This is a genomic window from Pseudonocardia sp. Ae331_Ps2, assembly GCF_001932405.1.
Classification (GTDB): Bacteria; Actinomycetota; Actinomycetes; order Mycobacteriales; family Pseudonocardiaceae; genus Pseudonocardia.
This window is the reverse complement of the sequence record NZ_MCIM01000001.1, coordinates 5444873-5501365: the sequence shown is the minus strand read 5'-3', so window position 1 is coordinate 5501365 and position 56493 is coordinate 5444873. Positions and strand designations below refer to the sequence as shown.

At 74.2% G+C, this 56493-nt stretch carries 51 protein-coding genes (2 of these 51 only partly in view); 26 read left to right on the top strand and 25 right to left on the bottom strand.

The window, feature by feature from the left end; all coding sequences use genetic code 11:
• From Ae331Ps2_RS25700 to Ae331Ps2_RS25680, 5 genes are all read right to left on the bottom strand, one after another.
• On the bottom strand, window positions 1–1227 hold the 5' portion of the coding sequence (locus Ae331Ps2_RS25700) for an ABC transporter ATP-binding protein (protein WP_075305971.1). 309 nt of this gene lie to the left of the window's left edge; the window shows 1227 of its 1536 coding nt (coding positions 1–1227); it begins with the start codon at window positions 1225–1227; its stop codon lies off the left edge, out of view.
• Window positions 1224–2336, bottom strand: coding sequence for a BMP family ABC transporter substrate-binding protein (locus Ae331Ps2_RS25695; protein ID WP_075305973.1), 1113 nt, complete (start codon window positions 2334–2336; stop codon window positions 1224–1226). Before Ae331Ps2_RS25695 ends, Ae331Ps2_RS25700 begins: the two co-directional genes overlap by 4 nt.
• Window positions 2305–3339 carry an ABC transporter permease gene (locus tag Ae331Ps2_RS25690; protein WP_075305975.1) on the bottom strand — a complete coding sequence of 345 codons (1035 nt, stop codon included), beginning with the start codon at window positions 3337–3339 and terminating at the stop codon, window positions 2305–2307. Before Ae331Ps2_RS25690 ends, Ae331Ps2_RS25695 begins: the two co-directional genes overlap by 32 nt.
• A gap of 3 nt (window positions 3340–3342) precedes the next feature.
• Window positions 3343–4506: an ABC transporter permease gene (locus Ae331Ps2_RS25685; RefSeq protein ID WP_075305977.1), complete on the bottom strand. Its 1164-nt coding sequence runs from the start codon at window positions 4504–4506 to the stop codon at window positions 3343–3345.
• Window positions 4507–4657: 151 nt separating this feature from the next.
• Window positions 4658–5500, bottom strand: a complete 843-nt coding sequence (locus Ae331Ps2_RS25680; protein WP_075305978.1) for an IS5 family transposase — start codon at window positions 5498–5500, stop codon at window positions 4658–4660.
• 240 nt (window positions 5501–5740) lie between these two features.
• On the opposite strand from Ae331Ps2_RS25680, the gene Ae331Ps2_RS25675 reads away from it, so the two are divergent.
• The 3 genes from Ae331Ps2_RS25675 to Ae331Ps2_RS34025 are packed head-to-tail and all read left to right on the top strand — an operon-like array spanning window position 5741 to window position 8807.
• The gene (locus Ae331Ps2_RS25675) at window positions 5741–6544 is read left to right on the top strand and encodes a DeoR/GlpR family DNA-binding transcription regulator (RefSeq protein WP_075305980.1); all 804 of its coding nucleotides are present in this window, start codon (window positions 5741–5743) and stop codon (window positions 6542–6544) included.
• Window positions 6541–7329, top strand: coding sequence for a DeoR/GlpR family DNA-binding transcription regulator (locus tag Ae331Ps2_RS25670; RefSeq protein ID WP_075305982.1), 789 nt, complete (start codon window positions 6541–6543; stop codon window positions 7327–7329). Before Ae331Ps2_RS25675 ends, Ae331Ps2_RS25670 begins: the two co-directional genes overlap by 4 nt.
• Window positions 7326–8807, top strand: a complete 1482-nt coding sequence (locus Ae331Ps2_RS34025; RefSeq protein ID WP_212611714.1) for an FGGY-family carbohydrate kinase — start codon at window positions 7326–7328, stop codon at window positions 8805–8807. Before Ae331Ps2_RS25670 ends, Ae331Ps2_RS34025 begins: the two co-directional genes overlap by 4 nt.
• 37 nt (window positions 8808–8844) lie before the next feature.
• Here the strand turns inward: Ae331Ps2_RS34025 and Ae331Ps2_RS25660 are convergent, their stop codons facing one another.
• The 4 genes from Ae331Ps2_RS25660 to Ae331Ps2_RS25645 are packed head-to-tail and all read right to left on the bottom strand — an operon-like array spanning window position 8845 to window position 14375.
• The gene (locus tag Ae331Ps2_RS25660; RefSeq protein WP_075305984.1) at window positions 8845–9657 is read right to left on the bottom strand and encodes a BtpA/SgcQ family protein; all 813 of its coding nucleotides are present in this window, start codon (window positions 9655–9657) and stop codon (window positions 8845–8847) included.
• A gap of 10 nt (window positions 9658–9667) precedes the next feature.
• Window positions 9668–10975 carry an amidohydrolase family protein gene (locus tag Ae331Ps2_RS25655; RefSeq protein WP_075305986.1) on the bottom strand — a complete coding sequence of 436 codons (1308 nt, stop codon included), beginning with the start codon at window positions 10973–10975 and terminating at the stop codon, window positions 9668–9670.
• Window positions 10972–13350, bottom strand: a complete 2379-nt coding sequence (locus Ae331Ps2_RS25650) for an ATP-binding cassette domain-containing protein (RefSeq protein ID WP_075305987.1) — start codon at window positions 13348–13350, stop codon at window positions 10972–10974. The genes Ae331Ps2_RS25655 and Ae331Ps2_RS25650 overlap by 4 nt, the downstream gene beginning before the upstream one ends.
• On the bottom strand, window positions 13347–14375 hold the full coding sequence (locus Ae331Ps2_RS25645; protein ID WP_075305988.1) for an ABC transporter substrate-binding protein: 1029 nt from the start codon (window positions 14373–14375) through the stop codon (window positions 13347–13349). The genes Ae331Ps2_RS25650 and Ae331Ps2_RS25645 overlap by 4 nt, the downstream gene beginning before the upstream one ends.
• Before the next feature lie 111 nt (window positions 14376–14486).
• Between Ae331Ps2_RS25645 and Ae331Ps2_RS25640 the strand changes: the two genes are divergently transcribed.
• From Ae331Ps2_RS25640 to Ae331Ps2_RS25630, 3 genes are all read left to right on the top strand, one after another.
• Window positions 14487–15104 (top strand): phosphoribosyltransferase family protein, encoded by a 618-nt coding sequence (locus Ae331Ps2_RS25640; RefSeq protein ID WP_075305990.1) that lies wholly within the window; start codon window positions 14487–14489, stop codon window positions 15102–15104.
• Window positions 15101–15928: a dimethylarginine dimethylaminohydrolase family protein gene (locus Ae331Ps2_RS25635; RefSeq protein ID WP_075305992.1), complete on the top strand. Its 828-nt coding sequence runs from the start codon at window positions 15101–15103 to the stop codon at window positions 15926–15928. The genes Ae331Ps2_RS25640 and Ae331Ps2_RS25635 overlap by 4 nt, the downstream gene beginning before the upstream one ends.
• A 213-nt stretch (window positions 15929–16141) precedes the next feature.
• Window positions 16142–16468 (top strand): helix-turn-helix domain-containing protein, encoded by a 327-nt coding sequence (locus tag Ae331Ps2_RS25630; protein ID WP_075311693.1) that lies wholly within the window; start codon window positions 16142–16144, stop codon window positions 16466–16468.
• Between the two features lie 4 nt (window positions 16469–16472).
• Here the strand turns inward: Ae331Ps2_RS25630 and Ae331Ps2_RS25625 are convergent, their stop codons facing one another.
• From Ae331Ps2_RS25625 to Ae331Ps2_RS25595, 7 genes are all read right to left on the bottom strand, one after another.
• On the bottom strand, window positions 16473–17378 hold the full coding sequence (locus tag Ae331Ps2_RS25625) for a shikimate dehydrogenase (protein ID WP_075305994.1): 906 nt from the start codon (window positions 17376–17378) through the stop codon (window positions 16473–16475).
• Window positions 17375–18349, bottom strand: a complete 975-nt coding sequence (locus tag Ae331Ps2_RS25620; protein WP_075305996.1) for an MsnO8 family LLM class oxidoreductase — start codon at window positions 18347–18349, stop codon at window positions 17375–17377. The genes Ae331Ps2_RS25625 and Ae331Ps2_RS25620 overlap by 4 nt, the downstream gene beginning before the upstream one ends.
• Complete coding sequence (locus Ae331Ps2_RS25615; protein WP_075305998.1) at window positions 18346–19239, bottom strand: hypothetical protein; 894 nt, start codon at window positions 19237–19239, stop codon at window positions 18346–18348. The genes Ae331Ps2_RS25620 and Ae331Ps2_RS25615 overlap by 4 nt, the downstream gene beginning before the upstream one ends.
• A gap of 11 nt (window positions 19240–19250) precedes the next feature.
• Entirely contained in the window at window positions 19251–20864 is a 1614-nt protein-coding gene (locus Ae331Ps2_RS25610; protein ID WP_075306000.1) for an ABC transporter ATP-binding protein, read from the bottom strand.
• Complete coding sequence (locus Ae331Ps2_RS25605; protein WP_075306002.1) at window positions 20861–21721, bottom strand: ABC transporter permease; 861 nt, start codon at window positions 21719–21721, stop codon at window positions 20861–20863. Before Ae331Ps2_RS25605 ends, Ae331Ps2_RS25610 begins: the two co-directional genes overlap by 4 nt.
• A complete protein-coding gene (locus Ae331Ps2_RS25600) occupies window positions 21718–22686 on the bottom strand; it encodes an ABC transporter permease (RefSeq protein ID WP_075306004.1) in 969 nt (322 codons plus the stop codon). The genes Ae331Ps2_RS25605 and Ae331Ps2_RS25600 overlap by 4 nt, the downstream gene beginning before the upstream one ends.
• 69 nt (window positions 22687–22755) lie before the next feature.
• Window positions 22756–24378, bottom strand: coding sequence for an ABC transporter substrate-binding protein (locus Ae331Ps2_RS25595; RefSeq protein WP_075306006.1), 1623 nt, complete (start codon window positions 24376–24378; stop codon window positions 22756–22758).
• A 292-nt stretch (window positions 24379–24670) separates the two neighbouring features.
• Between Ae331Ps2_RS25595 and Ae331Ps2_RS25590 the strand changes: the two genes are divergently transcribed.
• Complete coding sequence (locus Ae331Ps2_RS25590; protein WP_075313133.1) at window positions 24671–25495, top strand: transposase family protein; 825 nt, start codon at window positions 24671–24673, stop codon at window positions 25493–25495.
• Window positions 25496–25537: 42 nt separating this feature from the next.
• On the opposite strand, the gene Ae331Ps2_RS25585 is transcribed toward Ae331Ps2_RS25590, so the two are convergent.
• The 3 genes from Ae331Ps2_RS25585 to Ae331Ps2_RS25575 form a co-directional block, all read right to left on the bottom strand.
• Window positions 25538–26191 carry a hypothetical protein gene (locus Ae331Ps2_RS25585; protein ID WP_075306008.1) on the bottom strand — a complete coding sequence of 218 codons (654 nt, stop codon included), beginning with the start codon at window positions 26189–26191 and terminating at the stop codon, window positions 25538–25540.
• Window positions 26192–26470: 279 nt separating this feature from the next.
• Window positions 26471–27049 (bottom strand): molybdenum cofactor biosysynthesis protein, encoded by a 579-nt coding sequence (locus Ae331Ps2_RS25580; protein WP_075306010.1) that lies wholly within the window; start codon window positions 27047–27049, stop codon window positions 26471–26473.
• Complete coding sequence (locus tag Ae331Ps2_RS25575) at window positions 27049–28197, bottom strand: alpha/beta hydrolase (RefSeq protein ID WP_075306012.1); 1149 nt, start codon at window positions 28195–28197, stop codon at window positions 27049–27051. Before Ae331Ps2_RS25575 ends, Ae331Ps2_RS25580 begins: the two co-directional genes overlap by 1 nt.
• A 142-nt stretch (window positions 28198–28339) precedes the next feature.
• Here Ae331Ps2_RS25575 and ruvC point away from each other — a divergent pair, with 142 nt between their 5' ends.
• The 8 genes from ruvC to Ae331Ps2_RS25535 all read left to right on the top strand — a co-directional run bounded on the left by ruvC (window position 28340) and on the right by Ae331Ps2_RS25535 (window position 37551).
• Complete coding sequence (gene ruvC / locus Ae331Ps2_RS25570; RefSeq protein WP_075306014.1) at window positions 28340–28990, top strand: crossover junction endodeoxyribonuclease RuvC; 651 nt, start codon at window positions 28340–28342, stop codon at window positions 28988–28990.
• A 101-nt stretch (window positions 28991–29091) separates the two neighbouring features.
• A complete protein-coding gene (ruvA, locus tag Ae331Ps2_RS25565) occupies window positions 29092–29697 on the top strand; it encodes a Holliday junction branch migration protein RuvA (protein ID WP_075329803.1) in 606 nt (201 codons plus the stop codon).
• A gap of 50 nt (window positions 29698–29747) precedes the next feature.
• On the top strand, window positions 29748–30767 hold the full coding sequence (ruvB, locus tag Ae331Ps2_RS25560) for a Holliday junction branch migration DNA helicase RuvB (RefSeq protein ID WP_170917155.1): 1020 nt from the start codon (window positions 29748–29750) through the stop codon (window positions 30765–30767).
• A 352-nt stretch (window positions 30768–31119) separates the two neighbouring features.
• Window positions 31120–31494: a preprotein translocase subunit YajC gene (gene yajC / locus Ae331Ps2_RS25555; protein WP_075306020.1), complete on the top strand. Its 375-nt coding sequence runs from the start codon at window positions 31120–31122 to the stop codon at window positions 31492–31494.
• Between the two features lie 152 nt (window positions 31495–31646).
• Window positions 31647–33392, top strand: coding sequence for a protein translocase subunit SecD (secD, locus tag Ae331Ps2_RS25550; protein ID WP_083695981.1), 1746 nt, complete (start codon window positions 31647–31649; stop codon window positions 33390–33392).
• Window positions 33389–34567 carry a protein translocase subunit SecF gene (gene secF, locus Ae331Ps2_RS25545; RefSeq protein WP_075306022.1) on the top strand — a complete coding sequence of 393 codons (1179 nt, stop codon included), beginning with the start codon at window positions 33389–33391 and terminating at the stop codon, window positions 34565–34567. The genes secD and secF overlap by 4 nt, the downstream gene beginning before the upstream one ends.
• Before the next feature lie 38 nt (window positions 34568–34605).
• The gene (locus Ae331Ps2_RS25540) at window positions 34606–35139 is read left to right on the top strand and encodes an adenine phosphoribosyltransferase (protein WP_075311697.1); all 534 of its coding nucleotides are present in this window, start codon (window positions 34606–34608) and stop codon (window positions 35137–35139) included.
• Between the two features lie 123 nt (window positions 35140–35262).
• On the top strand, window positions 35263–37551 hold the full coding sequence (locus tag Ae331Ps2_RS25535; RefSeq protein WP_139319000.1) for a bifunctional (p)ppGpp synthetase/guanosine-3',5'-bis(diphosphate) 3'-pyrophosphohydrolase: 2289 nt from the start codon (window positions 35263–35265) through the stop codon (window positions 37549–37551).
• 39 nt (window positions 37552–37590) lie between these two features.
• Here Ae331Ps2_RS25535 and Ae331Ps2_RS25530 read toward each other — a convergent pair whose 3' ends face one another.
• On the bottom strand, window positions 37591–38436 hold the full coding sequence (locus Ae331Ps2_RS25530) for a peptidylprolyl isomerase (protein ID WP_075306025.1): 846 nt from the start codon (window positions 38434–38436) through the stop codon (window positions 37591–37593).
• Between the two features lie 133 nt (window positions 38437–38569).
• Here Ae331Ps2_RS25530 and hisS point away from each other — a divergent pair, with 133 nt between their 5' ends.
• Together hisS and Ae331Ps2_RS25520 are read left to right on the top strand one after the other, a co-directional pair.
• The gene (hisS, locus tag Ae331Ps2_RS25525) at window positions 38570–39871 is read left to right on the top strand and encodes a histidine--tRNA ligase (RefSeq protein WP_249265558.1); all 1302 of its coding nucleotides are present in this window, start codon (window positions 38570–38572) and stop codon (window positions 39869–39871) included.
• Window positions 39872–39879: 8 nt separating this feature from the next.
• Window positions 39880–40425 (top strand): bifunctional 2-polyprenyl-6-hydroxyphenol methylase/3-demethylubiquinol 3-O-methyltransferase UbiG, encoded by a 546-nt coding sequence (locus Ae331Ps2_RS25520; RefSeq protein WP_075306027.1) that lies wholly within the window; start codon window positions 39880–39882, stop codon window positions 40423–40425.
• Between the two features lie 14 nt (window positions 40426–40439).
• Here the strand turns inward: Ae331Ps2_RS25520 and Ae331Ps2_RS25515 are convergent, their stop codons facing one another.
• Window positions 40440–41861 carry an amidohydrolase family protein gene (locus tag Ae331Ps2_RS25515; protein ID WP_075306029.1) on the bottom strand — a complete coding sequence of 474 codons (1422 nt, stop codon included), beginning with the start codon at window positions 41859–41861 and terminating at the stop codon, window positions 40440–40442.
• Between the two features lie 180 nt (window positions 41862–42041).
• Here Ae331Ps2_RS25515 and Ae331Ps2_RS25510 point away from each other — a divergent pair, with 180 nt between their 5' ends.
• From Ae331Ps2_RS25510 to Ae331Ps2_RS25495, 4 genes are all read left to right on the top strand, one after another.
• Window positions 42042–42851, top strand: coding sequence for an IclR family transcriptional regulator C-terminal domain-containing protein (locus Ae331Ps2_RS25510; RefSeq protein WP_075306031.1), 810 nt, complete (start codon window positions 42042–42044; stop codon window positions 42849–42851).
• Between the two features lie 69 nt (window positions 42852–42920).
• Window positions 42921–44075 carry a CaiB/BaiF CoA-transferase family protein gene (locus tag Ae331Ps2_RS25505; protein ID WP_369804839.1) on the top strand — a complete coding sequence of 385 codons (1155 nt, stop codon included), beginning with the start codon at window positions 42921–42923 and terminating at the stop codon, window positions 44073–44075.
• Window positions 44072–44869, top strand: coding sequence for a citryl-CoA lyase (locus Ae331Ps2_RS25500; protein ID WP_075306033.1), 798 nt, complete (start codon window positions 44072–44074; stop codon window positions 44867–44869). Before Ae331Ps2_RS25505 ends, Ae331Ps2_RS25500 begins: the two co-directional genes overlap by 4 nt.
• On the top strand, window positions 44866–45735 hold the full coding sequence (locus Ae331Ps2_RS25495) for a dioxygenase (RefSeq protein ID WP_075306035.1): 870 nt from the start codon (window positions 44866–44868) through the stop codon (window positions 45733–45735). Before Ae331Ps2_RS25500 ends, Ae331Ps2_RS25495 begins: the two co-directional genes overlap by 4 nt.
• Before the next feature lie 3 nt (window positions 45736–45738).
• Here the strand turns inward: Ae331Ps2_RS25495 and Ae331Ps2_RS25490 are convergent, their stop codons facing one another.
• Window positions 45739–47394, bottom strand: coding sequence for a YibE/F family protein (locus Ae331Ps2_RS25490; protein ID WP_249265559.1), 1656 nt, complete (start codon window positions 47392–47394; stop codon window positions 45739–45741).
• 109 nt (window positions 47395–47503) lie between these two features.
• On the opposite strand from Ae331Ps2_RS25490, the gene Ae331Ps2_RS25485 reads away from it, so the two are divergent.
• The 5 genes from Ae331Ps2_RS25485 to Ae331Ps2_RS25465 all read left to right on the top strand — a co-directional run bounded on the left by Ae331Ps2_RS25485 (window position 47504) and on the right by Ae331Ps2_RS25465 (window position 54551).
• Window positions 47504–49504, top strand: coding sequence for an intein-containing Rv2578c family radical SAM protein (locus Ae331Ps2_RS25485; protein ID WP_139318703.1), 2001 nt, complete (start codon window positions 47504–47506; stop codon window positions 49502–49504).
• A 58-nt stretch (window positions 49505–49562) separates the two neighbouring features.
• On the top strand, window positions 49563–51407 hold the full coding sequence (aspS, locus tag Ae331Ps2_RS25480; protein ID WP_075311702.1) for an aspartate--tRNA ligase: 1845 nt from the start codon (window positions 49563–49565) through the stop codon (window positions 51405–51407).
• Entirely contained in the window at window positions 51408–52349 is a 942-nt protein-coding gene (locus Ae331Ps2_RS25475) for a DUF389 domain-containing protein (protein WP_075306037.1), read from the top strand. It begins immediately after the preceding gene.
• 11 nt (window positions 52350–52360) lie between these two features.
• Entirely contained in the window at window positions 52361–53566 is a 1206-nt protein-coding gene (locus Ae331Ps2_RS25470) for a hypothetical protein (RefSeq protein ID WP_075306039.1), read from the top strand.
• Window positions 53567–53675: 109 nt separating this feature from the next.
• Window positions 53676–54551 (top strand): GDSL-type esterase/lipase family protein, encoded by an 876-nt coding sequence (locus tag Ae331Ps2_RS25465; RefSeq protein WP_170917153.1) that lies wholly within the window; start codon window positions 53676–53678, stop codon window positions 54549–54551.
• Between the two features lie 47 nt (window positions 54552–54598).
• On the opposite strand, the gene Ae331Ps2_RS25460 is transcribed toward Ae331Ps2_RS25465, so the two are convergent.
• The 3 genes from Ae331Ps2_RS25460 to Ae331Ps2_RS31485 all read right to left on the bottom strand — a co-directional run.
• Window positions 54599–55753 carry an aminotransferase class I/II-fold pyridoxal phosphate-dependent enzyme gene (locus Ae331Ps2_RS25460; RefSeq protein WP_075329802.1) on the bottom strand — a complete coding sequence of 385 codons (1155 nt, stop codon included), beginning with the start codon at window positions 55751–55753 and terminating at the stop codon, window positions 54599–54601.
• Window positions 55750–56265: an Lrp/AsnC family transcriptional regulator gene (locus Ae331Ps2_RS25455; RefSeq protein WP_075306042.1), complete on the bottom strand. Its 516-nt coding sequence runs from the start codon at window positions 56263–56265 to the stop codon at window positions 55750–55752. Before Ae331Ps2_RS25455 ends, Ae331Ps2_RS25460 begins: the two co-directional genes overlap by 4 nt.
• Before the next feature lie 77 nt (window positions 56266–56342).
• On the bottom strand, window positions 56343–56493 hold the 3' portion of the coding sequence (locus Ae331Ps2_RS31485) for a hypothetical protein (RefSeq protein WP_139318704.1). Its footprint extends 68 nt past the window's final position; only the last 151 of its 219 coding nucleotides appear in the window; the start codon falls outside the window, past its right edge; it ends in the stop codon at window positions 56343–56345.

Here is a 56493-nt window from a genome sequence, read left to right as displayed (position 1 = left end):
GCCGGACAGCGTGGCGACGGGACCGCGGGGCGGCACCCCGCGCACGTCGAAGCGGGTGACGACGTCTCGCGCGGCCCGGTCGACGGCCGTCCTGCGCAGGACCCCGTGCCGGGACAGGGGCGGCCGCCGGAAGGCCGTGGAGATCACGTTCTCGGCCAGGTCGGCTCCCCGGTTGAGCCCGGCGGTCATCCGGTCCTCGGGGATGTGCGCCACGCCGGCCCGTCGGGCCGCGCGGACCGAGGCGTCGCAGAGCCGGGTGCCGCCGACCTCGATGACGCCCTGGTCGACCGCGCGGATGCCGGTGACGGCGTGGACGAGGTCGTTCTGGCCGTTGCCGCTCACCCCGGCGACGCCGACGATCTCGCCCGACCGCACGGTCAGGTCGACCCCGCGGAGCCCGACGTCGCCGGACGCGTCGGCACGGCACCCGACACCCCGCAGTTCGAGCACGACGGTGCCCGCGTGCTCCGTCCGCCGCGCCGGGACCGGGGCGATCTCCCGGCCGATCATCATCCGGGTGACGGTGCGGCGGTCCGCCGCGGCGCGGTCCAGGGTCCCGACCAGCCTGCCGCGGCGCATCACCGCGATGCGGTCGGCCACGGCGAAGACCTCCGGCAGCTTGTGGCTGATGAACAGCACGGCGCGCCCGGTGGCGGCGAGCCGCCGGATCACCCCGGCGAGGTCGCGGGCCTCGGCGGGGGTGAGCATCGCCGTGGGCTCGTCCAGGATCACGACCCGCGCGTCGGCGGCGAGGGTCCGCAGGATCTCCACCCGCTGCTGCAGCCCGATCGGCAGACCGCCGACCTGCCGCCGGGGGTCGACCGGCATGCCGAGCTCGGCGGCCAGCCGCGCGACCTCGCGGTCGGCCGCCCGGCGGTCGACCAGGCCCCGCCTGCGCGGCTCGCGCCCGAGCAGCACGTTCTCGGCCACGGTGAACGAGGGCACCAGCGCGAAGTGCTGCTGGACCATGCCGATGCCGAGCGCGATGGCGTCCTGGGGCGTGCGGATCACCGCCTCGCGGCCCGTCACGAGCACGCGGCCGGAGTCGGGCCGATGCAGGCCGAACACCATGCTGGTGAGGGTGGTCTTCCCCGTGCCGTTCTCACCGACCAGCGCGAGCACCTCGCCGGCCCGCAGGTCGAGGGACACGTCGTCGACCGCCAGCACCCCGCTGGAGGCGAAGTACTTGGTCAGCCCCTCCACTCGCAGCAGCGGCGCGGCCGTCACGCCGCCACCCCGAGGGACCTGCACTGCGGCGTGGTCGGCGCTCCGAGGGCGTCGCACACCGCGATCGAGCCGTCGAGGATGCGCGCCTTGTAGTCCGCGACGGCGGCCCGGACCTGCGGGAGCTTCGCCGTCAGGTCGGCGGGGCCGGTGCGGGCGAACGTGGTCGAGCCGTCGTCCCAGGACAGGCCGGTCGCTCCCTGGGCGAGCCCGACCGCGGTGAACCCGGACCGGAACGTTCCGTTCTTCGCGGCCTCGATCAGCAGCTCGGTCGTGCGGTCGACCCGCTTGAGCACCGAGGTGATGACCGTGCCGGGCGCGTCGTCGTCCTGGTTGCCGTCCACCCCGATCGCGAAGGTGCCGGTCTCCTGCGCTGCCTGGATCACACCGGTGCCGGACAGGCCGGCGACACCGTAGACGATGTCGGCGCCGCGCTGGATCTGGTCGAGCGCGGCCTCCTTGCCCAGGGCCGGGTCGGAGAACCGCCCGCCGAGGTAGGAGTTGACGACGGTGCAGCCGGGGCAGGCGGCGAGCACGCCCTGTTTGTAGCCGTAGAAGAACTGGTTGAGGCCGGGGGCGTCGATGCCCAGCACCGCGCCGACCGTCCGCGTCCGGGTCAGGCTGCCTGCGACGACTCCGGCGAGGAAGCTGCCCTCGTGCACGTTGACCGTGTAGGCCGCGACGTTGGCGGGCAGCTCGTCCATGTTGACGTCGCTGGGGGCGCCGAACCGCTGGTCGGGGTTGTCGTCGGCGACCGCGCGCAGCGAGTCGGGGTCCAGCCCGAGCGCCAGGACGAGATCGGGGCGCGCGGTGACGGCGCTGCGCAGCGCGGACTCCTGCCGGGAGGTCGACTCGGCCTCGATGACCTGCCCGGTGACCCCCATCGACTGCTCCGCGGCGTCGAGCCCGCGGACGGCGGCGTCGATGTAGGAGTTGTCGCCCTGGGCTCCCGGCGTGATCAGGGAGACGGTGAAGGCGTCCGGGTCGGCCTGCTCGGACCCACCGCCACCCGACGGGGAACCGCACCCGGCGAGCAGCACCAGTGCGGCGGTGAGCGAGCCGGTCAGGGCGACGCCCCTCCTACGGTTCGCTGACGGTGTCGTGCGGGGCATCGCGTCCTCCGGTGGTGGTGGGGGTGGGAGTCGTGGGGCCCGGGCCCGGGCCCGGGCCCGGGCCCGGGTCCGTGCGGGTGCGGTTGCGGCTGCGGTGGAACAACGCCCGGATCCGGTCGCGCCGCCCGGCGTGCAGACCGACCGCCACCAGCGCCACCAGCGCGGCGACCTGGGGGAGGAACTGCACGAGGTTGGGCGGGACGGAGGTGGAGGTCTGCAGCCGGACGGACACCGCGTCGGCGAGACCGAAGAGGAAGGCCGCGGGGAGCAGCCCGCGCGCGCTGTTGAGCGCCAACAACGCGGCGGTCACGGCGATCCAGCCGCGCCCGTCGGTCATGTTGCGGGTGAACAGCCCGAGGTTGCCGACCGAGAGGAACGCCCCCGCGATCCCGCAGAGCGCGCCGGCCACGCACAGCGTCACGAGCTGAACCCGGTGGACCGGAATGCCGGCGCCCGACGCGGCGGCGGGGGACTCCCCGGTGGCGAGCAGGTGTCTGCCCGGCCGGGTCCGGAAGAGCAGGGCATAGCCGAGCACCGCCGCCCAGGACAGGTAGACCAGGCCGTTGTAGCCGGAGAGCAGCCCACCGAGGACGGGGATGTCGGCGACCACCGGGATCCGGATCGGGGGCAGTGGGCTGACATCGGGCCGCCAGCCGCCGGCGTCGCCGAGGAACGCCCTGGTCGCGAACACGGTCGCCTGCAGGGCCAGCAGGTTGAACCCGATCGCGAACACCACGAGGTCCCCGCCGACCCGGTCCAGCGCGGAGAGCGCCGCGCCGATCATCGCCCCGACGAGTGCGGCCGCGACGACCCCGACCGGACCGCTGCCGCTGCCCGCCGCCACCAGCAGCCCGGCGAAGCAGCCGGTCAGCATCGTCCCCTCGACGGCGAGGTTGAGCAGCCCGACGCGGTTGCACAGCGCCGACGCGACGGCGGCCAGCAGGATCGGAGTGCTCAGTCGCACCGCGCTGGCCACGAGGTCCACCGTGAAGAAGCCGTCCACCGGTCAGCGTCCGCTCGGGTCGGGGGCGGCGACCGGCGCCGCGTCCGCGGACGGTCGGGTCGGGGGAGCAGTCCCGTCCGTGGTGCGTCTGCGGTGTTCCTGCCAGCGCCGCAGCACCGGCGGCCGCAGCGCGACGAGGACGATCATCACCGCGAACACGGTCCCGCCGAGCTCGCTGGGGATCCCGAGCTGCACCTGGAGCCCGTTCACCGCGCCGGTGGAGATCCCGGCGAAGGCGAATGCCGCCACGAGGGCCCCCACCGGCGAGAGCCCGCCGAGGAGGGCGGCGGTGAGACCGTTGAATCCGGTGCCGTCGGCGAACCCGTCGACCACCCGGTAGTTGACACCCAGCACCTGGACCGCTCCGGCCAGCCCCGCGATCCCGCCGCTGACCAGCATGGCGCGCACCGCGGCCGGCCCGGCCGCCATCCCGGAGTGCAGGCCGAAGGCGGGTGCCTCCCCGGTCATTCGCTGCTCGTAGCCCCAGGTCGTGCGGAAGAGCAGGAACCAGACCGCGACCGTGGCCGTCACGACCACGACGACGCCGACCCCGACCTTGGAGGCGGTGTCGAACACCGGCAGCTGGGCCGAGCGCTCGATCCGCGGGGTGAAGGGCTGGGACGAGCGGTCGGCACGCATCGGGAAGCTGATGAGGTACGAGACCAGCAGGATCGCGATGTTGTTGAAGATGATCGAGCAGATCAGCTCGTTGACCCCGAACCGCACCTTCAGCAGCGCGGGGACCAGCGCCCAGAGCGCGCCCGCGAGTACGGCGGCGAGGATCGCGCCGAGCAGGTGCGTCACCCCGGGCAGCGGGAGGGCGTAGCCGACCCAGCCCGCCGCGACCCCGCCGACCGCGTACTGCCCCTCCTGGCCGATGCTGAACATCCCACTGCGCAGCACGACCACCCCCGCGAGCGCGCAGAGCCCGAGCGGCGGCAGCAGGGCGAGGGTGTTGAGGAGGTCGCAGCGGTCCGGACGACACGAGAAGCCCGCGTCGAGAACGGTGGCCGCCGCGGCCAGCGGATCGGCGCCGCCGATCCGGATCAGCAGCGCTCCGACCAGCAGGCCGAGCAGCGCGGCGCCGAGCGAGACGACCACGGCCCGGACGCGGGGATCGGACAGCGTCAGAGGGGACGAGATGGCGGCCTCCCGGAGCTCGGTCACGGCGGCCGACGATAGCGTCGTCTGTGAATCTATAACGTCGTACTGTTAGTTGTTCACGATCTCGCAATACCGAGAGCGATCGGCAAAGTCGTGTTCACAGACTTATCCCCCGATCGTGACCACCTTAGAGGTCGCGCGGATTGATGGATGATCATGGGCGGCGGTGTGGTCGGCTGTCCCAGCGGTGCGTGGTCCAGGCCTGCCGGATCAGGCTACGGAGTGTGATGATGGTGTCGGCGAGGTCGAAGAACGCGTCGACGACGGTTTCGCGGCGTTCGTAGCAGCGCTGCAGCCGGTTGAAGCTGTTGTGCCAGGCGTTGGTGCGCTCGATGTGCCAGCGTTGGGTGGCCTGGATCGGTGCTTTCTCGCCCTTGCGCGCGATCTCGCTGTGCAGGCCCCGTTCGGTGAGTGTGTCGCGGGTCTTACCGGAGTCATAGCCGGCGTCGAGGTGCACGGTGATGTCGTCGGGCAGCGGGCCGAGAGCGTCGAGGTGGTCGAGAGTGGGGCCCAGTAGCGGGGAGTCGTGGCGGTGTGCCCCGGCCAGGACCCGGCCCAGTGGGATGCCATGGCCCTCGACGAGCACCGATCGCTTCATGCCCTGTTTACGCCGGTCAACCGGTGACGGTCCGGCGACCTCACCGCCGCCGGGGGCCTTGGTGATGGCGCCGTCGACGGCAACGTCGTCAAGCAACAGGCCGACGATGCGGTCGTAGGCGTCCAGGGCGATCCGGCGTAGCTGGGCGAAGACCCCGAGCCGGATCCACTCGTCACGGCGATCGCGGATGGTGGTCGCCGAGCAGGTGCTGTCGGAGACGCCCTGATACGGGCAGCCGAACCGCAGCACCTGCAGGAGCTTGTCGAACACGACCCGATCCGCGATCCGGCGGCGGTGACAGCCCCACGGATGAGTGGGATCGAACTCGCCCCGGGGCGGCAGCAGCGCGGCGAACTGGTCCCACAACGGCTCGGTCAACCATGATGGCAGGGCGGGCACGCGGCCTCCAGACGATCACGAAGAGTCAACAACTTCATGATCGACAGGCCCGTGCCCGCCCCTCACCATCGACACCCGGCCGCGACCCAGCTGTGATCAATCCGCGCGACCTCTAAGGCTGGCCTGGTCGCAGCCCGTCATCGGGGTGCCGCCGAGCAGGGCGGCGCGCCACTGTGAGGCTCGGACCAAGATGTGATCTGATGACATCGTGATGACGGTCCTGCCGCAGAGGTGCCTGCGATGAGCCGCACCGCGACCCGTCGCGCCGAGCTGTTGCGGCGCGTCCGCGCGGCGGGCGAGCTCGGCTTCACCGAGCTCGCGGAGCAGCTGGCGGTCTCCGAGATGACGGTGCGCCGCGACGCCCACGCACTCGAGAGCGACGGGCTGCTGCGGCGCGTGCACGGCGGAGTGATCGTGAACCCGGACCAGGGCGGGGTCGACCGCCTCTTCTCCGCCGGGGACCGGGACCTCCACCTCGCCCGGACTGCGATCGCGGCGGCGGGGGCCACCCTCGTCGGCGAGGGGGAGGCGGTCGCCCTGGGTGCCGGGACCGCCGTCGTCGAGCTCGCGCGGGTCCTGGTCGGACGGGACGATCTCACCGTCGTCACCTCCGGCCTGGCGGCGATGACCGTCCTCGCCGGGACGGCGGGCCCCCACGTCCTCGCGACCGGCGGGCTCGTCGAGCCCGGGCGGCTGGGGCTGGTCGGCGACCGGGCCGAGGCCGGGTACGACGGGGTGAACTGCGACATCGCGTTCCTGTCGGCGGACGGCATCGGCGGGATCGGTAGTGCGGTGCTCACCAGCAGCTCGGAGGACGAAGCCCGGGTGGCCGCCGCGGCCGTCCGGTCGGCACGCAGGCGCGTCGTCCTCGCGGACCGGACCACGCTCGGTCGGACCGAGCTGTACACGGTCGTCCCGCTGACCGCGGTGGACGTGCTGGTCACCGACGCCGAGCCGGACAGCCCCCTCCTGGAGCCGGTCCGGGCGGCGGGGGTCGAGGTCCTCGTCGCGGGCGGTGTCCCCGCGAGCCCGGGTGCGTCGTGACCGCCCCGGTGGCCGATCGGCGGGCCCGCATCCGCGTCCTGCTCGCGCGTGACGGCGAGGTCCGCTTCGACGCCCTCGCGCGCGAGTTCGGCGTCTCCGAGATGACCGTCCGCCGCGACATCGACCAGTTGGAGGCGGAGGGGGTCGCCCGGCGGGTGCGGCACGGGGCCATCGACGTCACGGGCCGGTCGTCGGAGCCCCGCTTCTCGCGCCGCGCCGGGGTCGAGACGCCCGCGAAGGCGGCCATCGCCGCGGCGGTGGCCGAGCTGCTGCCCGTCTCGGGCGGGCTGATCCTCGACTCGGGCACCACGGTGCTCGAGGTGGCCCGACGGATGTCCGGACTCCGGTCGGACCTGACCGTCATCACCCCCAGCGTGCTCGTGGCGACGCACCTGGCGGACAGCGGGGCGCGGGTCGTGCTCACCGCGGGGTCCGTGCGGCCGGAGGAGCTCTCCGTCGTCGGACCGGAGGCCGTGGCGTCCTTCGAGGGGCTGCACTGCGAGATGGCGGTCCTCGGCGTCGCCGGACTCGACATCGAGCGCGGCCTCACCGACTACAGCCTGGAGGAGGCCCGCGTGAAGGCCGCGGCGGTCCGGGCGTCGCGTCGGGTCGTCGCCGCCGTCGACCGGACGAAGCTGGGGCGGGTGTTCTTCGCCGCCGTCGCCCCGGTGAGCGCGGTGGACGTGCTGGTCACCGACGCCGAGCCGGAGCACCCGGTCCTGCGGGCGCTGCGGGACCGGGGGACGCAGATCGTGACGGTGGACGCCCGGGGGGTGCCCGGGTGAGTGGCGGCCTCCTGCTCGGGCTGGACATCGGGACGACCGCGACCAAGGGTGTGCTGCTGGACCTCGACCGGGGCGTCGTCGCGCAGTGGCGGCTGCCCGTGGAGCTGCACTCGCCGCAGATCGGGCACGCCGAGGTCGAGGCAGGGGACTGGTGGGCGAACGTGTGCCGGGTGCCCGCGGCGCTGCTGGCCTCGGCGGGAGTCGACGCCGGCGCGGTCGCGGGCGTGGCGGTGACCGGGATGGTGCCCGCCGTGATCCCCGTGGGCCGGGGCGGGGAGCCGCTGACCCGCGCGATGCTGCAGAACGACGCCCGGGCGTCGGTCGAGATCCGCGAGCTGGCGGCGGAGCTGGCCGGGATCGACCTCGTCGCGCGCACCGGATCCCCGCTGTCACAGCAGTCCGTCGCGCCGACCCTGCGCTGGCTGGCCCGGCACCGGCCGCAGGTGCGCGCGGGGACGGCCACCCTGGCCGGGTCCTACGACTGGATCGCCCGCAGGCTCGGCGCCGAGCCGCACCTCGAACGCAACTGGGCGCTGGAGAGCGGTCTGTTCGACCTCGACGGCACCCCGTGTGCGCCGGTGCTGGCGGCGGCGGACCTCGATCCGGCCCTCCTACCCCCGGTCGTCGAGCCGGGCAGGGTGGTCGGCGCGGTGTCCGCGTCCGCCGCGAGCGAGACGGGCCTGCGGGTGGGCACCCCGATCGTGGTCGGTGGGGCGGACCACGTGCTCTCGGCGGTGGCGAGCGGGCTGCGCAGCCCGGGGGACTGGACGGTCAAGCTCGGCGGCGGCGGGGACATCCTGGCCGTGGCGGACTTCCCGCTCGTCGACCGCAGGCTCTATCTCGACGCGCACCCGGTCCCGGGACTCTGGCTGCCGAACGGCTGCATGGCCACCAGCGGCAGCCTGGTCCGCTGGCTCGGCGCGCTGACCGGCACCGACGACCTGGCGGCGCTCGGCGCGGAGGCAGCGGACAGACGCCCCGGCGAGGTCCTCTGCCTGCCCTACTTCCTCGGCGAGAAGTCGCCGTGGCACGACACCGACCTGCGCGGCGCGTTCGTGGGCCTGGACCTCTCGCACGACCGCGCGAGCCTCTACCGGGCGGTGCTCGAGGCCGTGGCGTTCGGCTTCCGCCACCACGTCGAGATCCTCACCGACTGCGGCATCGCGCTGGCCGCGGCGCCCGTGGTGACCAACGGCGGCGCGGGATCGGCGCTGTGGAAGCAGATCCACGCCGACGTGCTGGACCGGCCGGTCGTGGCCCTGCGCGGGCATCCCGGCGGCGCGCTCGGCGCGGCGCAGGCCGCCGCCGTCGGGGTCGGTCTGGTATCGGGCTGGGCGGAGATGCCGCTGCACGTGCGACCGGAGGCCCCCGTCCTGCCCGACCCGACCTCGGCCGCCCGGCTGGCCGAGGCCTACCGGACCTGGCGTGCGCTCGGCGAGGTCCTCACCCCGATCTCGCACCGGCTGGCGCGGTCCTGACACCCCGAATCCGGACGACTCGGACCCGAACCCGACCTCAGGCGGCCCGGCGCCCGCGCACCGCGGCGACGAACTCCGCCGCCCGGCGCGGGTCGACGCGGTTCCAGGTGTGGCGGTCCACCTTGAGCGAGGACCCGACGATGCAGCCGTCCACGATCTCCAGCATCTCGGCGATGGACTCCGCCCGCGCCCCGGTGTTGAGCAGCACCGGCACCTCGGTCGGGACGGCGGCCCGGACCTCGCGCAGCACCCCGGTGTCGGGCGCCGCGCCCGCGCGGGGACCGGACACCAGGATCGCGTCCGGCAGACTGGACACCGCGACGCTGGCGGCGACCTCCGCGGGTCCGCGGCGCCCGATCGGCGAGGCGAACTCCGGGGTGATGTTCATCAGCACCGCCAGGTCGTCACCACCGAGCCTGCGACGCTCCCGCAGGGTCCGGGCGGCGTCGGTGGTCCACAGGCCCATGTCGGACTCCCACACACCGGTCACGACCTCGCGCATGAACGCGGCGTCGGTCGCCACGGCCGCGGCGAGCGCGGTCCGGGCGTCCCAGAGGAAGTCGACGCCGAACGGGATCGAGTCCGGCCGGCACTCGGTCACGACCCGGGCCATCAGCGCGGCCGACTCCGGGCCGGGTGCCAGCTCGTAGGGGCGGTCGTTCTCGTTGCAGAACAGCACCGCGTCGAACCCCGCCTGCACCAGCACCTCGACGTCGGCCCGCAGCGCCTCGACGACGCCGCGCAGGCCCGCCCGGGCGTCGTACAGCGGGGTGCCGGGTAGGGCCGGGACGTGGGCCATGGCGATCAGCGGCGTGTGCACACCGGAGAAGACGGTGTGGAACCTGGTCATGGGACTCCCTTCACTGCGCCGGGACCGGTTCCCGGGCGGACATGAGGACGCGGCCGCCGACCACGACGTCGGTCACGTCGCCCGCGCGTTCCTGGAAGACCATGGCCGCCGCGGGATCGGTCCGCGGCCGCCAGTGCTCGCCGGAGGTGTCCACGACGACGACGTCCGCCGCGGCGCCGACCCGGAGCACCCCGAGGTCCGGGCGCCCGATCGCGACCGCGCCCTCGCAGGTCGCCATGCGCAGCACCGTCTCCGCGTCGACCCGCCGGCCGGTGGTGCCCGCCACGCGGTCGAACATCAGGGCGTGCCGCATCTCCAGGACCATGTCGGCCGTGCCGTTCAACGAGCCGTTGTCCAGGCCGAGCCCGACCGGCAGGCCCGCCTCCCGGACCCGGCCGAGCGCGCTGGTCGACCCGCCGCCGAGCATCGTCGAGCTCGGGCAGTGCGCCGCGCCCGCGCCTGCTCGGGCGAGCCGGGCCAGCTCGGCGGGTTCGGCGTGGGTGAGGTGGGCGCCGAGCACACGGCCTGCCGGGTTCGCGCCCAGGACGCGGTCGACGGCGCCCCGGGCTCCGTCGGGGGAGGCGCTCAGATGGGTGGTGACCCACCCGCCCGAGTGCTCGGCCAGGGACGCCAGCCCGCGCAGGAGCCCGTCGGAGGCCATCTCCGGGAGCTCCGCGCACGGCCACACCGTGACGCCCTCCCCGTCGGCCTCCATGGCGTGGGCGGTGAACGCGAGGGCGGTGTCGGTGGAGGTGGTCAGGCCGTCCGGGCGGACGCGGGCATCGGCCGCGGCGATCCGGGCCAGGTCCGCCGCCCAGGCCGCGGGGAGCCGGTCACCCGTTATCGGGGCCAGGACCCAGCGGAGCCCGGATGCCCTGGCGACCTCGACGGTGGCGGCGAGGCACTCCCGGCTGCGCGCCGAGCCGGCGTCGCCCACCCCCCAGCAGCCCACGACGGTCGTGACCCCGGCGCGGAGCAGGCCCGCCGCGGTCCGCCGGGCCGCCTCGGCCGCTCGCTCGGGGCCGTGGCCGAGCACCTCGGCGTAGTGGACACCGAAGAGCCAGTCCGGGAACGCGCGCGCCCGGGCGGCCGATCCGGGCAGCAGGGCGTCCATGGAGTGCTGGTGGGCGCTCACGAAGCCCGGCCGGACGTACCCGCCCCGCGCGTCGACCCGCCGGGCCCCGGGTGCGGGGGGTGCGGCCCCCTCGGCGAGGGCGACGATCCGGTCCCCGGCGATCCCGAGCCAACCCCGCACCAGGCGGTCGCCGTCCATCGTGACCAGGACGCCGTTCTCCACGACGAGCGTCGGTGCGCTCATACCGGGGGTGCCGTCCGCAGGCCGTCGACGTGCGCGGCGATCCGGTCGGTCAGGTCGTAGAACCGGCGGCTGCGGAGCAGCGTGAGGTCGCGGTCGGGCGGCAGGTCGGTGTCCAGGACGGCGACGACCCTGCCCGGTCGCGGCGAGAGCACGACGACCCGGTCGGCGAGGAACGCCGCCTCCGTGACCGAGTGCGTGACCAGCACCGTCGTGACAGCCGCCCCCGTGACCACCGTCCGCAGCTCGGCGTTCATCCGCTGGCGGGTGATGTCGTCCAGGGCGCCGAACGGCTCGTCGAGCAGCAGGAGATCGGGCGTCGCGACCAGCGCGCGGGCGAGTGCGACACGCTGGCGCATGCCGCCGGAGAGCTGGGCGGGCCTGGCGTGGGCGAACCCCGCCAGCCCGACCCGCTCCACGAGGTCGGTGACGCGGTCGTCGTTCCGGGCGGCCCCGGCGAGCTGGAGGGGGAGCCGGATGTTCTCCGCGACCGTGCGCCACGGCAGCAGCGCCGGGTCCTGCAGGGCCACCCCGATGCGGTGGGCCCGGCGGAGGTCCCCCGGCGGCCGGCCCTCGATCCGTACCGTGCCGGAACCGGGTTCCTCCAGCCCGGCGAGGAGCGCGAGGAGCGTGGACTTCCCACAGCCGGAGGGGCCGAGCAGCGCCGTCACCGAGCCGGCGGGCAGGTCGAGGTCGACGCCGTCGAGAGCGACGAGTCCGTCGGGGTAGCGCAGCCCGACCCCGTCGAGCCGGATGCCGGACCCGCCCGGCTCCGGACCGGACCCGCCCGGCTCCGGGCTCGGCTCCGTGCGTGGGGTCCGGGACCGCCGCGTCGCCGCGGGGCGCACGGCCCCGAGAAGTCGCGCCACCCGGCTCTCGACGGCGGCGATCGCCGCGTAGAGGGCGAGCGAGCAGGCGGTCACCACGACCACCGCCGACCACAGCAGGCCCAGGTCGAACGAGGTGAGCGTCAGCAGCATGAGATGGCCCAGCCCGTCGCCGGTGACCAGCCACTCCGCCAGCAGCGCTCCGGTCAGGGCGAGCGGGGCGGCCATCCGCAGCGCGGCGAACAGAGTGGGCAGGGCGGGCACGAACCGGATCCGGACCAGGACGGCCGCGGGGGACCCGCCGAAGGCGCGTCCGACGTCGACCATGGTCGCCGGGGTGCTGCGCATCGCCACGGCCGTGCCGGTCAGCACCGGGAAGAACGTGACGATCGCCGTCACGGCCGCGACGGCGACCGGGCCGCGCCCCAGCACGAGCGCGATGAGCGGGGCCATCGCCACCAGGGGCACCGAGCGCAGCGCCATCGCAGGCGGGAGGAGGACCTGCCCCACGGCCGGGAGCAGCACGAACGCCGCCGCGGCGGTGAGCGCCGCGGTCGCGCCGACGACCAGTCCCAGGAGGGCGTGCCAGAGCGTCGTGCCGGTCGCCGCGACGAGGGAGGCGCGCGTGCCCTCCGGGTCCGTGACCAGGTAACGCAGCACGTCGAGCGGCCCGCGGGCCAGGAAGGGATCCAGCCGCAGCACGAGGAGCAGGAGCTCCCACAGCACCGCCAGGACCAGGACCGAGCCCAGCCCGGCGACGACCGCGGTGAGCGGTCCCCGCCGCCCGCCGGGCAGCCCCGGCACACCGGCCTCCCGGTGCGGTGCCCACGGCACCAGGACGCGGCCCAGGAGCCCGACCGCCGCGTAGGCCGCCCCGGCGGTGGCGGCCGCGACCGCGCCCAGCGCCCAGGTTCGCTCGACGGCGAGGCTCTGCTGTGCGGCGACCAGCGCCACCCCGAGTCCGCTCTCGGCTCCCAGGTACTCGCCGATCACGGCGCCGAGCACCGCCGACGGAGCGGCGACCCGCATCCCGGCCAGCAGGTCCGGCAGCGCTGCCCGCCAGCGCACGTGGCCCAGGAGCCGGACCTCGCCCGCGCCGAACGCCCGCGCGGTGCGGACCAACGTGGGGGTGGTCGCTCGAAGGCCGCTCTCCGCCCCCACCACGGTGGGGAAGAAGACCGCCAGCGCGGCGAGCACGACCTGCGGTGTGCGGCCGCCGACGGTGGCCGCCAGCAGCGGCCCGACCGCCACCAGCGGCAGGCAGTAGGTCACCAGCGCGATCTGCAGGACCGTGCCACCCGCGCGTGGCACGACCGCGACGAGAGCCCCCGAGGCGAGGGCGAGCACGGTGCCCCATCCCCAGCCCTCGGCGGCCGCGCGCGCCGTCGGCCAGAGGTTGCGCAGGTAGAAGGCGGGCCCGTCCTCGACGACCACCCCGACCACCGCGGACGGTGGCGGCAGCACCGCGGCCCCGAGCGCTCGGGCGAGCACCTCCCAGGCCGCGACCAGCGCGAGGCCTGCGAGCAGCGGACCCGCCGCGCGCAGGGTCATGCGGCGGTCCGCAGGGCGGGATCGGCGGCGTAGACCTCGTCGAGCACGGACATGTCGAAGAGCTGGTCGGCCGCGATGGCGATCCCGCCGCGGCGCAGCGACTCGATCGACCGGTCCCGGAGCTCGTCGCTGATGGTGAACAGCCCGTTCGCCCGGGTGTCCTCGGTGAGGATCAGGGTCGCGTGGTCGTCCAGCGCCCGGCGTTGCTCCGTGCGGTCGAGGCCGAGGTCGCGGCCGTACTCGTCGACGGTCAGGGTGGTCGCGGCGTCGCGGTCCCGCAGCGCGTCCTGCCAGCCCTGGATCTCGGCGCGGACGGCGGCCGCGACCGCGGCCCGGTCCGTGGTGAGCGAGTCCCGGCGCGCCACGATGATGTCCGAGACCAGCGGGAACCCGTGGTCGGCCAGCAGCATGGTGGTGACGTCGTAGCCGCGGACCCGCAGCGAGTTCGGTTCGTTCGCGTAGAAGGAGAACCACCCGTCGACCTCCCCCGCGGCCAGCGGCTGGGGGTCGAACTGGGCGGGCACCGTGGGGACCTGAGCCGGGTCGATGCCGTTGACCTGCAAGAACGCCCGCCAGGTGGTCTCGTTGGTGGCCTGCAGGCCGATCCGGCGGCCGATCAGGTCGCGGGGTTCCCGGATGGGGGCCGAGGAGAGGCTCATGATGCAGAGCGGGTTGGTCTGGCGCACCGCGCCGAGGGCGACCAACGGGGCGCCCTGCAGGATCGCGGGCCCGGTGACGTCGCAGCCGGACAGGGTGAGCAGCGCCCGTCCCGACACCACCACGGTGTTCGGCGAGACGTTCGGCCCGCCGGGGACCAGATCGACGGCGTCGAAGCCGCCCGCCGCGAAGTGTCCGCCGCGGTCTGCCATGTACTCGCCCGCGAACTGCACGTTGCGGATCCAGCCGAGCTGGTAGACCAGCGTGCCGAAGGAGCCACCCGTCGGCGCCGGCGGTGCCGAGCACGCCGTCGCCGCGGCGAGGGTGGCCGCCGCACCGAGGAAGGAGCGCCGGGTCAGGGTGTTCATCTTCGAAACCGTAGATGTGAAGAAATCACACATCAACGCGAAGGATGTTACAAGACAACGTCTTACCGCACGGAAACACGCGATCCGGGTCCGCTGACTACCGTCTCTCACATGCGCCACCCCACCCTCCCCGCGGCGTTCGAGGCGCGGATCGGGACGCTCCCCGTCCGGCTGCCGGTCGTCGAGGTCGCCCCCGACCTCGCGGTGGCCCTGTTCATGACGATCGACCACGGTGTCGAGCTGATCGCGGGGGCCTGCCGCGAGCTCGCCGACCGGGTGCGCGGCCTCGCCCCCGACGTCGTCGCCGGTCCGGCGACGCTCGGCATCCCGGTGGCCATCGAGACCAGCCGGGCCCTGGGCCTGGACGACTACGTGATCCTGCAGAAGACCCCGAAGGCCCATCTCGGGGACGCGCTCGCGGTCGAGGCGGAGTCGATCACCACGGCCGCGCGGCAGCGGCTGCTGCTGGACCGTCGCCGGGTCGGGGCGCTCGCGGGGCGGCGCGTCCTGCTGGTGGACGACGTGGTGTCCACCGGAGGGTCGCTCGCCGCCGCACTGACCCTGCTCGACCGGGCCGGGGCGGACGTCGTCGGGGTCGGCGCGCTGCTGGGCGAGGGCACCGGCTGGCGCGCCCGGCTCGGGCCCCGTGCCGACCTGGTGCACACCCTCGGGACGATCCCGCTGTTCCGCCGGGACACCGACGGCTCCTGGTGCGAGGACCCGTCGTGACTGCCGCCCGGGCCCGCACCGAGCCCGCCCTCAACGGCCATCTGCTCGTCTCCGACGCCGACCACTTCCGGGTCGACTTCGAGATCAACCCCTACATGTCCACCCACGACCAGCCCGATCGGCTCGCGGCCCGCGCCGAACACGCCGGGATCGTCCGCGCCCACCGCGCCTCGGGCCGCCGGGTCGAGTGGCTCCCGTCGGCGCCGGACTGCCCGGACATGGTCTTCACCGCGAACGCCGGACTGGCGTGCGGCGGGCAGGTCGTGCTGGCGCGGCTGCCGGGCCCGCGCCGACCCGAGACCCCGCACCACCGGGCGTGGTTCGAGAGTCGCGGCTACGCCGTCGTCGACGCGCCGTACGACTTCAGTGGCCAGGGCGACGCGCTGCCGTGCGGACCGCTGTTGCTGGCGGGCTCGGGACATCGCACCGATGCGCGGATGCACCCCTTCCTCGCCGACCGGCTCGGGTACGAGGTCGTGAGTCTGCGGACGGTCGGCCCGCTCTGGTACGACCTGGACCTCGCGCTGGGCGTGGTCGCGCCCGACCTGCTGCTCTGGTGCCCCGAGGCCTTCGAGCCCGGCAGCCGGGCCCGGATCCGCGACCTGGGCCCGGAGCTGGTCGAGGTCGCCGAGTGCGACGCGCGCAGGTTCGCGCTCAACCTCGTCAGCGACGGGCGGACCGTCACCATGACCGATCGGGCTCCGCGGGTCGCCGCGGAGCTGCGCGACCGTGGGCTGACGGTCGTCGAGCTCCCGACCACCCAGCTCGCGAAAGGGGGCGGGGGAGTGCGCTGCACCGCACTGACGCTGCACCCCGCTCCGTAGGGGGTGTCCGGGGGATCCGGCCGGCCCGCGAGGTCCCGGGCGGCGGGCACCGGGTGTTCGGCGATCCCGACGGCGCCCGCACCACTGCTGTGAATCGACGTCCGGTTACGTACGATGACAGAGGTGTCGGACAGTAACCAGGAGCCGGCGTTCGACGAGGCCGGTCGACCTCGCCCCACCGGCGGGCACGACGCCGTCCACCACGTCTGTCCGTTGAACGAGGTGCTGGACCGGGTCAGTGGGAAGTGGGCGATCGGTGTGCTCACGCTCATCGGTGCGGAGGAGGTCGCGCGGTTCACCGAGCTCGAGCGGGGCATCCCGGGGATCAGCAGGCGGATGCTCACGTTGACGTTGCGGAATCTGGAGCGGGACGGGTTGCTGACCCGCACGGTGTACGCGACGGTGCCGCCCAGGACGGAGTATCGGTTGACCGAGGCGGCTCGGGAGCTCGCGCGGACGCTGTCGCTGCTCACCGACTGGGCCAAGCGGCACCAGACGCACGTCCAGGTGTCCCGCCTCGACTACGACGGGGCCCACTGACCTCTCACGGGTGAGTCGCCTCGAACCGCCTCAGCATGCGGTCGGCGTCGGCCCGTCGGCCGGTGAGGACCTCGAACCCGTCCGCCGCCTGCAGCACGACCATCGGCCCACCCCCCAGCACGCGGCAGCCTGCCCGCTCGGCCCCGATCAGCAGGGCGGTGCGGCGTGGCCGGTAGACGATGTCACTGACCCACAGACCTGGGTGGAGCGCAGAAGTGGGCACCGGATGTCCCTCGTGGCCGGTCATGCCGACCGGCGAGGCGTTCACGATCCCGGTGGCGTCGGTGAGCAGAGCGGGCAGGTCGTCGGGCCGACCCGTGCGTACGGTCCGGTCCCGGTGTCGTCGTCGGAGCGTCGCTGCGAGCGCCGACGCCCGGTCGTGGTCGATGTCGACCACCCAGAGGTGTGCGACGCCGATCGAGAGCAGCGCGTGGGCGACCGCCGAGCCCGCCCCACCGGCACCGACCAGCACGACGGAACGCAGGTCGTCGTCGGTCAGTCCCCCTGGCAGACAGGTACGGAGGCTCCGCGCGTACCCGGACCAGTCCGTGTTGTGACCGATCGCGTGTCCCTGGTCGAAGACGACGGTGTTGACCGCGCCGATGGCGGCCGCGTCGGGGGTGATCGCGTCGAGGAGGGGGATGATCGTCTGCTTGGCCGGGTGGGTGACGGTCACCCCCTGCCAGCCCGCGGCCCGGACCTCCCGCAGGACACCGCCCAGGACCTCGACACCGTGACCGAGTTCGTCGAGATCGAGGAGGGCGAACGCCGCCCGGATGCCGTGGGCGGCGGCCTCGGTCTCGTGCAGCAGGGGTGAGGCGGACGTCGTGATGCCGGACCCGATCAGTCCGGCCCGGTAGGTGGTGGATGGGCTCCCCAGGAGCTCGGGGTCGAGCACGGTCGTGGTCATCGCGACGGACCGGCCACGGCGGAGCGGATGCGGTCGCCCTCGCCGAGCGCGGCGACGATGCGGCCGAGACTGCCCAGCTTGTCCTCGCCGTCGGTCAGGTTGGAGGTCAGCATGAGCTCGTCCGCCCCGGTGGTCTCAGCCAGTGCGTGCAGGCGTCGTCGCACCGTCGCCGGCGAACCGACGGCCTGCTCGTCGAGCAGTCGGGCGGCGTCGTCGAGCTGGTCGGTCGTCCAGGGCAGGGCGGCCGCCACGTCGGGAGCGGGGAACGGGCTCCGAGGGCCGAGCCCGGCGACACCGAGCGCGGGTGCGAGCGCAGGGGCGACGAGCCACCGGGCGTGGGCGTCGTCCTCGCCGCAGACGGTGTGGACGGTGAGCATGGCGTGCGGGACGGAGCGGGTGGGCCCCGGACGGAAGTTGCTCCGGTAGGTCTCCAGCGCCCGGACGGCGTCGGTGGGGCCGAAGAAGTGGTGTGCGAAGGCGTACGGGAGACCCCGCTCGGCGGCGACGAGTGCGCTGGCGACGCTCGAGCCCACGAGCCAGACCTCGGCTGGGGCGCTCGCGTGCGGCAGGGCCGATCCGAGCGGGTCGGTCAGATGGCCGCCGAGCTGGTCGAGCTGCGCGTCGAGGGAGACCGTGGTGCCGCCGCCCCGCCCGACACCGAGATCGATCCTGTCGGGGTACAGGGCTGCGAGGACCCCGAACGCCTCGGCGACGGCCCGTGGCTGCCGCCCGGAGAGCAGGACGGCTCCGGAACCGATGCGCAGGGTGCGGGTCCGTGCGGCGATGGCGGCGATGAGTACCTCGGGGGTGGAGCTCGCGATGCCGGGCATGCCGTGGTGCTCGGCGACCCAGAACCGGGTGAAGCCGAGCCGGTCGGCGCGGCGGGCGAGGTCGACGGTGGTGGCGAGTGCCCGTTCCGGGGACTGACCCTCACCGACCGGGGCGAGGTCGAGCAGGGACAGAGGAATCATCGGGGGCCTCCGGAGCGGACGCCCGCCGGGCCGGGGAGGGCGCCGACGGCGACCGTGAGTTCGGAGACCTGGACGGCCTGGGCGCGGACCTCGGCGTCGGTGACACTGCGACGGCGGTCGTGCAGGCGCTGGGCCTGTTCGACGGCCTCGTCGGCCCGTCGTATCGCGGCGGCGGTGGCGGCGGTCGTGCCGTAGGTCGTGCGGGCGGCGAGGGCGATGTCGAGCAGGACGAGGTCGAGGGTGGGGGCCAGCAGCCCGTTGTAGGGGCGGGGCTCGAACCGCTTGTCCACGTGCCCCAGGGCACCGGTCCAGGGGATGTCCGCGCCGCTGACCTCGATGCGGGCGCCGTCGTGACCCGGGACGCTGATCCCCGGGTGGGAGGTGTAGGCGAGAGCGCTGATCGGTGTCGCCACGTCGGAGCGGGCGCCCTGCAGAATGGTGATCGTCGAGACGTCGGCGCCCACGGCGGGTGCGATGCGGCCGTCGAAGAGCATGGCCTCGCCGTCGTCGACGACGGTGAGCTCCGCGGCGCAGGGGTCGGACGCGCCGCAGTAGAACCACCTGCTCCGGGTGGAGACCTCACCGATGTGGTCGATCTTCTCGTCGGTGCCGATGAACTCGGCGATCCAGTACCAGACGTAGTGGCGTCCGAGCAGCTCGGCGATGGTGGGGTCGACGCGGGCGATCTCACGGACGACCCGGTGCGCGACGCGCCACGGTTGCTCCGCGCCGCCGTGGCGGGCAGGACCGAGCAGGGTGGTCAGGCCGTTGTCGGCGAGTGCGGCCACGGCGTGCCGGCGACGAGCGGCTCCGTCGGTGTCGGGCAGGTCCTCGGCGAAGGAGCGGGCGACCTCCTCCCACCAGGCGGCATCATCGGCTGTGTCGGGCACGGGTGCACTCCTCAGGGGTGGGACGGCGTCGTCACCGGCCGGTGGCGACGGGGATCGGGGACCGCATCGAGCAACGCCCTGGTGTAGGCGTCCTGCGGGTCGGACAGGACCGTGGCGGCAGGCCCGTGCTCGACGAGACGGCCGGTGCGCATGACGGCGACGTCGTGGGCGATCTCGCGCGCGACGGCGAGATCGTGGGTGATGAACAGGTAGCCGATGCCCCGGTCACGCTGCAGCCCGGAGAGCAGATCGAGGATGCGTGCCTGGACGGACACGTCGAGTGCCGAGACCGGTTCGTCGAGGACGACGAGCTCGGGGTCGAGGGCGAGGGCCCGCGCGACGGCCACCCGCTGGCGCTGACCGCCGGAGAGCTCCGCGGCCCGCCGGTGGAGGGCGTCGGCGGGGAGGTGCACGACGTCGGCGAGCTCGGCCGCACGTCGTCGACGATCGGCGGAGCTGCCGATGCGGTGCGCGTGCAACGGGTCCGCGATGATCGCCTCGACGGTCAGGCGCGGGTTCAGCGCCGTGAACGGGTTCTGCTGCACGAGCTGGACCCGGCGGCGCAGCGCGCGCAGCTCGGGCCCACGGGTGGTGGTGACGTCGAGACCGTCGAGGGTGATCCGGCCGGTGTCGGCGTCGACCAGCCGCAGCACCAGCCGTCCGACGGTCGTCTTCCCGGAACCGGACTCGCCGACCAGCGCGAGGGTGCGCCCGCGGGAGACGGTGAGGTCCAGTGCCTCGACCGCGGGTCGCTCGGCCGCCCGGCCGGTGCGGGACGGGTAGGTCTTGCCGACCCCGTCGAGCACCAGGAGCGGCGGCTCGTCGGCGTCGCGACCGACACGCTCGCTCACGCCGTCGCGCCGCGGTGCGGCGGCGGCCAGCTCGCGGGTGTAGGGGTGGCGCGGAGCGTCGAACACCTGGGCGGGATGGCCGGACTCGACGAGCTCTCCGGCCCGCATCACCAGCACCCGGTCCGCACGCTCGGCGGCGACCGCGAGGTCGTGGGTGACGAGCAGCAGGCTGGTGCCGCTCTGCGCGGTCAGGGCCGCGAGATGGTCGAGGATCTGCTTCTGGACCGTCACGTCCAGCGCGCTGGTGGGCTCGTCGGCCACGATCAGCGCCGGGCCCCCGGCCAGCGCGGCCGCGATGAGGACCCGCTGGCGCATCCCCCCGGACAGCTCGTGCGGGTACCGGTGCGCGACCCGGTCCGGATCGAGTCCGGCACGGGCGAGCGCCTCGCGGGCGAGGGCCGCGGCTGCTCGCCCCGTGGCGAGACCGTGGATCTCCAGGACCTCGGCGACCTGCCGTCCGACCCGCATGACGGGATCGAGCGACGCGCCGGGGTCCTGGGGGACGAGGGCCACGGTGCGGCCCCGCAGCCGGCGCAGCTCACGGTCGTCCGCCGCGGCGAGGTCGGTGCCGCGAACCACGACCCGTCCGGCGGTGACCGCCGCCCCCGGGGGCAGCAGTCCGAGCGCGGCGTGGGCCAGGGTGGACTTGCCCGAGCCGGACTCGCCCACGAGCGCGACCGTCTCACCCGGGTCGACGTGGAAGGACACGCCGCGCACGGCCTCGACGGACCCGTAGCGGACCGCGAGACCCTCGACCGTCAGCACCGGGTTCATCGCGGTCTCCGTCCGACGAGCAGCGACAGCCGGTTCGCGGCCAGCACGGTGGCCACGATCGCCAGGCCGGGAAAGGTGGTGAGCCACCACGCCGTGCGGAGGGAGTCGCGACCGGCGGCGACCATGGCCCCCCACTCCGGGGCGGGGGGCTGGGCGCCGTAACCGAGGAAGCCGAGCGCGGACACGGACAGGATGGCGGCGGCGAGCTCGAGGGCGGCGAGGGCGAGCAGTGGGGTGACGGCGTTGGGGAGGACGTGGCGCAGGGTGAGCCGCAGCGGCCGGTTCCCGCTGACCTGCGCGGCCTCGATGTAGGGGGAGGTCCGTACCTTGAGGACCTCCGACCGCAGGACCCGGGCGATGCCCGCGATGCTGCCGAGCGAGACGGCGAACGCGACCGCGGCGGTACCCACGCCGAGCACGGTGATCAGCGCGAGCGACAGCAGGATCCCCGGCACGGCGAACAGGACGTCCACCACCCGCATGACGACGATGTCGACGGCCCCGCCCGCCAGCCCGGCCAGCAGCCCCAGCGCGGAGCCGAACAGCACGCCCATCGCCACCGCGAGCACCGCCGTGCGCATCGTGAGCCCGGTGCCGTGCACCACGCGGGTGTAGAGGTCCCGCCCCACCGCGTCGGTGCCCAGCCAGTGCTCGGCCGAGGGAGGTTCCAGCTTCAGCGCCGGCACTCCGGCGAGTGGGTCCCCCGCCGCGAGCAGGTGCGGGACGAACACCGCGACCGCGACCGCGAGCAGCCATCCGCAGGCGAGGACCAGGCCCATCGGAGGCCGGCGACGACGTCGTCCTCCGGCCGGTCGCTGCGGTGCCGTGACGGGAGGATCCTCGAGGGCGAGCGTCATGCCGCACCTCCCGGAACCGAACGGGCCGGCCGCCGGCCGGCGACCCGGATCCGGGGGTCGAGGACCGGGTAGAGCAGGTCGACCACCAACCCGGTCAGCACGAACACGATCGCGGCGAGGACGACGACGCCCTGCACCACCGCCACGTCCTGCTGCTCGACGGCCTGTGCCACGACCCGGCCCAGACCGGGCCGGGAGAACACGGTCTCCACGACCACCGCCCCCGACAGCAGCCCACCGACGATCAGCCCGGTCATGGTCACGGTCGGCAGAGCGGCGTTGCGCAGGGCGTGCCGCAGCAGGACCCGCCCGGTTCCGGCGCCGCGGGCGCGGATGGTGTGGATGTAGGGCTCGGCCAGCGTGGCGTCGAGGCTGCGGGTCAGCAGCTGGGCGATCGTGGCGCCGGTCGGGACGGCCAGCGCCACCGCCGGCAGCACCAGCGAGGCGGGGCCCTGCGCACCGAACGCGGGGAACAGCGGTATGCCGAAGGCGAACCACTGGATGAGCAGCAGCCCGAACCAGAAGGCCGGAACCGCGACCCCGAGGGGCGGTAGCACGCCGAGCAGCTGGGCGAGCCACCGCCGACCCGTCCCGACGGTCACCAGCGCCAGCACGGTCCCGCCGACGACGGCGACCGTCAGCCCGGCGGCCGTCAGCTGCAGTGTCGAGAGCAGGGCCTCGCCGACCACGTCGAGCACCGGACGGTTGCTGACGATCGAGTGCCCCCAGTCCCCGACGGCCGCGGCGCCCAGGCGGGTCGCGTACTGGACGACGAGTGGACGGTCGAACCCGTACTCGTGGCGCAGACCGTCGAGCTGGGCTGGGGTGAGGAACCCGACGCCCGTGCCCGCCATCAGGGTCACCGGGTCCCCGGGCAGCACGTAGAGCACCGCGAAGGTGATGGTGTAGGCGGCCCAGACCACCAGCAGGGCCTGCCCGAGGCGGCCCAGGACGTAGCGAGTCAAACGGAGCGCTCCCAGTTCGTGACCGTCAGGGGATCACCGGCTCCCGCGCGGGCGGGAGCCGGTGATCGCTCAGGTGGGGTCCTTCCAGGCGCCGACCAGCAGGTCGGGCCGCGAGTCCGCGCCGAGCACCACGCCGTGCACACCCCTGGTGGTGGCGACGATCCCGGTGTTCTCGTAGACCGGGACCTGGTAGTACTGCTCGGCGATCCGCTTCTGCACGTCCGCGAGCACCCCGAAGCGGACGGCCTGGTCGACGGAGGCGAGCTGGCGGGTCAGCAGGCCGTCGAGGGTCGGGTCCTTCACCTTGTAGAAGTTGGTGCCGCTCGCGGAGTACACGGTGCGCAGGATGTCCGGGTCCGACGCGCCGCCGGCGATCCACGCCGCGTCGAACGCGCCGCTCTGCCAGGCGGCCAGGAAGTCCGGCGCCGCCCCACCCGAGAGCACGAGCTCGACGCCCGCGGCGCGGAGCTGCTGCTGCAGCACCTCGACCGCGCTCTGGGTCTGGCCCGAGGTGTTCATGTAGATCAGCTTCAGGGACAGCCGGTTCCCGTCCTTCGCCCGGATGCCGTCCGGGCCGGTAACCCACCCGGCGGAGTCCAGGTCGCGCCCGGCCGCGGCCGCGTCGAACCCGAACCACGAGCTCTGGTCGGACCACCCGGGGGTCGCCGCGGACAGGATGCTGGTGCCCACTGCGAACTCGTCGGTCACCGCGGTGTCGCGGATCTGCCCGGCGTCCACGGCGTGGGCGATGCCCCGCCGCACGGCGAGGTCACCCGTCGCGGGCCGGGACACGTTGAAGTAGAGGCCGTTGACGTAGCCCGGCGTGGAGCGGCTCACCACGGTGCCCGCCCCTTCCAGCTCGCCCACCGCCGTCGGGTCGACACCGTTGATCACATCGACCGAGCCGGAGGTCAGGCTGCCCGACCGGACCGTCGACTCGGGCACGACCGTGAAGTCGATCGCGTCCAGGTGCGCTGCCCCGGTGGTGGCGAATCCGGCGGGTGCCCACGCGTAGTCGGGCCGCCGCACCAGGGTGGTGGAGACGTCCTTGGTGTAGTTCTGCAGGACGAACGGACCCGAACCGACCACGCCCTTGCCGGTCGCGCGCTCGTCGTAGGGGATCCTCGTCGTCGCCTGCGACACGATGCCGAGCATCACGCCCGCCGTGTTGGCGGGGAACGCGGCGTTCGGTGTGGAGAACCGGACCGTCACGGTGTCGGCGTCGACCGCGTCGGTGGTCCGGTAGCCGCTGAAGAAGCTTGCCGTGCCGGGACTCTTCGCCTTGTTCGCGACCAGGTCGTCGAAGGTCGCCTTGACGTCGTTCGCGGTGACCTTGCTCCCGTCGGAGAACGTGGCGTCGTCACGCAGCTCGAAGGTGAACGCCGTCGCGTCGGCGTTGCTCGACCAGCTCTTCGCCAGCCACGGTTCGAGCTTCTTGCTGTTCGGGTCGAGGTACAACAACGAGTCGAACAACTGCCGGGTGACCGTCCACGAGTCGTTGCCGGCATTGTTCCCGGACGGGTTGAACGACAGCGGATCGGTGCTCAGGGCGTAGGTGAGCCTGCCGCCATTGACCGGTTCGCCGGTCGGGGGCGTCCCGCTCGCCGACGGGCCGGTCGAGCAGGCGCTGAGCAGAACGGCGATGGCTGCCAGGGCGGCGCCCGCGCCGAGTGTGGCGCGTCGAATGGACACGGTCGGTGGTCTCCTCGTGCGGGAAAGGGTGCCGGCGGCCCAGTCGAGAACTCGGCTCGGCGGGACGAGGGGCTGGATTTGCGCCGACGCTACGTGAGCGGACGGCGACGAAACCCCTGTCCGGGCCCCTACCGACCCCTATCGACATTGTCCGGTCACATTGAGGTGTTCTCAGTAGCGGGGTGGCAGGTCGTGGCGACACGCCGAGGGTGGTGAGATGAGCGGGAACGGGGCAGGACCCCGGTAGATCGGTTCGGTCCAGCACAGATCGACACCGTCACCGAGGTCCTGCATGTCTGATCCTGTCACCTACACCGCTGTCCTCCCGATCGGGGAGCGCACCGTGGCCTATCTGGCGCGGCTCCTGGTCCTTCAACGCCGTCGACGTGGCACCCGGCGGCGGGCGTTGACCCCGTTCGCCCAGGCAGTGCTGGTGATCCGCTGGTTCTGTGATGCTACCCGGGTCCGATGTTTGGCCGGTGACAACGCGATCAGCACTGCAACGGCCTACCGTTACCTGCACGAAGGCATCGACGTCCTCGCCGCGGCCGCACCCGGCCTGCACGGAGCCCTGCTCGCCGCCCGCACAGCCGGGCACACCCACGTGAATCTCGACGGCACCCTGATCGCCACCGACCGGTGCCGCGCGCTCGGCCTCACCCCCGGGGTCGACCTGTGGTGGTCGGGCAAGCACCGCCGCCACGGCGGGAACATCCAGGTCCTCACCGCACCTGATGGATGGCCGCTATGGACCAGCGACGTGCGGCCGGGCCGCGAGCACGACACCCGCTGCGCCCGTACCCACCCCGGGCTGCTCGAGGGCCTGGCCGCGTTCACCGACGACACCCACGCCGCGCTGGGCGACCTCGGCTACGAAGGCGAAGCCGACCGGCTCACCGTGCCCATCAAACTCGCCCCCGGCCGCGGGCAGACGGTCAACCAGCGCACCGTCAACACCCTGCACTCAGCCCTTCGTGCTCTGGCCGAACGCGGAAACGCCCTGCTCAAGACCACCTTCGCCGCGTTGCGGCGAGTCACGCTATGTCCCTGGCGCACCGGCGCGATCACCGCAGCTGCGCTCGTACTACTCCACACCGAGTACGACCGCACGACATGATCAACCCGCTACTGAGAACACCTCACTGACCTCGCGCCCGGGTCAGCCGGCGACCGCTCCCCGGGTGGGCGCGGTGCCGGCTCCGGTGCCGTGTGCGGCTGCGGAGCGGTGGCGCAGATGTCCCGGCGCGAGGATGCGGCCGGCGCGGCCCAGCTCCGCGACGAGCTGCTCGACCGCGACGTCCTGACGGCGGGCCGCGGCGTGCAGGATCGCGCAGAGCCGCCCGACCGTGCCGGCCGTGCCCTCCGTGCCTGTGGTGCCGGCCGTGACGCCCGTGGTGGTGTCGGTCGTGCCACCGGCCGCGAGGCCGATCGGGGTGGCACGGGGGCCGGTGCGGCGTCGGGTGTCGCGCTCGTGGCGCAGCACCGCGGCCAGGTCGCGCCCGGCGGCGGCGAGGACGTCGGCGTCGTCGGTGTGGACCGCGACGACCGCGTCGGCGTCCCCGGCCGCGGCCACCGCGCGTTCCGCGGAACGCGACCATGCCCGCAGCGCACGCCGCCCGGCCAGCGACGGCGGAAGCTCCAGCCCGCCGGCCTCGGCATCGGCCAGGGCGACCAGCAGCTCCCCGATCAGGACGGCCCGGCGGGCCCAGGTCGCCCGGTCCCCGGGCAGACCCCGGTGCACGACGACGCCCGCCTGCGCGGGGACGGCCGGCGGCACGTCGGGGCGGCGGGGATGCGGGACCGGGGACGACATCGGCGTCACCTCCTGCGGTGCCGACGTCGGTAGGGTCGCAAACCCTCCTACCTGCTGTTACAGCGTGGCGGCGGACGGTGCGGGCCCCCCGCCGGACGGTCGGTGCCCGGCGTCCGGCGGTGCGGATCCCGGCAGCGCTGGCCTCGGTGGCGCTGCTCTCGACGTCGCGGATCCCCGCGGTGCTGCTCTCGGTGGTGCTGCTCTCGGTGGTGCGGATCCCCGTGGTGCGGATCCCCGTGGTGCGGATCCGTGTGGTGCGGATCCGTGCTGTGCGGGTCCCTACGGTGTGGATCCCCGCTGTGTGGATCCCTGCGGTGCGGCTGCCGCCGGTTCCAGGATCGTCAGCTCGGCGGGGGCGAGGCGGAGCACGCCGTCGTCGAGGGGCTCGCAGCGGACCCCGCCCCGGCCACGCAGCGCGGCCCACGCGCCGTCGCCGATCTCGGTGTCCATCCAGCGGCACGGCGCGGCGGCGCGGTGCGCGCGGAAGCGGACCGGGCCGTCGCCGGAGTCCAGGGCGAACAGCGCGCCGGTGCCGCCCCGGCCCGGTGCGGCGAGCGCGTCGACCGGGGCGCCGCGCAGCACGATGTTGCGCCGCGCCGCCCGCGGGGTCGCGGTGGCCTCGACGACGTCGCCGAGGACCGTGCGCAGGTGGTCCAGCGACTCCGCGGCCAGCAGCGTCACCGCGGCGCGGGCGTGCGCCGGGTGGCCGGCGTAGCGGTCGCCGACGATCCCGTGGCCGGCGCGTACCCGGACCTCGTCGCGCAGCGGCGGCTCCGGGTCGGGACGCGGCCCGTCGGCGGGCCTGCCCTCGTAGGCGTGCCGGGACGCGACCACCAGTGCGGTGATCTCGACCCGCATCAGTTCAGCCCGGTCAGGAAGCGGATCACGGCCTCCCGGGTCAGCTGCGCACCGGGACTGCCGAAGGGGCGGTCGAAGACGTGGTCGGCGTAGGGGACGGTGACCAGCCTGCCGTCGACCCCCGCGGAGCGGAGCTGCCGGTCGTAGGCGGCGACCCGGTCGGGCAGGACGTAGTGGTCCGCGGAGCCGAGCAGCAGCAGGGTCGGTGGGAGCCCGGGGCGCACCTGCTCGGCGGGGGAGAGCAGCCGCAGCAGGCCCGGCGCCTGGTCGGCGGTGCCGCCGAACAGGGTGCGCTGTAGGTCGGGGTCGACCAGCGTCAGGTCGACGGGCGGGTAGTAGGCGACCACGCCGACCGGCGGCGGGCCGGGCGTCGGCGGTGGGGCGTCGGCCGGGCCGGTGCCGCCGTACGCGGCGGGTGCCTCGGAGCACGCCAGCGTCCCGTCGAGCAGTCCGGAGGTGACCGACAGCGCCAGCGTCGCCCCGGCGGACTGCCCGCCCAGGACCAGCCGCGCGGGGTCCAGACCCGCCTCGCCCGCGTGCGCGCGGACCCAGTCGACGGCGCACGCGACGTCGCGCTGCTGGTCGCGGCCGACGGGCTCGGGTGGCGGCAGCCGGTAGTCCACCGCGGCGACCGCCCAGCCGCGCTCGGCGAGCCACCGATTCAGCGCGGTGCGGTCGCTGCGGTCCCCTCTGGTCCACGACCCGCCGTGCACCCACACCATCGTCGGGTGCGGACCCGCGCCGGTCGGCAGGTAGAGGTCCAGCGTGCGGCCGGGGGCGAACTCCACCGACCGGTCGGGCTTCCCGTCGGGCTGGCCCAGCTCGGTCAGCGCCGCCGTCCAGTCCAGCGGGACGCCCTGCTCGGACGCGGCCCGGCCCTGCGCGGCCAGCACCGTGACCGACCCGACGACCGCCGCCAGGGCGAGCACCGCCGTCGCGACGCCGGTGAACCGTGCGCCCGCGGCCCGCGCGGCCAGCCCGAACAGGATCCCCAGCACCCCGGCGAGGGCGACGTGCAGCGGGTACGCCCCGGACAGGAACGACCCCGCGAGCCCGATCGCCGGGGTCTCGGGGCGGAACGTCCCCACCAGCACGACCAGCAGCAGCGCGGCCCACACCCACGCGAGGACCCGGAGGAACGACGTCACCTGCGCACCCTGTCATCCCGGGCGTCACCCCGGTCCGCCCGGCCCGGTCCGGACCCGCCGGTCCGGCGTGCCCGCCCGGACGGGACCGTCCCGACCGGTACGGTTCTCGAACGGCTGTGCGGTCCGAGGCGAGGGGGACGCGGTGCGGGTGCTCGGGGTCGACCCCGGACTGACGCGGTGCGGCATCGGCGTCGTCGAGGCCGGTGCGGGCCGGACCGTCGGGTTCGTCGACGTCGGCGTCGCCCGCAGTGAGCCGGCCCTGCCGCTGGAACGGCGGCTGCTCGCCGTCGCCGACGAGGTGGAGCGCTGGGTGGCCCGGCACCGACCCGACGTGATCGCCGTCGAGCGGGTGTTCAGCCAGAACAACGTCCGCACCGTGATGGGCACCGCGCAGGTCAGCGGCGTCGTCGCGCTCGTCGCGGCCCGGGCGGGGCTGCCGGTCGCCTTCCACACCCCCAGCGAGGTGAAGGCCGCCGTCACCGGGGAGGGCCGCGCGGGCAAGGCGCAGGTCACCGCGATGGTCACCCGGCTCCTCGGCCTGGACGCACCCCCGAAGCCCGCCGACGCCGCCGACGCGCTCGCGCTCGCCATCTGCCACTGCTGGCGCTCACCGATGATCGACCGGATGGCGCAGGCCCAGGCCCGCGCCGAGGAGCTGGCCGCGGTGCACCGTGCCCGGCTCGCCGAGGCCCAGCGCGAGCGCGGCGGCGCCCGGCCCGGTGCCGCCGAGCAGTGGGCCGCGGCCCGCGCGGCCGCCGACGCCCGCTCGACCGGCGGGTGGCGCGCGCGCTGATCCCTCTCGCCCGGTGGTGGCGTGGTGTCGCGTGCGGTCCGGTCGGTGCGGCCCGGTAGCGTCGGTGCTCGAACGGTCGTTCGTCGGAAGGGGACCTGTCAGTGATCCACTCGGTGCGCGGTCCGGTGCTGGAGATCGGGCTGGACCACGCGGTCATCGAGGTGGGTGGGGTCGGGCTCGCGGTGTACGCCACCCCCGCCACGCTGGGCGGGCTGCGTCGCGGGGACGAGGCCCGGCTGCCGACCACGTTGGTGGTGCGCGAGGACTCGCTGACCCTCTACGGGTTCGCCGACGCCGAGGAACGCGAGCTGTTCCTGCTGCTGCAGACGGTGTCCGGGATCGGGACGCGGCTCGCGCTCGCCACGATCGCGGTGCTGGAGCCGGACACGCTGCGCCGCGCGCTGGCCGACGGCGACCTGGCCGTGCTCACCCGCATCCCGGGCGTCGGGCGCAAGAGCGCCGAACGCCTGGTCGTGGAGCTGCGCGACAAGGTGACCGCGCCGGCCGCGGTGCCCGCGGGCGCCGTCGCGGCCGCACCGGCCCCGATGCTCGGGGTGCGCGACCAGGTCGTCGAGGCGCTGCTCGGGCTCGGCTTCACCCAGCGCCCGGCCGAGCAGGCCGTCGACGCGGTCCTGGCCCACGCCCCCGACACCGACGCCCGGGACCTGCTGCGCACCGCGCTGTCGAGCCTGGGCCGGTCGCGGTGACCGACCCCGACCCCTATGCCGGGGTCGACGGCCGGCTCGACGAGCGCGCCGTGGACGCCGGGGTCCAGCCGGGGGACACCGACGTCGAGGCGTCGCTGCGGCCCCGCTCGCTGGCCGAGTTCGTCGGCCAGCCCCGGGTCCGCGAGCAGCTGCAGCTGGTGCTGGAGGGCGCCCGTCGCCGCGGCGACCCGCCGGACCACATCCTGCTGTCCGGCCCGCCCGGGCTCGGCAAGACCAGCCTCGCCATGATCATCGCCCAGGAGATGGGGGCCGCGATCCGGCTGACCTCCGGCCCGGCGCTGGAGCGTGCCGGGGACCTCGCCGCGATGCTGTCCAACCTCGTGCCCGGCGACGTGCTGTTCATCGACGAGATCCACCGCACCGCCCGGCCCGCCGAGGAGATGCTCTACCTCGCGATGGAGGACTTCCGGGTCGACGTCGTCGTCGGCAAGGGCCCTGGTGCCACCTCGATCCCGCTGGAGGTCGCGCCGTTCACCCTGGTCGGGGCCACGACGCGGGCCGGCTCGCTGACCGGTCCGCTGCGCGACCGGTTCGGGTTCACCGGGCAGATGGAGTTCTACGACGTCCCCGAGCTGGAGCTCGTGCTCCGCCGTGCCGCCGGGATCCTCGGCATCGACCTGCGCCCCGACGGCGGGGCTGAGATCGCCGGTCGCTGCCGCGGCACCCCCCGGGTGGCGAACCGGCTGCTGCGCCGGGTCCGCGACTACGCCGAGGTCCGCGCGGACGGGGTCGTCACCCGGGAGGTCGCCCGCGACGCGCTGGCCGTCTACGACGTCGACGAGCTTGGCCTCGACCGCCTCGACCGCGCGGTGCTCGGCGCGCTGGTCCGCTCCTTCCACGGCGGCCCGGTCGGGGTGTCGACCCTCGCCGTCGCGGTCGGGGAGGAGCCCGGGACCGTCGAGGAGGTCTGCGAGCCCTACCTGGTGCGGGCCGGGATGATCGCCCGCACCCCGCGCGGGCGGGTCGCGACCCCGCTGGCCTGGACCCACCTCGGGCTGACCCCGCCCGCGGACGCGCCTGCCGGACACCGGATCGACCCGCTGTTCTGACCCGGCGCGCCGCCGGGGCGCCGGAGCGCACGACCGGTCGCACATGGGAGGATCCGGACGGACCGAACGGATCGGGCAGCGCCCGGCCGGGACGACGGGCACCCTGGTGCCCGCACACCGCGCGGAGCCCTCCGGACACCGCGTGCCCCGACCGGCGACCCGGACCGGGACGTCGGAACGATCCGGGCGTGCGACTCGTTCCGGGGCAGGTCGGACAGTCGACAGCTCCCGGACGACGCCGTTCGGCCCGCCGCACTGCGACGAGCGGTCCGCCACCGGGAGGGGGCAGGCCGTCGGTGTCGGTCCCGGCTGGCACACTCACGATTACGAGACGAGACGGAGACCCCGCACGATGACATCAATTCTCGCCCAGCAGGCCGGTGGCGGCTCGAGCATCTTCTCACTGCTGCCGTTCCTCATCATCCTGCTGCTGTTCGTGCCGTTGTTCCTCAACGGCCGCAAGCAGCGCAGGCAGATGGCGGAGACGCAGGCGATGCAGCAGGCGCTGGAGGACGGCGACGTCGTCGTCACCACGTCCGGGCTGCGGGGCACCATCGTCGACGCCTCGTACGAGGACACGATCGACCTCGAGATCGCCGACGGCGTGGTCACCACCTGGCTGCGTGCGGCGATCCGGGAGAAGGTCACGACCGAGGAGGCGACGGAGGAGACCGTCGCCGAGTCGGCCGACAAGGACGCGTCGGAGAACAAGCCGACCATCCACTGAGCACGTCGGGAACGGGCCGGACGGCCCGTTCCGGCGGCCTCGGCGTCCGTACCGGGCCCGGCCGCGGCTCTGCCGCACCGGCCCGGTGGGACGGCGACCGACCGTGAGGCAGGCCGCGGCCGCCGCACGAGTCGGATCAGGAGAACGATCACGTGGCAACGTCGTCGGGGCAGCAGCACGTGCGCCCCTGGCGCTACCTGACGGCCTTCGCAGGCATCGTCGTGGTGCTGTACGCACTGGTGTTCCTCACCGGGGGCGGCAACCTCACGCCGAAGCTGGGCATCGACCTGCAGGGTGGCACCCGCGTCACGCTCACCGCGCGCACCACCGACGGGCAGCCACCGCCGCGTGACCAGCTGGTCCAGGCGCAGGACATCATCGAGCAGCGCGTCAACGGGCTCGGTGTCAGCGGCGCCGAGGTCCAGCTGGACGGCAGCAACATCGTCATCACCGTCCCCGGTGACGCCGGCGAGCAGGCCCGCTCCCTGGGGCAGACCGCGCAGCTGCGTTTCCGCGAGGTGCTGCAGGGCCCGGTCCCGGCGAACCAGGCCGCCGGCGGGCAGCCCGCACCGGGCCAGGGCGCGCAGACCGGTCAGGCCCCGGCGAGCCCGGCCCCCGCGAGCCCTGCCCCTGCGCAGCCGCAGGGGATGGGCGAGCAGAGCCGCCCCGTCGCCCCGGTCGCGCAGGTCTCGCCGCTGCAGGACCCGCCGCCGACGCCCGCGCCGTCCCCCGCACCGGGCCCTGGTGGGCTCGCCCCGGACGACCCGCGGGTCGCCGCCGAGGTCACGAAGCTCCGTGAGACCCGGCAGAGCACCGACCAGGCCACCCAGCTGCAGGCGCTGCTGACCCTGGACTGCAACGCCCCCGACCCGCTGCAGGGCTACGACGACCCGACGAAGCCGCTGGTCGCGTGCAGCGAGGACAAGCAGAACAAGTACCTGCTCGGCCCCTCCTTCCTGGAGGGCACCGAGATCGCCTCGGCCCAGGCCCAGCAGAACCCGCAGGGCGCAGGCTGGGTGGTCTCGCTGACCTTCAAGCCGCAGGGCGCCGACACCTGGGGGCAGTACACGACGAACAACGTCGGCAAGAACGTGGCGTTCGTGCTCGACGGCGACGTCGTCTCGGCCCCCACGATCAACCAGCCGATCTACGGGCAGACCCAGATCTCCGGGCAGTTCAACCAGGAGCGGGCCCAGCAGCTCGCCCAGGTGCTGCGCTACGGCTCGCTGCCGCTGTCGTTCGACTCCGGGAACGCCCAGACCGTCTCGGCCACCCTGGGGCTCGCCTCGCTGGAGGCCGGGCTGCTCGCCGGCGCCGTCGGACTGGCCCTGGTGTTCGCCTACTGCCTGTTCTACTACCGGCTGCTCGGCATCCTGACGATCCTGTCGCTGGCCCTGTCCGGCCTGGTCGTCTACGCGGTGCTGATCCTGCTCGGGCGCTGGATCGGGTTCACCCTCGACCTCGCCGGCGTCGCCGGGTTCATCATCGCCATCGGCATCACCGCCGACTCGTTCGTCATCTTCTTCGAGCGGCTCAAGGACGAGATGCGGGAGGGCCGCACGTTCCGCTCGGCCGTCCCGCGGTCCTGGGAGCGGGCGCGGCGCACGATCCTCACCGCCGACGCCGTCAGCTTCCTCGCCGCCGCGGTGCTCTACATCCTGGCCGTCGGCGAGGTCCGCGGCTTCGCGTTCACTCTGGGCATGTCCACGATCCTCGACCTCGTCGTCGTGTTCCTCGTGACGTTCCCGCTGGTCGTGCTCATCTCCCGGTCGAAGTCGCTGGGCAGGCCCGGGCTGTCCGGGCTCGCGGCCGTCGACCGGATCGGGCAGCGGCACCGCCGTGAGAAGCCGGCCGTCGGCAGGCGCGCGGCCACCACCGGGAAGGGAGCGGGCGCATGACGAACCCCGAGTCGATGTCGGGCTGGACCCGGCTCACCACCGGCACCGCGAACGTCGACATCATCGGCCGCCGGAAGACCTGGTACATCGGGTTCGGCGTGCTCATCGCGATCTGCCTGCTGTCGCTGGTCTTCCGGGGCTTCAACCTCGGGATCGACTTCACCGGCGGCTCCCAGATCCAGATGCCCGCCACCGGGGCGAACGGCGCGATCAGCACCCAGCAGGTCGACCGGGTCTACGAGAGCGTGATCGGCTCCGCGCCCGAGGTCACCCAGTCCGTCGGGTCCGGCGACGCCGCGTCGATCGTGCTGCAGTCCGAGCCGCTGACCTCCGAGCAGCTCGTGCCGCTGCGCGAGGCGCTGTTCACCCAGCTGCAGCCGCTCGGCGCGGACGGCACCCCCAGCGCCGCCTCGATCAGCGACTCGCAGGTCTCGGGCACCTGGGGCGGCGAGGTCACGACACAGGCGCTGATCGCGCTCGCCGTGTTCATCGTGCTGGTCACGCTGTTCCTGGCGTTCTACTTCGAGCGGGCGATGGCGGCCGCCGCGCTGGTGGCTCTGATCAACGACATCGTCGTCACCGCGGGCGTGTACTCGATCATCGGTCTGGAGGTCACCCCGGCCACGGTGATCGGGCTGCTCACCATCCTCGGGTTCTCCCTGTACGACACCGTCGTGGTGTTCGACAAGGTCCGGGAGAACTCCCGCGGACTGCTCAAGCTGACCCGGCGCACCTACGCCGAGGCCGCGAACCTCGCGCTGAACCAGACGCTCATGCGGTCGATGAACACCTCGCTGATCGCGATCCTGCCGGTGCTCGGCCTGCTCGTGATCGGCGTCGGGCTGCTCGGCGTCGGCACCCTGGCCGACCTGGCCCTGGTCCAGCTGGTCGGCATGATCTCCGGTGTCGTCTCCTCGTTGCTGCTGGCCACCCCCGTGCTGGTGGACATCAAGCTGCGCGACAAGCGGGTCCGGGACCAGGCCGCCCGGGTCGAGGCCCGGCGTGCCCGCGCGGCCGGCCGCGGCGGGACGGACTCCGGGCCCGACACCGGGCCCGACTCCGACGTCGACGGCGGCCCGGCCACCGACACCCTCGCCGCCGTGAGCTCCTCCGCACCCGCCGCCCCGCGGCCCGGCGCCCGCCCGACCGGCAAGACCGGACGGCGTCGCGGGTGAGCGGGGCACAGGTCGACGGCATCCGGGTCGGGCCCGGCATCAGCGGCGACTCCGCAGAGGACCTGCTCCTGGTCGCCGAGCTGGTCCGCTCGGTTCCCGACTACCCGCAGCCCGGCGTGCTGTTCCGGGACATCACCCCGGTGCTGGCGGACGGGGAGTCCTTCGCGACCGTCACCACCGAGCTGGCCGCGGGCGCCGGCCAGGCGGACCTCGTCGTCGGGGTGGAGGCGCGCGGGTTCCTGCTCGGCGCCGCCGTCGCGCTCGTCGCCGGGGTCGGGACCGTACCGGTCCGCAAGGCGGGCAAGCTGCCCGCGGTCGCCGCGTCGCGCAGCTACGACCTGGAGTACGGCAGCGCCACCCTGGAGCTGCCGGCCGGCGTCGTCGAGCCGGGGGCCCGGGTCTACGTGGTCGACGACGTGCTCGCCACCGGTGGCACCGCCACCGCGGCCTGCGCGCTGCTCACCGACGTCGGGGCCGAGGTCGTCGGGTTCGGCACGCTGCTGGAACTGAGCGCGCTGAACGGCCGGGCGAAGCTCGGTGACCTGCGGATCGACGCCCTGCTGAACGCCTGACGACGACGCGGGCCCGAACGCGGACTATCCTCGGGTGGCGGGGACCTCCCCGCCACCCGAGCACGAGCAGGAGGTGCGGTGACCGAGGTCGACCGGACGAGCACCCACCCGGCCACGCGGCCGCTGTCGCCTGCCGACGACGAGCCGCCACGCCCGTCCGCGACCCGCCGGGTCCGCGCCCGGATCGCCCGGCGGATGACCCCGCAGCGCGTCGCCATCGTGACCCCGGTGCTGGAGCCGCTCGCCGCGGTCCACCGGTCGCTGCACCCCAAGGCCGACCTGGTGCTGCTGCAGCGTGCCTACGACGTCGCCGAGGACAAGCACGACGGGCAGACCCGCAAGTCCGGGGACCCCTACATCACCCACCCGCTCGCCGTCGCCACGATCCTGGCCGAGCTGGGCATGGACACCACGACGCTGGTCGCGGCGCTGCTGCACGACACCGTGGAGGACGCCGACTACTCCCTGGAACGGCTGCGCGCCGACTTCGGCGACGAGGTCGCGCACCTGGTCGACGGGGTCACCAAGCTCGACAAGGTCGAGTTCGGCACCGCCGCCGAGGCCGAGACGATCCGCAAGATGGTCGTCGCGATGGCGCGGGACCCGCGGGTGCTGGTCATCAAGCTGTCCGACCGGCTGCACAACATGCGCACGATGCGCTTCCTGCGCCCGGAGAAGCAGGTCAAGAAGGCGAACGAGACCCTCGAGGTGTTCGCCCCGCTCGCGCACCGGCTCGGCATGGCCACGGTGAAGCTGGAGCTCGAGGACCTGTCCTTCGCGATCCTGCAGCCGAAGAAGTACCAGGAGATCGTGCGGCTGGTCGCCGACCGGGCGCCCTCGCGCGACACCTACCTGCGCCAGGTCATCGACGAGGTGTCCGCCCAGCTGGACTCCGCGCGGATCCCGGCGAAGGTCGAGGGCAGGCCGAAGCACTACTACTCGATCTACCGCAAGATGATCGTCAAGGGCCGCGACTTCGACGACATCCACGACCTCGTCGGGGTCCGGGTGCTCGTCGACGAGGTGCGCGACTGCTACGCCGCGATCGGCATGGTGCACGCGCTGTGGCAGCCGATGCCCGGCCGTTTCAAGGACTACATCGCCCAGCCCCGGTTCGGGGTCTACCAGTCGCTGCACACCACGGTGATCGGACCGGACGGCAAGCCCCTCGAGGTGCAGATCCGCACCCACGCCATGCACCGCACCGCCGAGTACGGCATCGCCGCGCACTGGCGGTACAAGGAGGTCAAGGGCGGCGGCAACAAGGAGGTCGAGGTCGAGGAGATGGCGTGGATGCGCCAGCTGCTCGACTGGCAGCGCGAGGCCGCCGACCCCGGCGAGTTCCTCGACTCGCTGCGCTTCGACCTCGCCGCGCGGGAGATCTTCGTCTTCACCCCGAAGGGCGACGTCGTCACCCTGCCGACCGGCTCCACCCCGATCGACCTGGCCTACGCCGTGCACACCGAGGTCGGGCACCGCTGCATCGGGTCCCGGGTCAACGGCAAGCTCGTCGCGCTGGAGCGCCAGCTGTCCTCCGGCGACGTCGTCGAGATCTTCACCTCGAAGGCCGAGGACGCCGGGCCGAGCCGGGACTGGCTGCAGATCGCGAAGTCCCCGCGGGCCAAGGCCAAGATCAAGCAGTGGTTCGCGAAGGAACGTCGCGAGGAGGCCGTCGAGGAGGGCAAGGAGGCGATCACCCGGGAGGCGCGCCGCACCGGGATGCCGCTGCAGCGGCTCATCTCCGCCGACGCGATGTCCGCGCTCGCCCGGGAGATGCACTACTCCGACGTCTCCGCGCTCTACGCCGCCGTCGGCGAGCACCAGGCCAGCGCCCAGCACGTCGTGCAGCGCCTCGTGGCCTGGTTCGGCGGCGAGGAGGAGGCCGAGGAGGAGCTCGCCGAGCGGGCGACGCCGTCGACGGTCCGCCACCGCCGCCCGTCGGGCAACGCGGGTGTCGTCGTCACCGGCGCCGACGGCCAGTCCCTCGGTGACCTCTACGTCAAGCTCGCCCGCTGCTGCACCCCGGTGCCCGGCGACGAGATCCTCGGGTTCGTCACCCGCGGCGGCGGGATCAGCGTGCACCGCACCGACTGCACCAACGCCGGCGACCTCACCGCCCGCGAGGAGCGCCTGGTCGACGTGACCTGGTCGGTGTCGCCGGAGTCGGTGTTCCTGGTCGCCATCCAGGTCGAGGCGCTCGACCGGCACCGGCTGCTGTCCGACGTCACGAAGGTCCTGGCCGACGAGAAGGTCAACATCCTCTCGGCGACGACGACCACGTCGCGCGACCGGGTCGCGATCTCCCGGTTCTCCTTCGAGATGGGGGACCCGAAGCACCTCGGGCACCTGCTGCACGCGGTGCGCAACATCGAGGGCGTCTACGACGTCTACCGCGTCACCAGCGCGGCCTGACCCCGGCCCACCCCACGCGGGGGCGGGCCGGGGCGCCGGTCAGCCGAGGGTGGTGCGCTGGATCTCGACCGGGATGCTCGGCAGGCCGTCGCCGGAGCCGACGGACTCGCCGCCCTTGGCGACCTTGTCCAGGGTCGCGAGCCCCGCGGTGCCGATCGAGCCGAACACGGTGTAGTTCGGGGGCAGCTGGGCGTCGCCGTAGATCATGAAGAACTGGCTGCCGTTGGTGTTCGGCCCGGCATTGGCCATCGCCAGCAGGCCGCGGCCGTAGGTGAGGCCGGGGAACACCTCGTCGGCGAAGGAGTAGCCGGGGCCGCCGCGGCCGGAGCCGGACGGGTCGCCGCACTGCAGCACCTGCAGGCCAGGGCTGGTGGTGAGCCGGTGGCAGGAGGTCCCGTCGAAGTAGCCCTGCTGCGCGAGGCTCGCGAAGCTCTTGACCGTGCACGGCGCGAGGGCGCGGTCCAGCGTCAGGTCGATCGGGCCGGCGCTGGTCTGCAGGTCCGCGGTCACCGTCCCCTGCGCCGGGGTGGCGCCGGCGGCCGGCGGGTTCACCGGCTTCGCGGCGGGCTCGGGAGCCCGGGGGTAGGTGCAGTCGACCGAGGCCGGCAGGGCCGTCGGGCGCTTCGGCAGGGGGACGGTCGGCAGCCCGGAGGTGTCCGGGCCGTCACCGGCGGGCGGGGCGGCGGCCGGGGTGGCGTCGTCGGGGCCGCCCCAGGCCGAGGTCAGCGCGTAGATCCCGACCGCGGCCAGCACGACGACCAGCACGGTCACCACGGCCGCGATCGTCGTGTTCCGCTTGCGCTTCTGCTCGCGCTCGGCCCGGCGGGCCTGCTGCGCCTCCAGCTTGCGCTTGGCCGCCTCCCGGCGCTGCTCGTTCGTCGCCACGTCCCGCCAACTCCCTGACTTGATCATCCGTACGCGCGGTGAGGGTATCGGGGCGACCTGGGGAGAAAGCTGAGAGACACCGGTTCTAGGCTGGGAGGACCGATCTGATCCCCGGAGAGGACGTGCAACCACCGTGACCGCCACCGAGCCGCAGGTGAGCCGGGCCCGCAGGCCCGAGCCGTTCGCCGCGCCGAAGGGCATCCCCGAGTACCTCCCGCCGTCCTCGGCCGGGTTCGTGCACGTGCGGGACACCCTCGCCGCCGCCGCCGAGCGCGCCGGGTACGGCCACATCGAGCTGCCGGTGTTCGAGGACACCGGCCTCTACGCCCGCGGGGTGGGGGAGTCCACCGACGTCGTCTCCAAGGAGATGTACACCTTCGCCGACCGCGGCGACCGCTCGGTGACGCTGCGCCCCGAGGGCACCGCGGGCGTCGTCCGCTCGGTGATCGAGCACAACCTCGACAAGCAGGGGCTGCCGGTCAAGCTGCGCTACGCCGGACCCTTCTTCCGCTACGAGCGTCCCCAGGCCGGCCGCTACCGGCAGCTCCAGCAGGTCGGCGTCGAGGCGATCGGGGTGGACGACGCAGGCCTGGACGCCGAGGTCATCGCGATCGCCGACGAGGGGTTCAAGGCCCTCGGCCTGACCGGCTACCGCCTGGAGATCACCTCCCTCGGCGACGCCGAGTGCCGCCCCGCCTACCGCGCACTGCTGCAGGAGTTCCTGGCCGGGCTCGACCTCGACGAGGCGACCCGGGCCCGGGCGGAGATCAACCCGCTGCGGGTGCTCGACGACAAGCGCCCCGAGATCCGCGCCGCGATGGCCGACGCGCCGCTGCTGATGGACCACCTGTCCGACGCCGCCGCCGACCACCACGCCCGCGTGCTGGCCCACCTCGACGACCTCGGCGTCGCCTTCACGCCGAACCCGCGCATGGTCAGGGGCCTGGACTACTACACCAAGACGACCTTCGAGTTCGTCCACGACGGCCTCGGCGCGCAGTCCGGCATCGGCGGTGGCGGCCGCTACGACGGTCTCATGGCGACCCTCGGCGGACCGGAGCTGTCCGGCGTCGGGTTCGGCATCGGCGTCGACCGCACGCTGCTCGCCTGCCGCGCCGAGGGCGTCGCGCCCTGGTCGGACGCGCGGGTCGAGGTGTTCGGGGTGTCCCTCGGCGACGCCGCGCAGCGCCGCCTGGTCGTGATCGCCGCGCAGCTGCGGGCCCGGGGCCTGCGGGTCGACCTGGCCTACGGCGGCCGGGGACTCAAGGGCGCGATGAAGTCCGCCGACCGGTCCGGGGCGCGGTTCGCGCTGGTCCTGGGGGACCGGGACCTGGAGAACGGCACCGTCGGGCTCAAGGACCTCGTCTCCGGCGAGCAGCAGGACGTCCCGCTGGACGCGGTCACCGACGCCGTCGTGACCGCCCTGGCGGGCTGAGGCCCACCGTGGCCCGGACCGACCGGGACCGGTGGGACGCGAAGCACCGCGCCCTCGGCACCGGCACCCCCGCCCCGCCGGACGCCCTGCGCGAGCACCTCGACCTGCTCCCGTCGTCCGGCCGGGCGCTGGACGTGGCCTGCGGGCGGGGGAGCGTCGCGGTGTGGCTGGCCGGGCGCGGGCTCGACGTCGTCGCCGTCGACGTGTCGCCGGCCGCGCTCGCCGCGGGAGCCGAGCTCGTCACCCGCGAGCAGCCGCCCGGTCGCGTGCGCTGGGTGGAGGCCGACCTCGACGCCGGGTTCCCGGCCGAGGACGACCGCTACGACCTCGTCGTGTGCCAGCGCTTCCGCGACCCGGCGCTCTACCCGGCGATGGCCGCGGCGCTCGCCCCGGGAGGGCTGCTGGTGATCACGGTCCTGTCCGAGGTCGGCGACACGGGCGGGGCGTTCCGGGCGGCGCCGGGGGAGCTCACCGCGGCGTTCGCCGGCCTCGAGGTCCTCGCCCACCGCGAGGGCAACGGCGAGGCGCACCTCGTCGCCCGCGCCCCCGCCTGAACGGGCGCCGCCGCTCAGCCGCCGTGCGTCGCCGCGCTGCGGTAGTCGGTGTAGGTGTAGGGGTTGTCGAGGACCTTGGTCTCCGGGATCTCCGGGTTCATCCCCGCCTGCCACGCCTGCTCGCCCATCGTCGCGCGCAGGTGCTCCACGGTCGCGGTGACCGCTGCGCGGGCGGCGGGCAGGTCGACGTCGACGAGACGCCCGTCGCGCTTCACCACGCGCCCGTCAACCAGGACCGTGTGCACGTCCCCGCGCTGGGCCTGGAACGCGACGTGGCCGTGCGGGTGCAGCACCGGGAACGACACCGGTGAGTGGTCGTTGCGCAGCAGCACCAGGTCGGCCTTCTTCCCGACCTCGACCGAGCCCAGGTCCGACTCGCGCCCGATCGCGCGGGCCCCGCCGCGGGTGGCCCACTCGACGACCTGCTCGGCCCGCAGCGACGAGTGGGTGACGGTGTCCCCGCGCCCGTGCGCCTCCAGGTGCTCGCGGGACCGGTCGGCGCCCAGCGTGGTGCGCATCGCCGAGAACAGGTCCGCGCTCCACCACATCGACGAGTCCATCGACAGCGACACCGGGATGCCGTGCTCGCGCAGCGCCCAGGTGGGCGGGTAGCCCTGACCGGCGCTCTGCTCGCTCTCGGTGGACACCGACACCGAGCCGCCGGTCGCGGCGATCCGGTGGTAGGAGTCCGCGGACAGCGACGCGGCGTGCACGTAGACGGTGTCCGGGCCGGCGAAGCCGTGCTCGTGCATGAGCCGGACGCCGTCGTCGTTGGTGGCGCCCCACACCCCGGCGTGGGTGGTGACGCCGACGCCGAGCTCGCGGGCCACCTCGAACGCGGGACGCTCGGGGAACGCCGGGTCGCCGGTGACGTCGAAGGCCAGCTGGAAGCCCAGCATGTCGTCGCCGGGGGTGATGCGCCGCGACACGAACTCCGCGAACCCGGGGTCGGCGGTCCAGTTCGCGGGGGCGTCGTGGATGTTGCCGTAGGCGAGCACGAACCGGCCCGCGGTGGAGGTCAGGGCGTCGACGGCGGCGTCGGCGTGCTGCGGGGTCTGCAGCCCGTGCGACCAGTCGACCGTGGTGGTGACGCCCGCGTCGAGGGCCTCCAGCGCCGCGAGCAGGTTGCCCGCGTGGATGTCCTCCGGACGGAAGACCTTCCCCCACTCCAGGTAGTTCCACACGAAGTACTGGGTCAGCGTCCAGTCGGCGCCGTAGCCGCGCAGCGAGGTCTGCCACATGTGCCGGTGGGTGTCGATCATGCCGGGCATCACGATGCCGCCGGCCGCCTCGATCTCCTCGGTGCCCTCGGGAACCGCCAGCCCGACGCCGACGGCGGCGATCCGGTCGCCGGTCACCAGGACGTCGTGGCCGGACAGGACCGTCCGGCTCGCATCGACGGTCAGGACGGTCGTGTTGCGGAAGACGACGCTCATCGGCGCACCCCTCGATCTGCCGGACAGACGTCCGCTGAACGGACACCGTGGAACGGCGGTCACTGTCGCGCACGCTGGTTGTGCTGTCAACGTCCGGGCTGTCACCGTCCGGGCCGCCGTCGTCGTGCGGTCGGTCGCGGTGTGTCCGCAGGGCGGACGCGAGGCGCTACCGTGACGCCCATGCCACGCGACGGGACCGGCCCGGACTTCATCGAGGCGCTCGCCCGCGGCCTGGAGGTGATCACCGCGTTCCGGCCCGGCCGGCCGGAGATGACCCTGGCCGACCTCGCCGCGGCGACCGGGCTCGCCCGGCCGACCGTGCGCCGGGTGCTGCTCACCCTGGCCGAGCTCGGCTACGTCCGCGCCTGCGAGCGCGGGTACACCCTCACGCCGCGGGTGCTCGACCTCGGCGTCGCCTACGTCCGCTCCACCGGGCTGTGGGACGTCGCCCGCCCGCACCTGGAGCGCCTGGTCGGGCGCACGCACGAGTCGTGCTCGATCGCCCAGCTCGACGGCAGCGACATCGTCTATGTCGCGCGGGTCGCGGTGCCCAAGATCGTCGCACTGTCGGTCCAGATCGGGACCCGGTTCCCGGCGGCGTCGACCTCGCTGGGGAAGGTGCAGCTCGCCGCGCTCGCCCCGGACGAGCTGGAACGCGTGCTGGCCGAGCCGTCGCGGTCCGGGCTGACCCCGCGCAGCGCCCCCACTCCGGCCGAGCGCGACGCGGAGCTGCGCGAGGTCCGCGCCCGCGGCTGGGCGCTCACCGACGAGCAGCTGGCGCCCGGAATCCGCTCGGTCGCCGCCCCCCTGCGCGATGGCGAGGGCCGGGTGATCGCCGGGGTCAACGTCAACTGCCACGCCGCGGAGACCTCGCTGGAGACCCTCCTCGAACACCACCTGCCGCTGCTGCTGCAGACCGCGGGCGACATCAGCGCCGACTTCGCCCGGCTCGCCACCGCCCCGCACGTGACCGTGTCCGCCCCGGCTTGACCTCCCGGCCCGGACGGGGCCACGATCGTCTGGCGGACAGGCGTCCGCACAGCGATCACTTCGGAGGAAATGATGGCGGAAGCTGGAACCGGCGGGCCGCTCGAGGGCATCCTCGTGGCCGACTTCTCGCGCATCCTGGCCGGGCCGTACGCGACGATGCTGCTGGCCGACATGGGCGCCGACGTCGTCAAGGTCGAGGGTCCGGCCGGCGACGACACCCGGACGTGGATGCCGCCCGAGCGCGATGGGGAGTCCACCTACTACCTGGGCATCAACCGCGGGAAGCGCTCCATCGCGCTGGACCTGCGCGACGAGACCGACCTCGCCGCCGCCCGCGAGCTCGCGCGGCGGGCCGACGTCGTCATCGAGAACCTGCGCCCCGGCGGGATGACCCGCTTCGGGCTGGACTTCGACGCCGTCGCCGCGACCAACCCGGGCGTCGTCTACGCCTCGATCTCCGGGTTCGGCTCCGGCGCGGGCGCGCACGTGCCGGGCTACGACCTCATGGTCCAGGCGATGTCCGGGCTCATGAGCCTCACCGGCGATCCGGACGGGCCGCCGTACCGGGCGGGCATCTCGGTGTTCGACGTGATGGCCGGCAACCACGCCGCGATCGGGATCCTGGCCGCGCTGCGCCACCGCGACCGCACCGGCACCGGCCAGCACGTCGAGGTCAACCTGCTCTCCTCGGCGCTCACCGGGCTGGTCAACCACAGCTCCGCCTGGGTCGCCGGGGACACCGTGCCGTACCGGATGGGCAACGCCCACCCGTCGGTCTTTCCCTACGAGCCGATGCCGACCGCCGACGACGACCTCATCGTCGCTGCCGGCAACGACGCCCAGTTCCGCAAGCTCTGCGTCGTGCTCGGGGTCGGAGACCTCGCCGACGACCCCCGCTTCGCCCGCAACGCCGACCGCACCGTGCACCGCGAGGCGCTGCGCCCGCTGCTGGAGGAGCGGCTCGCGACCCGCGGCGCCGTCGAGTGGTTCGAGCTGCTCACCGAGGCCGGCGTGCCGTCGGGCCCCATCCAGACCATCGACGGCGGCTTCGCCATGGCGGAGCGGTTCGGCCTCGACCCCGTCGTCACCGTCGGGGAGGGGGAGCGGGCGGTGCCCACCACGCGCCACCCGGTCCGCTTCTCCGCCACCCCTGCCGTCTACCGGCTCCCCCCGCCGCAGCTCGACGAGCACGGCGCCGACCTGCGGAAGTGGCTCGACTCATGACCTACCCCACCGCCCTGGGTGCCTCGTCGAAGGACGCCATCACCCTGCTCGGCCACGACCTCGCCGAGGACGTGATGGGCACCGTCGGGTTCGGTGAGCTCGCGTTCTGGCTCGCCACCCAGCGCCGCCCGACCCCCGGTGAGCCCCGGGTGTTCGAGGCCGTCCTCGCCGCCCTCGCCGACCACGGGTTCACCCCGACCGCGATCGTCACGCGGCTCACCCACCTGTCCGCGCCGGACTCGGTGCAGGGCGCGCTCGCCGCCGGCCTGCTCGGTGGCGGCTCGCGCTTCCTCGGCGTCACCGAGGACTGCGGCCGGTTCCTGCACGACCACCTGCCCACCGAGCGCCCCACCGACGACGACGGCTGGGACGCCGTCGCGCTCGACGTCGTCACCGCGCAGCGGGCCGCGAAGCGGTTCGTCCCCGGCCTCGGCCACCACGTCCACAAGGACGGCGACCCCCGCACCCCGCGGCTGTTCGCCATCGCGGAACAGGAGGGGCTGCTCGGCCCGCACCTGCGCCTGTTCGCCGCGATCGACCGGGTGCACCCGCAGGTGCTGGGCCGGACGCTGCCGCTCAACGGCGCAGGGGTCTGCGGCGCGGCACTGGCCGACCTCGGGCTGCCGCTGGAGCTGCTGCGCGGCTTCGCGCTGCTCGCCCGGACCGCCGGTCTGATCGGTCAGCTCGCGGAGGAGCTGCGCCACCCCGTCGCGAACGACATCTTCCTGTCCGTGGACCTGCACAACCGGTCCGTCGACCCCGACCCGTACCAGCCCGAGGGAGACCTGCGATGACGCAGCCCACCACCGTCACCGAGGACACGATCACCGACGCCGCCGTCGCGCGCTGGGCGACCGCGCACGACCCGCGCACCGCCGAGCTGATGACCGCCCTGGTGCGCCACCTGCACGACTTCGCCCGCGAGACCCACCTCACCGAGGACGAGTGGATGGCCGCCGTGCGCTGGCTGACCGCCACCGGGCAGATCTCCGACGACAAGCGCGAGGAGTTCATCCTCGCCTCCGACGTGCTCGGGCTGTCCATGCTCGTCGTCCAGCAGAACCACCGCCTCGACCCGGCCGCCACCCCGGCGACCGTGCTGGGCCCGTTCCACATCGACGGCTCCCCGGAGAAGGACTTCGGCGCCGACATGTCCGACGGGCTGCCCGGCGACCTGCTGTTCGTGCACGGCACCGTCCGCTCGCTCGACGGCACCGGCGTCCCCGGCGCCGTGCTCGACGTGTGGCAGTCCGACGCCGACGGCACCTACGAGGCCCAGCTCGACGTCGACGAGGCCCGGCTGCGCGCGAAGTACACGACCGACGCCGACGGCCGCTACTGCGTGCGCACCATCGCCCCGCTCGGCTACGCCATCCCGATGGACGGCCCGGTCGGCGACTTGATCTCGCGCACCGACATCAGCCCGATGCGGCCCGCGCACATCCACTTCCTGCTCGCCGTGCCCGGCTACGCACCGCTGATCACCCACCTGTTCCGGGAGGGCACCGAGTACCTCGACTCCGACGTCGTGTTCGGTGTGAAGCGCGAGCTCGTCGTGGCGTTCGACCGCCACGAGCCCGGCCCCACGCCGGACGGCGGGCACAGCGACACCCCCTGGTACGAGGCCCGCTACGACTTCGTGCTCCAGCCCGCCGGGTGAGACTCAGCGCCGCCCGACGACCAGCGCGGCCAGCCCGGTCGTCACCGGGACGGCGGCGACCAGACCGATGCTGCCCACCAGCGTCCGCACGATCTCGGTCGCCACGTCCTGGCTGGTCAGCACCTGCGTCACCCCGCCGGCGGCGACGGTGAACAACAGCAGCAGCGGCAGCGCCGCCCCGGCGTAGGCCAGCACCAGGGTGTTCACCGCGGACGCGACGTGGTCGCGGCCGATCCGCATCCCGGCGGCGAACAGCTCGCCCACGCTCATCCCCGGGTTCGCCGCGCCCAGCTCCCACACCGCGGACGCCTGGGTGACGGTGACGTCGTCCAGCGCCCCGAGCGCGCCGATCACCAGCCCGGCCAGCACCAGGCCGCGGGGGTCGATCGGTACGCCGGGGCCGAGCGTGCCGATCAGGGTGGCGGTGGTGTCGTCGAGCCCGGTGAGCCGGGAGGTGACGGTGAACAAGTAGCCGAGCAGCCCGATCAGGGCGAGCGAGGCCAGTGTGCCGAGCACCGCGCACGACGTCCGCGCGGTGAACCCGTGGGTCAGGTACAGCACCACGAACATGATCAGGCAGGCGCCGGTGACCGCGACCGCGAGCGGGGAGCCACCGGACAGGATCGCCGGCAGCACGAACCACAGCAGGATCACGAAGCTCAGCGCCAGGCTGACCAGCGCCGCGAACCCGCGCAGCCGTCCCAGCACGACGACGGCCAGGGCGAACGCCGCCGCCAGCCACCCCAGCGGGGCGCCGCGCTGGAAGTCGACGAGCTGGTAGGAGCCCGCGTCGTCGGGGTTGGCGCCCGACCACGACAGGGTGACCGGGTCGCCCACCGCGAACCGCGGTGTCGACGGCTCGTTCGGCACCAGCTGCACCAGGTCCCGTCCGGCACGGGGCCCGTCGGACAGCGCGACCGTCACCCCGGTGCAGCGACGGTCCCCGGCGCCGGGGGAGCAGTCCGCGACCTGCACCGTGGTGACGGTGCCGTGCACCTGCTGGGTGGGCGGGATCTCCGGGACCGGGGTCGCCCCCGGCCACAGCAGGGCCACCCCGGCGAGCGTCGCGAGCACGCACGGCACGAGCAGCGCGACGAGCAGCCGCCGCACCCGTCGTCCGGCCGGGGACGCGGCGCCGTGCCCGTGGCCGTGGCCGTGTCCCTGCTCGTGTCCCTGGCCGTGTGCCGCGCTGGGTCCCTCTCGGTGTCCCGCGCTGTGTCCGTCTCGGTGTCCTTCCCCGAGTCCCGCGCCGTGGTCGTGCCCGGTGGCGGGCGGTGCCGGCGCGCCGGTCGTGGTGCCGGGCCCCGCCGCGCCGGGGCAGTCGCCCCAGCCGCCCGGGTGCCCGGCGCGGGGGATCGGACCGGTCTCGGCGCTGTCGTCGGTGCTGTTGTCGGTGCCGCCGGTGGGGCCCGGCGCGGCACGTCCTGCCGGTGCGGGGGAGGCGCCGTTCTCCTCGCGGGACGGACGGCGCGGGGCGGGTGGCCGGGTGCCCGGTGTCCGCCGGGCCCGGTGCTGCGCCGGTTCTGCCGGGAACAGGTGCCCGCCGGAGGCGCCCGGTGCCCGGTCCTCGGCGCGCCGCCGTCCCCCCGTCCGCGGAGCGGTGGGCCGGCCGCCGTCGGGGGCGGACGGGTCGCGCGGGACGGGCGGGGGCGGGGGCACCTCCGCATCCTTGCAAACGATCTTCGGCCTGCGGGGTGCCGTTCGCCCGGACGCGACCGCCCGGCGACGACCGGTTGTCCGTCGTTCGAACTTGTGTTCGACTGGAGCGGTGCGATGGGACGGACAGCAGGTCGGGGCGGACGGGGTCGGACACGCGACGGCGCTGCCGGGGATGCGGGGGTTGCTGCACTCGGTGCGCACCCCCGGGTTCGCGGACACGGTGTTCCACGAGGTCGAGGCGCGCTCGGTGCTCAACCGGGTGCCGTCGTCGTCGCCGGTGCCGTTCGGGTGGACGGTCAACCCCTACCGCGGCTGCTCGCACGCCTGCACCTACTGCCTCGTCCCGGACACCCCGGTGCTCACCGCCGACGGCCGGTCCCGGCCCATCGGGGAGCTGCGCCCGGGTGACGAGGTGGTCGGCACCCTCGCCGACGGCGGCGGGCGGCGCCGGTTCGTCCGCACCCCGGTGCTCGCGCGCTGGTCGACCCGGCGCCGGGCGCAGGAGGTGACCCTCGACGACGGCACGGTGCTCGTCACCTCCGCCGAACACCGTTTCCTCACCACCACCGGCTGGGCACACGTGCGCCCGGGGCGCTGCCGTTCCTCGGCGGACCGGCCGCACCTGACACCGGGGACGGCACTGGTCGGGCCCGGTGCGGCCGCGGTCCCGGGCGGGCCCCGGCCCGAGGGGTACGCCGAGGGCTGGCTCTGCGGGCTGGTCCGGGCCGACGCGGTGCGCGGGCGGGTGCGGGCCGAGCCGTTCCCGACCGGCTGGGTGGAGCTGGAGGCGCTCGCCCGCGCCCACCACCTGCTGACCGCGCGGCCGGTGCCCGTGGCCGCCGGGATGCTCGCGGCGCCCGCACCGTCGCCGACGGCCTGGCCGCACCGGCCCGCCCGTGGCTGGTCGGCCGGCTTCGTCGGCGGGATCGTCGACGCCTGCGGTGAGGTCTCCGCCGGGGTGTTGCGGATCGTGCCCGGCGAGGAGACGCTCGCCCGCGCCTGCGTCGACGCGCTGCGGCGGCTCGGGTTCCGGGTGGCCTCGGAGCCGTCGGCCCGGCCCGGGGTGCGGGCGCTGCGGGTGCTGGGCGGGGTCGCCGAGCAGCTGCGGCTGGTCGCGGTGACCGACCCGGCCGTGGCCCGGATGCGTGACGTCGGCGGAGCCCGCGTCGAGGAGCCGCCCGGGGGAGCGCCGCGGGTGGTGTCGATCCGCGACACCGGCACCCTGCGTCCGATGGTCGACATCACCACCGGCACCGGTGACTTCGTCGCCGCCGGGGTGGTCAGCCACAACTGCTTCGCCCGCAACACCCACACCTACCTGGACCTGGACGCCGGCGCGGACTTCGACTCCCAGATCGTGGTCAAGGTGAACGTCGCCCGGGTGCTGGAGCGGGAGCTGGCCCGGCCGTCGTGGCGGCGCGAGCACGTCGCGATGGGCACCAACACCGACCCCTACCAACGGGCGGAGGGCCGCTACCGGCTGATGCCGGGGGTGATCGGCGCACTGGCCCGCTCCGGCACGCCGTTCTCCGTCCTGACCAAGGGCACCGTGCTGGGCCGGGACCTGCCGCAGCTCGCGGCCGCGAACGCCGATGTGCGCGTCGGCACCGGGGTGTCGATCGCGCTGCTGGACCGGGAGCTGCAGTCGCACCTGGAGCCGGGCACGCCGAGCCCGTGGGCCCGGCTCGACCTCGTCCGCCGGATCACCGACGCGGGCCTGCCCTGCGGGGTCATGGTGGCCCCGGTGCTGCCGTGGCTGACCGACTCCACCGAGGCCCTCGACGCACTGCTGGGCGAGATCGCCGCCGCCGGGGCGAGCCGGGCCACGGTCCTCGCGCTGCACCTGCGCCCCGGGACCCGGGAGTGGTTCCTGGCCTGGCTGGGGCGGACCCACCCCGCGCTGCTGCCGCGCTACGCGCGGCTCTACCGCGGCGGGGCCTACGCCACACCGGACTACCGCAGGGCCCTGGCCCGGCGGGTCTCCCCGCTGCTGGCCCGGCACGGCCTGGACCGGCCCGAACCGAACCCGCGGGACCCGGGGTGGACCCGGCAGCCGGTCGCGCCGGTGCGGCCACCGGACCCGGACGCGGGGCAGCTGAGCCTGCTGTGAGGCGGCGCCGGAAACCTGGTGGCAGGCGGCCCGGGTGGTGCCGATAGCCTTGACCGCCGTGATGCGAACCCACCCCGTCGGCACCCTGCGTGCCGAGAACGCCGGCCAGACCGTGACCCTCGCCGGATGGGTGGCCCGCCGCCGCGATCACGGTGGCGTGATCTTCATCGACCTGCGGGACCGCTCCGGATCGGCCCAGGTGGTGTTCCGCGAGGGCGAGATGGCCGAGCGGGCGCACCGGCTGCGCTCCGAGTTCTGCATCCAGGTCGTCGGCGAGGTCGTCCGCCGGCCCGCGGGCAACGAGAACGCCGACCTGCCGACCGGCGACATCGAGGTCACGGTCACCGGGCTGACCGTGCTGTCGGAGTCCGCGCCGCTGCCGTTCCCGATCGACGAGCACACCGGCGTCGGCGAGGAGATCCGGCTCTCCCACCGCTACCTCGACCTGCGCCGTCCCGGGCCGGCCGCGGCCATGAAGCTGCGCAGCGACGTGAACAAGGCCGCCCGCGACGTGCTCGCCGCCGAGGACTTCATCGAGGTCGAGACGCCGACCCTGACCCGGTCGACCCCGGAGGGCGCGCGCGACTTCGTCGTCCCGGCCCGGCTGCGCCCCGGCTCCTGGTACGCGCTGCCGCAGAGCCCGCAGCTGTTCAAGCAGCTGCTGATGGTCGGCGGGCTGGAGCGGTACTACCAGATCGCGCGCTGCTACCGCGACGAGGACTTCCGCGCCGACCGGCAGCCGGAGTTCACCCAGCTCGACATCGAGATGAGCTTCGTCGAGCAGGACGACGTCATCGCGCTGGCCGAGAAGGTGCTGGTCGCGCTGTGGAAGCTCGTCGGCTACGACGTGCCCACCCCGATCCGCCGGATGCCCTACGCCGAGGCGATGGCCCGCTACGGCTCGGACAAGCCCGACCTGCGGTTCGACATCGAGCTCACCGAGCTCACGTCGTACTTCGCGGGCACCGGGTTCCGGGTCTTCCAGAACCCCTACGTCGGCGCCGTCGTCATGCCGGGCGGGGCGTCGCAGCCCCGCAAGGTGCTCGACGGCTGGCAGGAGTGGGCCAAGCAGCGTGGCGCCCGCGGTCTGGCCTACGTGCTGATCGGCGAGAACGGACAGGTCGACGAGCGCGGCCCCGTCGTCAAGAACCTGTCCGAGGCCGAGCGGTCCGGGCTGGCCGAGGCCGTCGGCGCGAACCCCGGTGACTGCATCTTCTTCGCCGCGGGGACGCCGAGCGAGGCCCGCGCACTGCTCGGTGCCGCCCGGGGCGAGATCGCGCGGCGCATCGGCGCGATCGACGAGTCGGCCTGGTCGTTCGTCTGGATCGTCGACGCCCCGCTGTTCGAGTCGGCCGCCGACACCGACGACGTCGCCGTCGGCGGCGGTGCGTGGACCGCGCTGCACCACGCGTTCACCTCGCCGACCCCGGAGTGGATCGACAGCTTCGAGAAGGACCCGGGCAACGCGCTGGCCTACGCCTACGACATCGTCTGCAACGGCAACGAGATCGGTGGCGGCTCGATCCGTATCCACTCGGCCGAGGTGCAGAAGCGCGTCTTCGAGGTCATGGGCCTGTCCGCGGAGGAGGCGCAGGAGAAGTTCGGCTTCCTGCTCGACGCCTTCGCCTACGGTCCGCCGCCGCACGGCGGGATCGCGTTCGGCTGGGACCGGATCACCGCGCTGCTCGCCGGCGTCGACTCGATCCGCGAGGTCATCGCCTTCCCGAAGACCGGCGGCGGGTTCGACCCGCTGACCCAGGCACCCGCTCCGATCACCGCCGCCCAGCGCAAGGAGGCCGGCGTCGACGCGAAGCCCGCCGCGCCCGCGCCCGGGGGTTCCGTGCCCGGCCCGTCGTCGGAGACCGGCGGCGGCGCCCCGGAGAAGCCCGGCCCGGCCGCGTAGGTGCTGCACCTACGGGTGGTCTGTCCAGCCGGACGGACCGCCGACGTCCGCACCGTCCTCGACACCGAACCCGGGGTGGCCCACCTGGTGGTCCACCCCGGGGTGGCCGTGCATCCGGCCGGTGACCTGATCGAGGCCGATGTCGCCCGGGAGTGCGCCGACGACCTGCTGGGCAGGCTGTCCGATCTCGGCGTCGACCACGACGGCGGCATCACCCTCGAACAGCTCGACACGGTGCTGTCCGACCGGGCCGACGCCGCCGAGGAGGCCGCCCCGGGGGACGGCGCCGACGCCGTCGTCTGGGACGAGCTGATCCAGCGCACCGGCGAGGAGTCGCGGCTGTCGGGGACGTTCCTGACCTTCCTCACCATCGCCTGCCTGCTCGCCGCCGTCGGCGCGGTCACCGACTCGCCGGTCACCGTGGTCGGGGCGATGGTGCTGGGCCCGGAGTTCGGCCCGATGGCCGCGATGGCGGTCGGATTGGTGCTGTGTCGTCGCGACCTGGTCTCGCGCGGCGCGCTCGCGCTCGCCGTGGGGTTCCCGCTGGCGATGGCCGTGACCGCCGTCGCGACCCTGGTGTTCGACCTGCTCGGCTGGTTGTCCTCGGCCGGGCTCGACAGCCTGGAGCAGATGGACTTCATCTACGAGGTGGGGCCGTTCTCGCTGGTCGTCGCCGTGCTCGCCGGGGCGGCCGGGATGCTCTCGCTGACCTCGGCGCGGTCGTCGGCGATGGTCGGCGTGGTCATCTCGGTGACGACCGTCCCCGCCGCCGCCTACGCCTCGGTCGCGGTGATCGAGGGACGCTGGAACGAGGCGGCACTGTCGGCGCTGCAGCTGGGGGTCAACCTGGTGGGCGCGATCGGCGCCGCGGCCGCGGTGCTGGCGTTCGCCCGGCGCGGGTCGCGACGTCGGGGCGCGGACCGCGCGCTCTCCGAAGGGTAGGGTCGCCTTCGATGACCGATCCGCAGTCGACTCCGGGCGCGGTCGCGGCGGTGGCCGGGGCCGCGCGCCTGCTGTCGCGGCGGGCCGGCTCGGAGGTCGAGCTGTACGAGCCCGAGGACCTAGGCGGCAGCGGCCGCTCGGTCGTCGCCCGGGCGCGGATGGCGAAGAACCCGTTCTCCGACCGGCGCAGCGTCGTCGTGAAGCACTACGCGCCGCCCGAGGACGGCTCGGCCGGCGCGGACCTGGTGTCGGACCCGTTCCGCTACGAGGTCGCGTCCTGCCAGCTGTTCACCGCGCTGCCCAGCGACGTCCGGCCCAGCCCCGTGATCATCGCGCACGACCCCGAGCAGCGGTTGCTCGTCCTGGAGGATCTCGGCCGCAGCCTGACCCTGGCCGACAAGCTCTTCGGCCCGGACGCCCACGCCGCCCGCACCTGCCTGCTCGGCTGGGCCCGTGGCCTGGGCCGGATGCAGGCCGCGACCGCCGGTCGGGAGGGTGACTTCAGCGCGCTGCTGCGCCGGCTGGGGGAGAAGGCACGCCGGGACCCGGTCGCCGACCAGGCCCGCGCCGCGCTGGCCGGCCTGCCGGAGCTGCTGGCCGGGATCCTGGGGGTCGAGGTGCCGGAGCTGGCGTCGTGGGAGGCCCAGGGCGGGGTGCGCCTGCTCGGCGGCACCGGGTTCCGTGCGTTCAGCCCGTCCGACACCTGCCCGGACAACAACCTGGTCACCAGCCGCGGGGTTCGGTTCGTCGACTTCGAGTGGGGCTGCTTCCGCGACGTCGTCCTCGACGCGGCCTACGTGCGGGTGCCCTTCCCCGGGTGCTCGTCGAGCTTCGCCCTGCCCGACGCCGTCGCCGACGCCATGCTCGACGCCTGGCGGGCCGAGGTCGCGCCGGTGTGGCCCGAGCTGGACGACCCGGAGCTGCTGGAGTCGCGCCTCGCCGACGCCCAGGTGCTGTGGGTGTGGTGGTCGACCTGGCGGCTGCTGCCGCGGGTGCCCGAGCGCGACGGGCCGATCGGCCCCGACGCCGGCCGGTCCCCCCGGATCTCGACGGCACTGCGGCACTACTGGCGACGCCTCGGTGTCACCGCGGAGGCGACGGCCCGGCCCGGCACGGCCGCGCTGGCCGACGCCGTGGTGACGGCGCTGGACACCCGCTTCCCGGACGCGTCGTCGACGCTGCCGCTGTTCCCGGCCTTCCGTGGCGGCGACTGGTAGGGGTCTGCACGACAGCGCTGCCCCGAGAGTTCCCGCGGCGGTACGAGACGCGTCACCGGTTGCACACGGAAACGGTGGCTGCGGCGGTGAGGGTGTCGGCGTGTCCCCGATGACCGCGCGCCCGTCCGTCGTCGATCCGGTCCTGCGCTCCGTCCGTCCCGTCGCCGCACCGCGTGCGACCGGGCGGCCCGTCCGGCACCTCGTGCTGCTGGGCGACTCCACCGCCGTCGGGCTGGGGGATCCCCTGCCGGGCGGTGGCTGGCGCGGTGTCGGCCCACTGCTGCGCGACGCCCTCGACGATCCCGCCCGCCCCGGCTCGGTCCGGCTGGACAACCACGCCCGGACCGGGGCACGCATGGCCGACGCCCGGCACGGTCAGGTTCCCGTGGCCGCGGCGTCGGGGCCCGACGTGGTCGTGCTGTGCGTCGGGATGAACGACACCCTCCGCTCGGACTTCGACCCGGCCGGGATCCGGCGGGACTGCGCGGAGTCACTGGAGCTGCTGCTGGGGGCCGGTGCGACCGTGCTGCTGCTCCGCTTCCACGACCACACCCGCGTCTGGCCGCTGCCGGGCCTGTTGCAGCGGGCGCTCGCCGCCCGGATCTCCGCTCTGAACGGGGCCGTCGACGCGGCGGTGGCCGACGCCGTCGCCGCGACGGGACGGTCCGCCGTCGGGATCCTCGACCTCGACACCGCCGGCAGCTACGACCCGGCGGCGTGGAGCGTGGACCGGTTGCACCCGTCCGAGCTGGGCCACCGGCTGCTGGCGCGGGGTTTCGCCGGGCTGCTCGGCGCCGCGGGGTTCGCGGTACCGGGGGAGGTCGGGCTCGACGCCGCCGGTGGCCGGGAGGTGACGGCCTGGCAGCGGGGGGCGTGGCTGGTGGTGCAGGGCGTGCCGTGGCTCGTGCGGCGGGGCCGGGACCTCGGGCCGGTGATGGTGCGCGGCCTGGTGGAGGGGGCGCGGGTGCGCAGGCTCTCGGCCTGACCCGTGCCCCGGCCGGCGTCGGTCACCGTCGGAGCCGGGGAGTCCCGCTACAGGCGTCGCAGGAAGTTCCCGATCCGCTCCACGGCCTGCTCCAGCTGTGGCAGCGCCGTCGCGTACGAGCAGCGGATGTGCCCCTCCCCGGGCGACCCGAACACGCTGCCCGGGACGACGGCGACCGACTCCTCCCGCAGCAGCCGCTCGGCGAAGGTCTCCGAGTCCAGGCCGGAGGCGCGGATCGAAGGGAACGCGTAGAACGCGCCCGCGGGCTCCGGGCAGTCCAGCCCGGCCTCGCGCAGGCCCTTCACGAACACCCGTCGGCGACGGTCGTAGTCGGCCACCATCTCCGCGACGTCGCCCTCCGCGCTGGTCAGCGCCTCCACCGCGGCGATCTGCGAGACGTGCGGCGCACACAGCATCGTGTACTGGTGCACCCGCAGACACAGCTCGGCGATCGGCTCCGGCGCGGCGAGCCAGCCGACCCGCCACCCCGTCATCGCCTGGGCCTTGGAGAACCCGCCCAGGACCACCGTCCGCTCCCGCGCACAGGGGACCGCACCCAGGCAGGTGTGGGTGCCGACGTAGGTGAGACGGTCGTAGATCTCGTCGGAGAGCAGGTACAGGTCGTGCCGCTCGGCCAGCGCGACGAGCTCGCGCAGCACCTCGGGCGGCTGCACCGCGCCGGTCGGGTTGGCCGGCGAGCCGATCAGGATCGCCTTCGTCCGCGGGGTGACCGCGGTCTCGACCGCGGCGATGTCGATGGCGAACCCGTCCTCGGCGTGGGTCGGCACCCCGACCGGGACACCCCCCGCGAACGCGACGCAGGGCTGGTAGGCGACGTAGCAGGGCTCCGGGACGATGACCTCCTCGCCCGGGTTCAGCAGCACCCGGAACGCCAGGTCGAGCCCCTCGGACACCCCGGTCGTCACGAGGCACTCGGTGGCGGGTTCGTAGTGGGCGTCGTAGCGCGACGCCAGGTCCGCACACACCAGCTCACGCAGCTTCGGCAGGCCCGCGTTGCCGGTGTAGGTGGTGTAGCCGCGCTCCAGGGCGTAGATGCCGGCTTCGCGGATCCGCCACGGCGTCACGAAGTCGGGTTCGCCGACACCGAGGGAGATGACGTCGTCCATCTCGGCGGCGATGTCGAAGAACCGCCGGATCCCCGACGGCGGGATCGCCGAGATCGTCGTGTTGAGCGGCTTCACGGGGTCACCGGCAGCCGGTGGTCGGGCTCCGGCTCGGCGAAGGAGTCGCCGTCGCGCTTGTGCGTGGCCAGCACGAAGTGCGTGGCGGTCGAGCGGACCCGGTCGATCGTGGACAGCTTCTGGGACACGAAGTCGCTGACCGCGCGGATGTCCGGGCCGACGACCGTGCAGCGCAGGTCGTGCCCACCGGAGACGAGGTAGCAGTCGCGGACCTCGTCGAACCGGGAGATGCGAGCGGCGACGTCGTCGAACCCGACCCCACGGGCCGGGGCCACCGAGACGTCGATGAACGCCGTCACCTGCGCACCGGCGCGGCCCGCGCCGGGGTGGCCGTCGCCGCCGTCCTCGTAGCGGGCCCAGTCCACGACGGCCTTGTGCCTGCGGATCACCCCGGAGCGTTCCCACTCCGCGATCCGGGTGTCGACCTCGTCCCGGGTCAGACCCAGCATGGTGGCGACGGTGTCGTGGCTCAACGACGCGTCACGTTCGAGCAACTCGAGGATCTCGCGCACGGCGTGACCCTACGACGACCGCCCGTCGTCGCGCCGCGGGCCGGGCGGGTCGGTCGTGGCCCGCCCCGTCCGACCGGTCAGGCCGCGCGCGGCAGCGGGGCCGCGACGCCCGGAGTGACGGCGCCGCGGGCCGGGTCGAGCAGCCCGCACTCCAGGTCGACGAGGTGCAGCCGCGTACACGGACCGCACACGTACACCGTGCCGGCCGGGCCGTGGTGGCTGCTCCAC

Excerpts from the sequence above, each read along its gene's own strand:
- Ae331Ps2_RS25510 (WP_075306031.1), top strand. The coding sequence starts at position 42,042 with ATGCCACGCGACGGGACCGGCCCGGACTTCATCGAGGCGCTCGCCCGC.
- Ae331Ps2_RS25650 (WP_075305987.1), bottom strand. The coding sequence starts at position 13,350 with ATGACCCTGCGCGCGGCGGGTCCGCTGCTCGCAGGCCTCGCGCTGGTC.
- Ae331Ps2_RS25625 (WP_075305994.1), bottom strand. The coding sequence starts at position 17,378 with ATGACCACGACCGTGCTCGACCCCGAGCTCCTGGGGAGCCCATCCACC.
- Ae331Ps2_RS25505 (WP_369804839.1), top strand. The coding sequence starts at position 42,921 with ATGATGGCGGAAGCTGGAACCGGCGGGCCGCTCGAGGGCATCCTCGTG.
- Ae331Ps2_RS25640 (WP_075305990.1), top strand. The coding sequence starts at position 14,487 with ATGCGCCACCCCACCCTCCCCGCGGCGTTCGAGGCGCGGATCGGGACG.
- Ae331Ps2_RS25655 (WP_075305986.1), bottom strand. The coding sequence starts at position 10,975 with ATGAGCGCACCGACGCTCGTCGTGGAGAACGGCGTCCTGGTCACGATG.
- Ae331Ps2_RS25675 (WP_075305980.1), top strand. The coding sequence starts at position 5,741 with ATGAGCCGCACCGCGACCCGTCGCGCCGAGCTGTTGCGGCGCGTCCGC.
- Ae331Ps2_RS25610 (WP_075306000.1), bottom strand. The coding sequence starts at position 20,864 with ATGAACCCGGTGCTGACGGTCGAGGGTCTCGCGGTCCGCTACGGGTCC.
- Ae331Ps2_RS25515 (WP_075306029.1), bottom strand. The coding sequence starts at position 41,861 with ATGAGCGTCGTCTTCCGCAACACGACCGTCCTGACCGTCGATGCGAGC.
- Ae331Ps2_RS25500 (WP_075306033.1), top strand. The coding sequence starts at position 44,072 with ATGACCTACCCCACCGCCCTGGGTGCCTCGTCGAAGGACGCCATCACC.
- Ae331Ps2_RS25465 (WP_170917153.1), top strand. The coding sequence starts at position 53,676 with ATGACCGCGCGCCCGTCCGTCGTCGATCCGGTCCTGCGCTCCGTCCGT.
- Ae331Ps2_RS25660 (WP_075305984.1), bottom strand. The coding sequence starts at position 9,657 with ATGACCAGGTTCCACACCGTCTTCTCCGGTGTGCACACGCCGCTGATC.
- Ae331Ps2_RS25495 (WP_075306035.1), top strand. The coding sequence starts at position 44,866 with ATGACGCAGCCCACCACCGTCACCGAGGACACGATCACCGACGCCGCC.
- Ae331Ps2_RS25585 (WP_075306008.1), bottom strand. The coding sequence starts at position 26,191 with ATGTCGTCCCCGGTCCCGCATCCCCGCCGCCCCGACGTGCCGCCGGCC.
- Ae331Ps2_RS25695 (WP_075305973.1), bottom strand. The coding sequence starts at position 2,336 with ATGCCCCGCACGACACCGTCAGCGAACCGTAGGAGGGGCGTCGCCCTG.
- Ae331Ps2_RS25580 (WP_075306010.1), bottom strand. The coding sequence starts at position 27,049 with ATGCGGGTCGAGATCACCGCACTGGTGGTCGCGTCCCGGCACGCCTAC.
- Ae331Ps2_RS25590 (WP_075313133.1), top strand. The coding sequence starts at position 24,671 with ATGTCTGATCCTGTCACCTACACCGCTGTCCTCCCGATCGGGGAGCGC.
- secF (WP_075306022.1), top strand. The coding sequence starts at position 33,389 with ATGACGAACCCCGAGTCGATGTCGGGCTGGACCCGGCTCACCACCGGC.
- yajC (WP_075306020.1), top strand. The coding sequence starts at position 31,120 with ATGACATCAATTCTCGCCCAGCAGGCCGGTGGCGGCTCGAGCATCTTC.
- Ae331Ps2_RS25470 (WP_075306039.1), top strand. The coding sequence starts at position 52,361 with ATGACCGATCCGCAGTCGACTCCGGGCGCGGTCGCGGCGGTGGCCGGG.
- Ae331Ps2_RS25605 (WP_075306002.1), bottom strand. The coding sequence starts at position 21,721 with ATGACGCTCGCCCTCGAGGATCCTCCCGTCACGGCACCGCAGCGACCG.
- Ae331Ps2_RS25645 (WP_075305988.1), bottom strand. The coding sequence starts at position 14,375 with ATGAACACCCTGACCCGGCGCTCCTTCCTCGGTGCGGCGGCCACCCTC.
- Ae331Ps2_RS25620 (WP_075305996.1), bottom strand. The coding sequence starts at position 18,349 with ATGATTCCTCTGTCCCTGCTCGACCTCGCCCCGGTCGGTGAGGGTCAG.